The 57,671-nt window shown below is 43.7% G+C and carries 49 protein-coding genes (1 of these 49 cut by a window edge); 34 read left to right on the top strand and 15 right to left on the bottom strand.

Translation table 11 applies throughout. From position 1 onward, the window contains the following. On the top strand, nucleotides 1-99 hold the 3' portion of the coding sequence (locus NH399_RS09850) for a hypothetical protein (protein ID WP_253039702.1). Its footprint begins 477 nt before the window's first position; the window shows 99 of its 576 coding nt (coding positions 478-576); its start codon lies off the left edge, out of view; the stop codon is at nucleotides 97-99. 67 nt (nucleotides 100-166) lie between these two features. Beyond that, on the top strand, nucleotides 167-1,720 hold the full coding sequence (locus NH399_RS09845; RefSeq protein WP_253039700.1) for a polyamine aminopropyltransferase: 1,554 nt from the start codon (nucleotides 167-169) through the stop codon (nucleotides 1,718-1,720). Nucleotides 1,721-1,799: 79 nt separating this feature from the next. Here the strand turns inward: NH399_RS09845 and NH399_RS09840 are convergent, their stop codons facing one another. Further along, a complete protein-coding gene (locus tag NH399_RS09840; RefSeq protein ID WP_253039698.1) occupies nucleotides 1,800-2,498 on the bottom strand; it encodes a PEP-CTERM sorting domain-containing protein in 699 nt (232 codons plus the stop codon). Nucleotides 2,499-2,789: 291 nt separating this feature from the next. Between NH399_RS09840 and folA the strand changes: the two genes are divergently transcribed. From folA to NH399_RS09825, 3 genes are all read left to right on the top strand, one after another. After that, a complete protein-coding gene (gene folA, locus NH399_RS09835) occupies nucleotides 2,790-3,290 on the top strand; it encodes a type 3 dihydrofolate reductase (protein WP_253039696.1) in 501 nt (166 codons plus the stop codon). A 31-nt stretch (nucleotides 3,291-3,321) separates the two neighbouring features. Next, on the top strand, nucleotides 3,322-3,594 hold the full coding sequence (locus NH399_RS09830; protein ID WP_253039694.1) for a hypothetical protein: 273 nt from the start codon (nucleotides 3,322-3,324) through the stop codon (nucleotides 3,592-3,594). An 88-nt stretch (nucleotides 3,595-3,682) separates the two neighbouring features. Then, on the top strand, nucleotides 3,683-4,477 hold the full coding sequence (locus NH399_RS09825) for an MBL fold metallo-hydrolase (protein WP_253039692.1): 795 nt from the start codon (nucleotides 3,683-3,685) through the stop codon (nucleotides 4,475-4,477). Nucleotides 4,478-4,497: 20 nt separating this feature from the next. On the opposite strand, the gene NH399_RS09820 is transcribed toward NH399_RS09825, so the two are convergent. Both NH399_RS09820 and NH399_RS09815 read right to left on the bottom strand, forming a co-directional pair. Further along, on the bottom strand, nucleotides 4,498-5,052 hold the full coding sequence (locus tag NH399_RS09820) for a peptidylprolyl isomerase (protein WP_253039682.1): 555 nt from the start codon (nucleotides 5,050-5,052) through the stop codon (nucleotides 4,498-4,500). Nucleotides 5,053-5,165: 113 nt separating this feature from the next. Then, nucleotides 5,166-5,927 carry an SDR family oxidoreductase gene (locus NH399_RS09815; RefSeq protein ID WP_253039680.1) on the bottom strand — a complete coding sequence of 254 codons (762 nt, stop codon included), beginning with the start codon at nucleotides 5,925-5,927 and terminating at the stop codon, nucleotides 5,166-5,168. Between the two features lie 315 nt (nucleotides 5,928-6,242). Here NH399_RS09815 and apaG point away from each other — a divergent pair, with 315 nt between their 5' ends. From apaG to NH399_RS09790, 5 genes are all read left to right on the top strand, one after another. Beyond that, nucleotides 6,243-6,620 (top strand): Co2+/Mg2+ efflux protein ApaG, encoded by a 378-nt coding sequence (gene apaG, locus NH399_RS09810; protein WP_253039678.1) that lies wholly within the window; start codon nucleotides 6,243-6,245, stop codon nucleotides 6,618-6,620. A 13-nt stretch (nucleotides 6,621-6,633) separates the two neighbouring features. Then, the gene (locus tag NH399_RS09805; RefSeq protein ID WP_253039668.1) at nucleotides 6,634-7,440 is read left to right on the top strand and encodes a symmetrical bis(5'-nucleosyl)-tetraphosphatase; all 807 of its coding nucleotides are present in this window, start codon (nucleotides 6,634-6,636) and stop codon (nucleotides 7,438-7,440) included. A 629-nt stretch (nucleotides 7,441-8,069) separates the two neighbouring features. Beyond that, entirely contained in the window at nucleotides 8,070-8,807 is a 738-nt protein-coding gene (locus NH399_RS09800) for a response regulator transcription factor (protein ID WP_253039667.1), read from the top strand. Nucleotides 8,808-8,874: 67 nt separating this feature from the next. Continuing rightward, nucleotides 8,875-10,185: a sensor histidine kinase KdpD gene (locus NH399_RS09795; RefSeq protein WP_253039665.1), complete on the top strand. Its 1,311-nt coding sequence runs from the start codon at nucleotides 8,875-8,877 to the stop codon at nucleotides 10,183-10,185. Between the two features lie 330 nt (nucleotides 10,186-10,515). After that, nucleotides 10,516-13,653: an EAL domain-containing protein gene (locus tag NH399_RS09790; RefSeq protein WP_253039654.1), complete on the top strand. Its 3,138-nt coding sequence runs from the start codon at nucleotides 10,516-10,518 to the stop codon at nucleotides 13,651-13,653. A gap of 51 nt (nucleotides 13,654-13,704) precedes the next feature. On the opposite strand, the gene rph is transcribed toward NH399_RS09790, so the two are convergent. Beyond that, on the bottom strand, nucleotides 13,705-14,424 hold the full coding sequence (gene rph / locus NH399_RS09785) for a ribonuclease PH (protein WP_253039643.1): 720 nt from the start codon (nucleotides 14,422-14,424) through the stop codon (nucleotides 13,705-13,707). Nucleotides 14,425-14,669: 245 nt separating this feature from the next. Between rph and NH399_RS09780 the strand changes: the two genes are divergently transcribed. Continuing rightward, a complete protein-coding gene (locus NH399_RS09780) occupies nucleotides 14,670-15,536 on the top strand; it encodes a YicC/YloC family endoribonuclease (protein WP_253039634.1) in 867 nt (288 codons plus the stop codon). 97 nt (nucleotides 15,537-15,633) lie between these two features. Here the strand turns inward: NH399_RS09780 and NH399_RS09775 are convergent, their stop codons facing one another. The 4 genes from NH399_RS09775 to NH399_RS09760 form a co-directional block, all read right to left on the bottom strand. After that, nucleotides 15,634-16,995: an amidohydrolase family protein gene (locus tag NH399_RS09775; RefSeq protein ID WP_253039631.1), complete on the bottom strand. Its 1,362-nt coding sequence runs from the start codon at nucleotides 16,993-16,995 to the stop codon at nucleotides 15,634-15,636. A 99-nt stretch (nucleotides 16,996-17,094) separates the two neighbouring features. Continuing rightward, complete coding sequence (locus NH399_RS09770; protein WP_253039621.1) at nucleotides 17,095-18,108, bottom strand: AraC family transcriptional regulator; 1,014 nt, start codon at nucleotides 18,106-18,108, stop codon at nucleotides 17,095-17,097. 73 nt (nucleotides 18,109-18,181) lie between these two features. Beyond that, nucleotides 18,182-19,138 carry a hypothetical protein gene (locus NH399_RS09765; protein ID WP_253039619.1) on the bottom strand — a complete coding sequence of 319 codons (957 nt, stop codon included), beginning with the start codon at nucleotides 19,136-19,138 and terminating at the stop codon, nucleotides 18,182-18,184. Nucleotides 19,139-19,150: 12 nt separating this feature from the next. Next, the gene (locus NH399_RS09760) at nucleotides 19,151-20,110 is read right to left on the bottom strand and encodes a GlxA family transcriptional regulator (protein ID WP_253039617.1); all 960 of its coding nucleotides are present in this window, start codon (nucleotides 20,108-20,110) and stop codon (nucleotides 19,151-19,153) included. Between the two features lie 297 nt (nucleotides 20,111-20,407). On the opposite strand from NH399_RS09760, the gene NH399_RS09755 reads away from it, so the two are divergent. Together NH399_RS09755 and NH399_RS09750 are read left to right on the top strand one after the other, a co-directional pair. After that, a complete protein-coding gene (locus NH399_RS09755; protein ID WP_253039607.1) occupies nucleotides 20,408-24,103 on the top strand; it encodes a DUF4157 domain-containing protein in 3,696 nt (1,231 codons plus the stop codon). Nucleotides 24,104-24,131: 28 nt separating this feature from the next. Then, a complete protein-coding gene (locus tag NH399_RS09750) occupies nucleotides 24,132-24,626 on the top strand; it encodes a YbjN domain-containing protein (RefSeq protein ID WP_253039605.1) in 495 nt (164 codons plus the stop codon). Nucleotides 24,627-24,644: 18 nt separating this feature from the next. Here the strand turns inward: NH399_RS09750 and NH399_RS09745 are convergent, their stop codons facing one another. The 4 genes from NH399_RS09745 to NH399_RS09730 all read right to left on the bottom strand — a co-directional run bounded on the left by NH399_RS09745 (nucleotide 24,645) and on the right by NH399_RS09730 (nucleotide 30,729). Then, nucleotides 24,645-25,556, bottom strand: coding sequence for a helix-turn-helix domain-containing protein (locus NH399_RS09745; protein ID WP_253039603.1), 912 nt, complete (start codon nucleotides 25,554-25,556; stop codon nucleotides 24,645-24,647). Between the two features lie 61 nt (nucleotides 25,557-25,617). After that, nucleotides 25,618-28,707 (bottom strand): efflux RND transporter permease subunit, encoded by a 3,090-nt coding sequence (locus NH399_RS09740; RefSeq protein WP_253039601.1) that lies wholly within the window; start codon nucleotides 28,705-28,707, stop codon nucleotides 25,618-25,620. Next, entirely contained in the window at nucleotides 28,704-29,852 is a 1,149-nt protein-coding gene (locus tag NH399_RS09735) for an efflux RND transporter periplasmic adaptor subunit (protein ID WP_253039582.1), read from the bottom strand. The genes NH399_RS09740 and NH399_RS09735 overlap by 4 nt, the downstream gene beginning before the upstream one ends. Then, on the bottom strand, nucleotides 29,839-30,729 hold the full coding sequence (locus NH399_RS09730; RefSeq protein ID WP_253039580.1) for an ABC transporter six-transmembrane domain-containing protein: 891 nt from the start codon (nucleotides 30,727-30,729) through the stop codon (nucleotides 29,839-29,841). Before NH399_RS09730 ends, NH399_RS09735 begins: the two co-directional genes overlap by 14 nt. A gap of 367 nt (nucleotides 30,730-31,096) precedes the next feature. On the opposite strand from NH399_RS09730, the gene gmk reads away from it, so the two are divergent. From gmk to NH399_RS09695, 7 genes are all read left to right on the top strand, one after another. After that, nucleotides 31,097-31,714 carry a guanylate kinase gene (gmk, locus tag NH399_RS09725; protein WP_253039578.1) on the top strand — a complete coding sequence of 206 codons (618 nt, stop codon included), beginning with the start codon at nucleotides 31,097-31,099 and terminating at the stop codon, nucleotides 31,712-31,714. Between the two features lie 137 nt (nucleotides 31,715-31,851). Next, nucleotides 31,852-32,082 (top strand): DNA-directed RNA polymerase subunit omega, encoded by a 231-nt coding sequence (gene rpoZ, locus NH399_RS09720; protein WP_371876069.1) that lies wholly within the window; start codon nucleotides 31,852-31,854, stop codon nucleotides 32,080-32,082. Nucleotides 32,083-32,304: 222 nt separating this feature from the next. Further along, entirely contained in the window at nucleotides 32,305-34,407 is a 2,103-nt protein-coding gene (gene spoT / locus NH399_RS09715) for a bifunctional GTP diphosphokinase/guanosine-3',5'-bis pyrophosphate 3'-pyrophosphohydrolase (protein WP_253039576.1), read from the top strand. 25 nt (nucleotides 34,408-34,432) lie between these two features. Further along, entirely contained in the window at nucleotides 34,433-34,816 is a 384-nt protein-coding gene (locus NH399_RS09710; protein WP_253039574.1) for a RidA family protein, read from the top strand. Between the two features lie 104 nt (nucleotides 34,817-34,920). Then, the gene (gene trmH / locus NH399_RS09705; protein WP_253039572.1) at nucleotides 34,921-35,610 is read left to right on the top strand and encodes a tRNA (guanosine(18)-2'-O)-methyltransferase TrmH; all 690 of its coding nucleotides are present in this window, start codon (nucleotides 34,921-34,923) and stop codon (nucleotides 35,608-35,610) included. Between the two features lie 171 nt (nucleotides 35,611-35,781). Beyond that, the gene (locus NH399_RS25920; RefSeq protein WP_253039570.1) at nucleotides 35,782-37,005 is read left to right on the top strand and encodes a DUF418 domain-containing protein; all 1,224 of its coding nucleotides are present in this window, start codon (nucleotides 35,782-35,784) and stop codon (nucleotides 37,003-37,005) included. A gap of 3 nt (nucleotides 37,006-37,008) precedes the next feature. Next, the gene (locus tag NH399_RS09695; RefSeq protein ID WP_253039568.1) at nucleotides 37,009-37,872 is read left to right on the top strand and encodes a methyltransferase domain-containing protein; all 864 of its coding nucleotides are present in this window, start codon (nucleotides 37,009-37,011) and stop codon (nucleotides 37,870-37,872) included. A 7-nt stretch (nucleotides 37,873-37,879) separates the two neighbouring features. Here NH399_RS09695 and NH399_RS09690 read toward each other — a convergent pair whose 3' ends face one another. Continuing rightward, a complete protein-coding gene (locus NH399_RS09690) occupies nucleotides 37,880-38,560 on the bottom strand; it encodes a DUF4328 domain-containing protein (RefSeq protein WP_253039566.1) in 681 nt (226 codons plus the stop codon). Between the two features lie 205 nt (nucleotides 38,561-38,765). Here NH399_RS09690 and NH399_RS09685 point away from each other — a divergent pair, with 205 nt between their 5' ends. Next, a complete protein-coding gene (locus NH399_RS09685) occupies nucleotides 38,766-40,628 on the top strand; it encodes a serine hydrolase (RefSeq protein WP_253039564.1) in 1,863 nt (620 codons plus the stop codon). 1 nt (nucleotide 40,629) lies between these two features. Further along, nucleotides 40,630-41,322: a pseudouridine synthase gene (locus NH399_RS09680; RefSeq protein WP_253039562.1), complete on the top strand. Its 693-nt coding sequence runs from the start codon at nucleotides 40,630-40,632 to the stop codon at nucleotides 41,320-41,322. Between the two features lie 26 nt (nucleotides 41,323-41,348). Here the strand turns inward: NH399_RS09680 and asnC are convergent, their stop codons facing one another. Then, the gene (gene asnC / locus NH399_RS09675; RefSeq protein WP_253039551.1) at nucleotides 41,349-41,807 is read right to left on the bottom strand and encodes a transcriptional regulator AsnC; all 459 of its coding nucleotides are present in this window, start codon (nucleotides 41,805-41,807) and stop codon (nucleotides 41,349-41,351) included. A 161-nt stretch (nucleotides 41,808-41,968) separates the two neighbouring features. Between asnC and asnB the strand changes: the two genes are divergently transcribed. The 11 genes from asnB (at nucleotide 41,969) to NH399_RS09615 (ending at nucleotide 55,441) form a co-directional block, all read left to right on the top strand. After that, nucleotides 41,969-43,633 (top strand): asparagine synthase B, encoded by a 1,665-nt coding sequence (gene asnB / locus NH399_RS09670; protein WP_253039549.1) that lies wholly within the window; start codon nucleotides 41,969-41,971, stop codon nucleotides 43,631-43,633. 166 nt (nucleotides 43,634-43,799) lie between these two features. Continuing rightward, complete coding sequence (locus NH399_RS09665; RefSeq protein WP_253039547.1) at nucleotides 43,800-44,186, top strand: hypothetical protein; 387 nt, start codon at nucleotides 43,800-43,802, stop codon at nucleotides 44,184-44,186. An 84-nt stretch (nucleotides 44,187-44,270) separates the two neighbouring features. Next, nucleotides 44,271-44,771: a hypothetical protein gene (locus NH399_RS09660; protein ID WP_253039545.1), complete on the top strand. Its 501-nt coding sequence runs from the start codon at nucleotides 44,271-44,273 to the stop codon at nucleotides 44,769-44,771. A gap of 3 nt (nucleotides 44,772-44,774) precedes the next feature. After that, a complete protein-coding gene (locus NH399_RS09655) occupies nucleotides 44,775-45,575 on the top strand; it encodes a hypothetical protein (RefSeq protein WP_253039543.1) in 801 nt (266 codons plus the stop codon). Then, nucleotides 45,547-46,647 (top strand): DUF3080 family protein, encoded by a 1,101-nt coding sequence (locus NH399_RS09650; protein WP_253039541.1) that lies wholly within the window; start codon nucleotides 45,547-45,549, stop codon nucleotides 46,645-46,647. The genes NH399_RS09655 and NH399_RS09650 overlap by 29 nt, the downstream gene beginning before the upstream one ends. Before the next feature lie 304 nt (nucleotides 46,648-46,951). After that, nucleotides 46,952-48,517 carry an aspartate aminotransferase family protein gene (locus tag NH399_RS09645; protein WP_253039539.1) on the top strand — a complete coding sequence of 522 codons (1,566 nt, stop codon included), beginning with the start codon at nucleotides 46,952-46,954 and terminating at the stop codon, nucleotides 48,515-48,517. Between the two features lie 26 nt (nucleotides 48,518-48,543). After that, nucleotides 48,544-49,863 (top strand): lysine N(6)-hydroxylase/L-ornithine N(5)-oxygenase family protein, encoded by a 1,320-nt coding sequence (locus NH399_RS09640; RefSeq protein WP_253039537.1) that lies wholly within the window; start codon nucleotides 48,544-48,546, stop codon nucleotides 49,861-49,863. Then, a complete protein-coding gene (locus NH399_RS09635; RefSeq protein ID WP_253039535.1) occupies nucleotides 49,860-51,062 on the top strand; it encodes an MFS transporter in 1,203 nt (400 codons plus the stop codon). The genes NH399_RS09640 and NH399_RS09635 overlap by 4 nt, the downstream gene beginning before the upstream one ends. Before the next feature lie 31 nt (nucleotides 51,063-51,093). Beyond that, nucleotides 51,094-53,562: a GNAT family N-acetyltransferase gene (locus tag NH399_RS09625; protein ID WP_305885092.1), complete on the top strand. Its 2,469-nt coding sequence runs from the start codon at nucleotides 51,094-51,096 to the stop codon at nucleotides 53,560-53,562. 16 nt (nucleotides 53,563-53,578) lie between these two features. Further along, entirely contained in the window at nucleotides 53,579-54,301 is a 723-nt protein-coding gene (locus NH399_RS09620; protein WP_253039533.1) for a siderophore ferric iron reductase, read from the top strand. 24 nt (nucleotides 54,302-54,325) lie between these two features. Continuing rightward, nucleotides 54,326-55,441 (top strand): heparan-alpha-glucosaminide N-acetyltransferase domain-containing protein, encoded by a 1,116-nt coding sequence (locus tag NH399_RS09615; protein ID WP_253039531.1) that lies wholly within the window; start codon nucleotides 54,326-54,328, stop codon nucleotides 55,439-55,441. A 54-nt stretch (nucleotides 55,442-55,495) separates the two neighbouring features. Here NH399_RS09615 and NH399_RS25915 read toward each other — a convergent pair whose 3' ends face one another. After that, nucleotides 55,496-56,515, bottom strand: coding sequence for a helix-turn-helix domain-containing protein (locus NH399_RS25915; RefSeq protein WP_253039529.1), 1,020 nt, complete (start codon nucleotides 56,513-56,515; stop codon nucleotides 55,496-55,498). Nucleotides 56,516-56,704: 189 nt separating this feature from the next. Between NH399_RS25915 and NH399_RS09605 the strand changes: the two genes are divergently transcribed. Further along, on the top strand, nucleotides 56,705-57,532 hold the full coding sequence (locus tag NH399_RS09605; protein WP_253039527.1) for a hypothetical protein: 828 nt from the start codon (nucleotides 56,705-56,707) through the stop codon (nucleotides 57,530-57,532). The last annotated feature ends 139 nt before the right edge of the window (nucleotides 57,533-57,671 follow it).

The following is a 57,671-nucleotide window of genomic DNA, read 5'->3' as shown; positions in this document are numbered from 1 at the left end:
AATCCTAAATCTTTGAGCTCGCGTCAAGCAACTTCACGCTCGGCTTATCAAAGTGCTCGCTCTCGTTCTGGCTCTGGTAGCCACTCTTCAGGAAAGTAATTTTCTATTTTTTATCCCTTCTCTGTTCTAGAGAAGGGAACTGTTCTTTCTAATCAGGTACTTTTTCATGCAACAGGAAAATGTGCGCACTGAGTCTGATTATTCTCATTTAAATGATAATCAGAGTGCGGTTCTTCTTATATCTATTCTAATTGTCGCCCTGTGCGGTATTGCTTACGAGCTTATTATTGGAACGGTTTCTAGTTATTTGCTTGGTAACAGTGTTTATCAGTTTTCGTTAACCATTGGCTTTTTTATGTTTGCCATGGGGGTGGGTTCCTATTTATCCAAATTGTTAGGCGATCAGTTGATCCAGAACTTTATTAAAGTTGAGGTGGCGATTGCTTTGGTCGGTGGTATCTGCAGTATTTTGTTATTTATGGCCTTTCCACTTGCACGAGTGCTTTACGAAACGGTCATGTACAGTCTTATTCTTATTATTGGTGCTTTGGTGGGAATGGAAATTCCAATTTTAACCACCATTTTATCGCAGCGTTCGAGCACCAGAGATTCCATAGCAAATGTGTTATCACTGGATTATATTGGCGCGCTTATTGGTTCTGTTGCCTTTCCTCTAATTTTGTTGCCACAGCTTGGATTGGTGACTTCATCTTTTGCTATCGGCATTATTAATATGCTGACGGCTTTGGTGAGTGTTTATGTTTTTAAAGACTATCTTAAATCGCCCAGATTAATGAAAGCGATTTGTTGGTCTGCTCTGATCGTGCTTATCGTTTTTGTGGTGATGGGAGCCAAGATAACCAGCTATGCCGAAAAGCATCTGTATTTTGATCAAGTTATTTACGATAAACAGACAGCCTACCAACGTATCGTTATGACTCGCTCTAATGTGAACCGTGAGCAACGTCTTTATATTGATGGACATATTCAGTTTTCGTCACGAGATGAGTATCGCTATCATGAGTCACTAGTTCACCCATTAATGAGCTTACCGGGTAACCGTAGCAAGGTCTTAGTTTTGGGCGGTGGTGACGGATTGGCCGCACGAGAGTTATTGAAGTATGACGATATTGAGCTTATTCATCTGGTTGATATTGATCCAGAAATGACTCGTGTAGCTAACGAGCTAGCAGTGCTTGCTCAAATGAATGGGGAAAGTTTAAAGAGCGAAAAAGTAACGGTGTTTAATGAAGATGCTTTTACTTTTATTAATCAGCCTGGCGTTGCTTATGATCGTGTGATTATAGATATGCCAGATCCGCACAATGAAGCGCTGAATAAGCTCTATTCAAAAGAATTTTACACTATGATTAAGCGACGGATGGATGACAAAGGATATGTAGTGTCACAAAGCTCTTCGCCTTTTTTTACACGTAATACTTTCTGGTGTATTGAAGAAACATTGGATTTTGTATTTGATGATACATTGAGTTATCACGCATCCATTCCATCGTTTGGCGTTTGGGGATTTAATCTGGCAAGTATGAACGGCATAATACCTGATGATTTTTCTTTTGAGGTGGCGACACGATATTTGGATGACTCGACCATGCAAGCGGCGATGGTTTTTGGTAAAGATGTAGCAGAAGTGGCTTCACCCGTTAATACTATTATGGAGCCTAAGCTCTATCAGCTGTATGTCGATGAAGTGCAAAAGTAATGCATATAAAACAAGTGCTATATTGATAGATAATAAAAAAGGGCCTTAAAGGCCCTTTTTTAATGCATTGAATAATGACTTAGCGACGACGACGAAGCATCAAAGGTAAGCCTAATGCAAATAACAAGATGCTAGCAGGTGTTGGTACAGGCGTTGTTGTACGATCTTTTGTGTCGTACCAGCCCTGACCCGCGAAGCTGTAGCTTGTTAGCTGGTTATTGCTGTCATAGTTAAATACTGAACCACGAGAAGGGTGGAACCAAACACCAATGTTTTCAGCAAATGAAATACCGTCCCAATCAGGATCTTTGTTGTAGTCGTTGATATCTGCAACGTCTAAAGTGAAAGAGAAAGTACGGCTAGTACCAGAGTCAGACACAGAAATGAATCCCGCGCTGGTTGAATCAATAAAGCCTGCTGAGTCGTAGCAAGAGTTGTTACCGTTAACACCGTTGTAAGTGTTGATAGTAAGAATACCAGTGTTTAAATCACCACACATGATGGCATACTCGCCACCTTGGCTTTTAGGATTTGGACCATCACTAATCACTAACCAGAAACCATCAGTAAACTGACCGTTAGTCTGAGTCAGAGTTGAGCTCCAGTGGAAAAGGCTGTTATCAGCGTCATAGTTGGTGTAGATGTTAGTAATATCGCCACCATTAGCACTGCCAGGTGGGTTATCAATATTATATTCATAAACTGGTGTTGCCATTGCAACGGCTGAGAAACCGATAGCTGCAAATGCAACTGCAGATTTGAATAACGACTTTATCATGGTGAACTGCTCCCTTAAATCACATTTTTAATGTTTCTATGAGATGATTAGGCAAGTATGGTGCCAAGAGGCGTAGGTGTATGAAATTAAAGGATATAAAAAGCCCTATTGTTATTCCGTGTAAAATATACTGACGTTTTCTCTTCCTTTGAGGGCCTCATTTTTTAGCTTTTGATTTGTCAGCCTTTTCTATTCTTTATTAAGCAGTGGTATTAGTTTTGCCGCATCCTGTCCCTTCGCTGTTATAATCTCAGTCTCAATAATAAGTAATAACCGACGATATTGAAGAGCATGACTTCTAAAAAACCCATTATCTCTCTGATTGCAGCTATGGCCAAAGGACGTGTGATTGGCCTTAATAATCAGATGCCCTGGCATTTGCCTGCCGATTTGAAGCACTTTAAAGAAACCACCATGAATAAGCCCATCGTCATGGGGCGTAAAACCTTTGATTCCATTGGTAAACCTTTGCCTGGCCGTCGCAATATCATCATTACGCGTAATACCAGTTATTCCGCGCCAGGGATCGAAACCGTGGGTAGCCTTGAAGAGGCTATTGAGCTGTTAAAGGAATCCGAAGAGATCATCATTGGCGGTGGTGGGAATATCTACCAGCAAACTTTAGAGCAAGCTGATCGACTTTATCTTACTTTTATCGACTTAGAGACTGAAGGAGACGCTTTCTTCCCTGAGTTTGAGCATTTGAATTTGCGCGAAACTGCGCGAGTTAGCCGCGCGGCGGATGAAAAAAATCCTCATGCCTGTCAGTTTGTGAACTATGACATTGTGTAGCAGGTTGAACAATTGTGGCTTAGCAGTGGTCTTGGTAGGGTTGCTCGTTGGGTGCGAGCAACAACCCGATCCTGTTGAGCTATACAAAGAGGCCTACAAGCAGGGGCTGGCTAATGCTTGTCGTCAACATGGAGTGTGTTTATCGGATGTAGAAAAAGCCTTCGATCAGTGCATTGACGAGATGGCAGTAAAGGACATGTTGGCCAGTTCGACAGAAGAAGAAAAAACACACAAAAACACCTTAATTGCACAGCAAACATCCGAGTGCATCAAGAACTTTTCTGACAAACAACAGAATAACTGAGATTTTCTAAATTCCTTTGATCTAGCTCAATTCCATCGATGGCGAATTCCAACATTGTTCGGGTTTTTCGACATGAGGAATCATATCCATGCAGTCAAAAGCCATTTCACTTTATGATGATGGAGAGCACCGTTGCCTGATGTTTACTGATTTGGTGAAAGGTGATGGTATTCAATCAAATCAGTTTCTTATTTTAAGCCGCAAGCAGTCAGCTATCATCGATCCCGGTGGGGACTTAACCTTTGCAGCATTAAGTATCGAGATCGAAAAACATGTTCCTGTTGCTAACCTCGACTACATTTTTGCTTCTCATCAAGATCCAGACATTATTTCGGCCATGGGAAAGTGGATGATGAAAACTCGAGCCAAGGTCGTTTGCTCTCGACTTTGGGCAAGATTTTTACCGCATCTTATCCCTGAATATTTACGCTTACAGCTCGAAATGGACAGCGAAAGCCGAATGATGCCCTTACCTGATGAAGGTCGTGTTATTCATTTGCAGGCATCTGATATTGCCGTACTGCCTGCGCATTTCTTGCACTCCGTTGGGAACTTTCAATTTTATGATACCAAGAGTGGGATACTGTTCTCTGGTGACATGGGAGCGTCTATGACCGAAGAGGTTGGTGCTCCTGTACGAAATTTTGAGCAGCATATTCCATTAATGGAAGGTTTTCATCGCCGCTATATGACGGGCAATCGAGCCTGTCGCCTTTGGGCGGGTATGGTGAGAAAACTTAAGCCGAAAAAAATTGTTCCACAACATGGGAGTCATTTTGAAGGTGAGAATATTGAGAAGTTTTTAACCTGGATAGAACACTTAGAATGTGGGTTGGATCTGCTAACAGAGCAGAGCTATCGAGTCCCTGATGGACTTCGATAACTCTAAATGTCTGGCACAAATTAGTGGCAGCTACCGTGAGTGTGAGGATGTCCGTGTTCTAACTCATCAGGTAGTGCAGGGCGAATTTCAGTGACGGTTACTTCTACGGTAACTGTCTGGCCTGCCAGCGGATGGTTTGCATCAATAGTGACGTAATCGTCTTTAATTTCAATCACTTTAACACCTATGGGTTCGCCAGTATCTGTGGTTGCCTCAAGACGCATGCCGACTTCAAGATTTTTAATTCCATCGAGCATTTCTTTGGGAACCTGATTAATACGCTCTTGCTCGTAGTCACCGTAAGCCTGCTCAGGCTGTAATTTCACGATTACCTGATCGCCTGCTTCTTTGCCATCCAGTTCTGGCTCTAAACCTGGAATAATGCCACCAAAACCATGCAGATAAACCCAGGGCTCGCTATTTTCGGACGATTCCCAAACTTTACCTTGTTCGTCTTTTAAGCAGTATTCGATGGTGACAACTAAGCCTTTCTCTATTTTCATCAGAGGATTAACAACCTTTATTGGAGGCGCTGGATAATCACGGTTGAGGAGCGGATCCTGGTAATTATCCATAGCATGATTCAGCAATACCTTATTATAAGGGATCTTAGAGCTAAGGTAACGCGCTTTGAAAAGCATGTTACCCAGACCTTGGAGCAAACCTGGATAGGGTAATGCTTCGTGTATTAGCTAGACTCTTTAGAAACACTCAGTGCTGACCAGGTTTGGCAGGTTGGCATGACTTCGATATTGTTAATATTGACATGCTCTGGCTGTTCACTCGCCCAGGTCACACAGCGAGCAATATCGTCAGCAATCAGTGGTAATGTATTCTTGTAAACGTTTTGAGCTGCATCGATATCGCCGTGAAAGCGCACCACAGAAAACTCTGTTTCGGCGAGCCCTGGTTCAATATTGGTGACGCGAATGTGCTTGCCTGCCAGATCAGCCCGAAGGTTGCGAGAGAACTGGGCAACGAAAGCTTTGGTTGCGCCGTAGGCATTGCCTCCAGGATAAGCGTAGCTGCCCGCAATAGAGCCAATATTTATAATATGTCCTCGATCGCGTTCTACCATGCCTGGAAGCACAGCTCGAGTCATATAAGCCAGCCCTTTATTGTTGGTATCAATCATGTCATCCCAGTCATCCAGCGAAGCGTTGTGGGCGGCATCTAATCCCAGTGCTAATCCTGCATTATTTACCAGAACATCGATGGCTTGCCATTCTTCTGGAAGGTTGGCAATGGCCGCTGCGACCTCGTCTCTTTTTCTAACATCGAGAGTGAGTGTATGCACTTCGGTATGTTCTGATAGCTTTTGCTGTAGTTCATCCAGACGGTGCTGGCGTCGTGCACTTAGGATCACGCGCGCACCGAGTGCGGCAAAATGAATAGCACAAGCTTCGCCAAATCCAGAACTTGCTCCAGTAATTAAAACTGTTTTACTCATAAAACCTCTTTTAAAAAAATGTTAGTATTGTCGAAATCGATTTATTGTCAGGATATTCGATCCAATTTGTGTGAATTGCAAACATATTTGTTAAAACTGTAGGTTTTAATGAAAGAGTGGCTGGTTGCTACTCAAAAAAAACTTTTCACAGACAATAAATACAACGTAAATGACATTATTCTACCCTTGAGGTTGTGCTCTGGTTATATGAGCCACTTTTTAGCTGACTCAAGGGGATAATTTAGAATAAGGCAACACCTATAAAGTGCTTACCCCGAAGCATGTGGCATTTTTTCTGCGAATACTGGAGATACTATGCAGAGTGAACCTGGTTTTGAGATAACGGTTAACAGTCAATATCTTGAAGAGCAATCAAAGCCTGAAAGTGAGCAATATGTGTTTGCTTATACGATCGAAATAAAAAATAACAGTGCTCATGGAGCGCAGCTCTTGCGTCGCCACTGGCTGATTACGGATGCTGATGGCAAGACGCAAGAAGTTAACGGCGACGGTGTCGTTGGTGAGCAGCCTTATATTGAGGCGGGCCAGAGTTATCAATATACCAGTGGTGCCATGATTAATACGCCATTGGGTACCATGGAAGGTCACTACGAAATGGAAGGGGATGGTGGCCAGGCTTTCTTGGCACCTATTCCTGTATTTAGTTTAACCAAACCAGGCATTCTACACTAAGGCAGGGATCACTTTGGCCACCTATGTTGTCGGCGATATTCAAGGGTGTTTTAGTTCATTATTGAAGTTGCTCTCCGCTGTGAATTTCTGTTGGGGAAAAGATACTCTATGGGTGTGCGGTGATCTGGTTAACAGAGGGCCTGATTCGCTTAATACGGTACGTTACCTTTATGAACATCGAGCGAATGTTCAAATCGTATTAGGAAACCACGACCTACATTTGTTGGCGGTGGCAGAGGGCTCTCAATCTATCAAACGAAAGGATAATTTTGAGCAACTACTGTTGCCAGAGAATCAGGACCTGATTCAATGGTTGCAACATCAGCCACTGGCCTATTATGACGCGCAATATAAAACTCTGATGGTTCATGCTGGGGTTCCTGTGCACTGGAGTCTAAAAAAGCTGTTAAGTTGTGCTCAAGAAGTCGAAACAGTGCTGCAAAATAAAACTCAACGTCGGCGCTTTTTTGATGCAATGTATGGTAATACGCCAGATCTCTGGAAACCATCACTTAAGGGAGTTGAACGGCTACGTTATATTACTAACGCCTTAACTCGCATGCGTTTCTGTTATGGTGATGGACGTCTGGATATGGACTGGAAATCACCTGTCGGCTTACAGCCGAGTTGGCTCAAGCCCTGGTTTGAGCTCCCATTAAATCTAGCTAAAGATATTCAAATTGTTTTTGGGCATTGGGCTGCACTCGAAGGTAAGCTTGCCAATCGCCGTTTTCAGGCGTTGGATACTGGTTGCGTATGGGGCGGGTCATTAACCGCTCTGTGTCTGGATACGGGTGTAAGAACCAGCGTTTCTCCCTAACTCACTCGTTCATCATATCTTCTTTTCTAACATCTTAAAAAATCTCACTAAATCGCTTTGTGGCGACAAAATCTGTCGCTCAATATCTTATTATTAATCTTGTTCGCAGAGATGAGGTCTTAAAAGAAAATGCCCTGGATTTAGGCATTTAGACAGCGTCTTTGTTGGCCGCTTAATGGAGAAAAGACTCATCATGGAATGAGTGCAGGATGAACATGCCCAAGGATAGGAAACAAGCATTGATGCTGGGGTTCGCTAAGGAAGGAAAGCGTTTGCAAAGGAGTGAAGTGGCTTAGGAGTAGGAGCTCAAACTATGGAAGGCCTTATGGATATTGATGAGATAAGGAGTAGTAGACACAAAGGAGTGGTCGAAAAATGGGATGGGTAGTGATAGCCAGGGGATGGCAGGTAGAGTTATTTTGTAATGAGATTTTCGTTGTTCAAGGATGAGAAATAGCCATAGGGAGTGGCTGGTTTGAATAAGCAGGCTAGCAGCTGCTGTTACAAAAGGCTACACAACCTTAACGTAATTTCTATGGAGACTCTTTCATTTGTAGTCATAATAAAGCCATACTGTTGTGAAATGACACGGTATTTTGTCAATCACTATGAATATTTAGAAGGGCTACATGGATAACGGAAAAGAAAACCTCGATGAAGTAACGGCTTCCCAGTCGATCTTGTTAGTAGAGGATGATGTTAAATTGGCGCGCTTAGTCACAGAGTTTCTTACCATCAATGGGTTCTCAGTGAAGCATATTGATAATGGCCAGGCAGCAATAGACGAAATATTGTCAAATCCTCCTAAGCTGATCGTGCTAGATATTATGCTTCCCGGTGTTGATGGACTAACGGTGTGTCGTACCGTGCGCGAGCAGTATACTGGTCCCATTCTTATGCTGACAGCTCTTAATGATGATATCGACGAGGTTGCTGGCCTCGAAACGGGTGCCGATGGCTATCTTGGTAAACCCATTAAACCTAGAGTCTTGCTGGCTCATATAAGAGCTTTGCTGCGACGTCAGGATCTCCTCGAAACAGAGAAGGGGATTGAGGGCGCTGAGCACCTGATACAAGCGGGCCCCATCATGATCAATGCGGCAAAACGAGAAGTGTGCGTCAACGACCAGCATGTTGAGCTTACTGCTGCAGAATTTAACTTGCTGTGGTTACTGGCCGAACATAAAGGCGCTATTGTGCCGCGAGAAGAGTTGCACCAGAAGATTTTTCGATTGGAATATGATGGACTGGATCGCAACATTGATATTCGAATCTCCAGGTTGCGCAAAAAGCTGGGAGATGATCCTCGCTCTCCTTCGTGGATCAAGACCATTCGTGGGCAAGGATATCTATTGATTAATGAATAAATTCAGGTAGATGTCTTATATTTTAAGTCGCTGATTATGTAATAAAAAAATTATTTTGGAATGCACTATGCGGGCTTTTTTCGTTCAACTATTTTTGACCATTACGCTGTCTAATTACATCCTGTTGTATGTCTACGATAACTATTACATCCCTCATCTGGGTGAGTCGCATTTTAATTCTGTCGTTGAGCGACTCAGTCAGCTGTCGGATGACATTCAATCGAAAGTAAACAAGCTGGATGTGGTCGAAGAAGAGCATCTCAATCAATGGAGCCAAGAAGTTGATTTGCCCATTCACTGGCAAGCTCTCGACGAGCCTGGAATTAACTCGGCTGTTGTTGGAGAGCTGATGGTTGTTAACGGCACCATTGACTACAACGCTGAATATGGTCCTACCGCATATATTAAAGTCACCGACAAAAAAGCCATTGCCATAGGGCCTATTCAAGATATGTTTGAAATATCGACCACAGAGCAGCCCGAGTACATCGGCTTGTTTTTGCTGGTTAATTCAGCGATTTTTGTACTGTTTTATCTATTTTTCAGTAAGAAAGCAGCGCTATTAGAACGCGCTGCAGATGAAATTCTACAGGGCGGCAGAGTGTCGGAGTTTGAGTTGGCGACGGCTACCGAGTTACGTGGAGTTGGCAAACGGATTGGACAATTTGGTAGCTACATCAGAGAGTTGGAGTATCAAAATCAGCAAATCATCGAGGAGCAAAGAGACTTGATGCATGCTGTTGCTCATGAACTGCGCAGTCCTATCGCTCGCTTTAGTTTCGCACTTGAGCTGTTGAGCAGTGATTTGTCTGATAAAAGTCAAAAACTGCTGACCGAACTCCATGAATCCATTGATGAACTGGAAGAGCTAATAAGAGAAATTCTCAATTACTCACGACTGACTAATGGTAAAGTCGAACTGCACTACGAAAAGTTGGATATCGTTAAACTCATACAGCCGCTACTTGAGCGCATGCGTTCACTCTATCCTGGCACTCAATTTAAGCTGGATTGTTCGCAGTCTCGCACCGATATGGAAGCCGATGAGCGCTTACTCAGCAGGGCTGCTATTAATGTGATCCGAAACGCGGCCCGATTTGCTAAAAGTACCGTAGTGGTAACGGTGACGGATAACAAAAATGATCTGGTGATCACTATTGATGATGATGGAATGGGCATTCCACCAGGCAAGCGTGAGCGCATTTTTGAGGCATTTACGCGATTGGACCCAAGTCGTTCGAGAGACTCCGGTGGTGTGGGACTTGGGCTTGCGATAGTAAAGCGTATTATCGATAAGCATCAGGGACGTATTCGTTGTGCCGAAAGCCCAGACGGTGGTGCGCGCTTCGAGCTTTTTCTTCCTTATAACAAGCCTTAGAGTTGATACTGATAACTATTAACGCCTGAGAACTTAAAAAATACTTATAAGAGATTGTCATATTTGAAAAAGCCTAACTCGTTAACTATCTTAACATTAGGTTTGATGGGCTTTTAGTGTGTTTAATACTTGTCGAACAACATTAACCTCTCTGATAGACCAAGCCATTGATTGTTATTGTTTTTTATCCTTAGATTATGCTGAGGGGCCATTGCCTTAGGTGTGCAAGGTGGCAAACAGATCATTGAGAACTGGTAATACTATGTCTATCTAGAGTTCAAAGGTTAGCTTGAGTTGACCACCCATCTAAAGTAATTCAGGAGTTGGGCTTTGACAGCCGAAAATGCCGATGTGAATGATTCGTCCGTTCGTTGGTATAACAGTATCCAGTTTCATTTTATTTCCAGTTTTGGAATGGTTCTTTTGTTGGCAGCCATTGCAGCGTTTATTGTGGTTCAGTTTATTGCGCGCAATGTGTTGGTAGAAAAAAATAAGGAACTTATTCAAGAGACAGGTGCGTACATTGTCGCCGGAATTGAGCGAGAGGTGACTGTGGCACACACATTAGCCAGGGCTTTGGCTAATTTGGGTGAAATATTGCCAAAGGACGAAGATACCTATCATAAAGTCGTCCCCCACATTATGGATATGTATGGCAAAGAGGCTTTTATTGCAGGTGGCGGGATTTGGCCTGAGCCGGGTGTTTTTACTCCTGGAGTAGCGAGACGAAGTTTTTTTTGGGGACGAGAGCCCGATGGCAGCTTAAAGTTTTTTGACGATTATAATCATATCGAAGGCAACGGTTATCACAACGAAGAGTGGTACGTCCCTGGTCTTTATAATGAAGAAGGAAAGTGTTATTGGTCCAAGTCTTATATGGACCCTTATTCTTTTGAGCCCATGGTAACTTGCACGGTGACCATGTTTGAGCAAAAGGAAGTGGTGGGAACGGCAACGGTCGATATCCGTTTAAGTGGGCTTCGAGGAGCGCTGGCAGCATCGATGAAGCCTATTGGAGGATATGCTTTTGCATTGGATCGCAATAATCGCTTTTTGTCTTTTCCTCAGCCCGATAAAGTCAAGAACTCATCCATTCAAGCCGATGGCAGTACATCCGAAGAATTTATTACCATCGCTGAGTTAGCTCGTACCCATCCTTCATTTTCCCCTTATGTAGACATCCTGAATCGAATGAATCAAGACATTATTGATATGTCTGCAAAGGCTGGCAATAACGACCGCCAATTGGCAAAACTTATTGCTGATGGCAGTTATCAAATCAGTGAAGATGAATCTCTTTTGTTAGCTGCGGTGTTAAGGGATCCTATGCCCATTGATTCGGTGAGCAATAACATTTCATCGTTTGCTATCGAAAATGATCCTTTGCTCAAAGAGCCTGTTGTAGTTTCGATATTTCTTATGCCCAAAACCTATTGGAAAATAGCGGTTGTTGTGCCAGAGCGAAATGTGATTGAAAGTGCAAAAGAAGTGTCTCAAAACGTATTAGCCATTTTTATCGTTATTTTGTTAGTAGCTATTAGTGTTGGTTTTTTATTATTGAGAAATAATTTGATCAAGCCTCTTGACCAGTTGGTTTATCAGTTGAAGCATAGCGACGATGAATTTTCATTGTTAACTCCAGGACGAAATGTTAATGATGAGTTTGCTTTATTAACCTCTGGCTTTAACTTAAGGACCGTCAAGTTACAAAAAAGCCATAAAGAACTGGAAAAAGAAATCAATGAGCACCACTTGGCTCAGGTGGCTTTGCAGTCTTCAGAGCAACGTTATCGTTCCGTTATTCGAACGGCTCCGGATGCCATCATCACCGTCGATTGCAATGGAAGCATCGTAGACTTTAATCCTGCGACGATTAATCTTTTTCAATACGAACGTGACGAGTTAAAAGCGATGGGATTGTTGGATTTGTTTTCTTCTTACGGCTCGGGCAATGATTACCAAAAAATAGAGCGATACCTGTCGGGCAAAGATTCCATGTTAGCGGAACAGGTTTTAGCATTAAATGCTCAACGAAAAGACAATAGCAGTTTTCCTATTGAATTCTCTATAGCTTCCTGGCGTGCCGAGAATGAACAACAATTTACCTGTTTTGTTCGTGATGTCACTTTGCGCAAAGAAGCTGAGCGGCGATTGCGTTATATGGCTTTGCATGACGCCTTGACTGGGTTGCCTAATCGCACACTGTTTAAAGATCGTCTGCAACAAGCGATGGCTTATACGCAAAATGCTCGTGGTCAACTCGCCTTAATGTTTATCGATTTAGATAATTTCAAGTTTATTAACGATTCACTGGGGCATGAAGTCGGCGATAAGTTGCTTATTCGGGTGGCTGATCGTGTGTCTCGGCTGACAGGTAATCTTGATGTTATTGCTCGGCTCGGTGGCGATGAATTTGCTTTTATTCAGGTTGGTTTTGACTCGTTGGATGCTGTTATTGCCTTAGCGCGCCAAATCGTAGAAAGTTTGAGACAACCGTTTCATGTTGATAAGCATGATTTACAAGTGGGTGCCAGCATTGGTATTACCATCTTTCCTGATGACGGTGATGTTAAAGAAGTGTTATTACGCAATGCCGATATGGCCATGTATCAGGCGAAAGCAGAAGGGCGTAACACTTGGTGCTTCTTTGCTAAAGAAATGAATAACGACTTGCAACGACGTAATCAAACCTTGGCGGATCTTACTGACGCTATGGAGAAAGAAAGCTTTGACGTCGTTCTTCAACCCATTGTTGATATACAAAGTGGTGAGCTGATTGCGGCTGAAGCTCTGTTACGTTGGTTCCATTCTGAGCGGGGGATGATTTCTCCTGATGAATTTATTCCCGTTGCTGAACAAAGTGGGCTAATTTTCGATATTGGTAAAATTGTTATTCGTAAGGCGTGCCAACATGTTCACACTTTAAAGCAGGTTGGATGTGAGGATATTCGCATTGCTATCAACTTTTCCCCCATTCAATTTAGGCATGAAAAGCTTGTTGAATCGACCCTCGAAATTATTGAGGAGTTTGGCTTGTCGCCTACCAACTTCGAATGTGAGATCACCGAAACTGCCGTGATGGATGATGTATCGCAAGCGATTAAAACCATGCATGAATTGCACTCAGCCGGGTTTAAATTATCCATTGATGATTTTGGAACGGGCTACTCTTCACTAAGCTATCTAAAGCGCTTCCCGATTGATAAGGTCAAAATTGATCGCAGCTTTGTGTCGGATATCGATACGGATTCTGATAGCGCATCTATCGCTCGAGCGGTGGTTAATCTAGGACATTCTCTGGGACTGGTTGTACTTGCAGAAGGTGTTGAAACAGAAAGACAAAGAAGTATTCTGATTGGAGAAGGTTGCGATTTAGCACAAGGATATTTAATTGGTAAGCCAATGAAGATTGATGACTTTGTCAGTTGGAACTCTGATTACAGTGTCTCTATTGCTAATGCGAAGTAATCGTTAGTAAATACAATGCTCCTCTTTGATTAGAAGAGCATTGTGTTGCCATTAAGGCTGATCAAGTGCCTTTTTTTGTTCGTCAATAAGCTCTCTAATACCAGAGCGTGCTAACGCAAGCATGGCATCAAACTCTTCGCCAGAAAAAGGTTCGCCCTCAGCCGTGCCTTGTACTTCGATAAAGCCACCAGCGTCTGTCATAATCACGTTCATGTCGGTTTCGGCACTAGAGTCTTCGGCATAGTCTAAGTCTAATACCGGCTCACCGTTATAAACACCTACAGAGACTGCAGCGATCATGTGTTTCAATGGATTCACTTTGAGCTGACCTTTTTTGCGTAGGTGGTTTATCGCATCAACCACAGCAACACAGGCACCAGTAATCGACGCACAACGAGTGCCGCCATCCGCTTGTAATACATCGCAATCGATATGGATGGTGTGCTCGCCGAGCATATTCAGATCAACAGCCGCGCGTAAAGAGCGGCCAATTAATCGCTGAATTTCCTGAGTGCGGCCACTTTGTTTTCCGCGCGCGGCTTCGCGGTCGCTGCGCGTATGAGTCGCACGAGGCAGCATGCCGTATTCTGCGGTTAGCCAGCCTTGGTCTTTGCCTTTCAAAAAACGAGGAACGCCTTCGACCACCGAGGCGTTACATAATACTCGGGTTTCTCCCATTTCAACCAATACTGAGCCTTCTGCATGTTTCGTAAAGTGACGAGTGAAGCTAACGGGACGCAGCTGGTTGGGGGTTCTTCCGCTGGGGCGCATGAAATTCTCCTGAGAACGGTAGTTATCTGGCACACATTATAGTGGAATGCCGAACAAGGTTATAGAGGCAGACACGGTTTCTATAGAGCATGATGGGATATTGATAAGACATTATGAGATATCTAAAGTGGTCAACATTCCATGCCAAGTACTCAGGTATGTTGGTTAAGTGACTGGGAAGCGGGAACGATTGCCGCTACAATGGGTCTCTAATCAATATTTGCTGCTAAAGAAACGATAATTCTATGATTCGAAGTATGACCGCCTTTGCACGCCAGTCGTTAAAATCTGACTGGGGTAATGCCCATTGGGAAATCCGCTCAGTAAACCAGCGCTTTCTCGAAACTAATTTCCGTTTGCCTGAGGCTTTTCGCAGTATGGAATTCGCTCTGCGTGATAAGCTGCGCAAGCGATTGCAGCGTGGCAAGTTAGACTGTTCGTTACGTATTGAGTACAGCCCAACCCAATCAGAGACAATGAGCGTTAATGAAGTCATGGCCAAGCAGCTGTTTTCTGCTCATCAGCAGCTCCAGACCCTTGGTGGTGTCACTCAAGAGCTGTCTATCACTGATTTAATGCGTTGGCCAGGTTTGCTTCAGACTACCGAGCTGGATACCAAAGAAATGGAGTCACAACTGCTCAAAGCGTTTGATGAAGCCATCTCTAGCCTGATTGATATGCGCGGAAGAGAAGGCGAGAGTCTGGTCGAGATTATCAATGAACGCCTGGTGGGTATTTCTCAGCAAGTCGAAATTGTGACTGGCATGATGCCCGAAATCTTGCAGTGGCAGCGTGAACGCATCAGCACTCGTTTTGAAGATGCTAAGGTCGAGTTAGATCCAGAACGACTCGAGCAAGAAATGGTCATGATTGCTCAGAAAGTCGACGTTCAAGAAGAACTGGATCGTCTTAATACTCATGTAGAAGAAGTTGGACGTCTGGTCAAAGAAGGCGGAACCATTGGTCGTCGCTTGGACTTCTTGATGCAAGAGTTGAATCGTGAGGCGAATACTCTTGGCTCTAAATCTATTAGCAAACAGACCACCGCCGCGTCGGTAGAGATCAAAGTATTGATCGAACAGATGCGTGAGCAGATCCAGAATATTGAGTGATGGGTAGTTTGTCATAGGTAACAAAAGGAGTCGCCATGTTTAGCGGCTCCGATCCTTGCTTTCAATATCGCCAATGAGCGACTTTTCATTTTCCGCTTTATAATCCATCAAATAAAGTATGTAACTCTTCCCAAAGGCTTCTCGACTCAATGGCTTTATCACGCATAATATTGAGTGCTTGCCTCGAGTGCCAATAGCCATTTTTTACTACCGCTTCAGGCTCTTTTAATACAGATAGGTTGTTAATGGGGTTGGAGGAAGAATAAATGAAGTCTGCATTATATTGAGGCGATACTTTGCCTATCTTCTTGTCCAGTTTTAGTGCTTTTGCTGCATTGATGGTCGCTGCTGCTAAAACATCAAAGGTACTGAGCCCAGCTTTTTGAAATAAACGCATCTCGTTGTGTAGCGCCAAGCCATGAGGCGAAAGCAAAACCCCCGAATCAGAACCTATCAGTAAAGGAACCTCTGCATCATGCAGAGCCTTAGTAATCACAAGCAAGAAGTTTAAGGTTTTTTGATTGTGGGCAGCCATATTATCGGATGCGGTAAGCCAACGTTTAAGCTGATTGTTCGAGGTCTCGAGCGCTATGATGTCGGATGTATATTCAGAAGATGTTTTTGCCAGATATTTTTCTTTCTCCTGACTTAGCTTTGTCAGTTGATAAAAAATATTCAGCGTTGGTGTCACAGGAACACCTGTCGCTTTAAGCTCTGGAATGACTTTTTGTAACCTTTTGAGATCAAAGTTGTAATTCAGAGGTCCTTGATAAATATCTTCTACATGTTCAAAAGACTGAAGACTGGATAGTTGAGAGAAAGGCATGTCGCCTGAGCCGTGAGGACCATGCTTGGCTACGGGTATACCGACCTTCCGGCTTTCCTTTATCAGGGCTGACAGAGCTGCTTTATTTAGATTTCCGTAAGCCTTAATGAGATCGTAGCCTTTGGATTGGTATTGTCTGACGGCATCGCGAGCCTCTTCGGCAGTATGCACGGTATGGTGCAGATAAGCTTTGTCAAAACCAGAGATAATCGGGCTGCTCACTGTTGAGCTACTGCCAATCAAGGAACCTGACTCAACTTGATGTCGCCATGCCAGATGAGAGGGAAGACCATTCATAATTCTGACATGAGTCACTCCGTGATTCAGTGCTAATGTATAGGCCGCTTTTTCGTACATGTGTACATGCATATCAATCAGGCCTGGTGTGATATAGCCGTTCTTCCCTTCAATGATGGGTAAGTCAGTAAGGTTGATAGGAGAACCGCTATCAAGGATATTATCTATTTTTCCATTCTTAACAATGAGTGTTCTTGATGGGTGGATCTTATGGTTTTCAACATCGACTACATTAACGTTGTTTAAGATAAAACTGTTGTCGTTTTGTTGATGTTTCAATTGGCTGGCATGACTGGTGATGGCAAAAGCCATCAAAAGCGTTATCAATAATCGCATAGTTAACTCCATGAATCAGTGTTCAAAAAAGTTAACGAAAAAACGCTTTATCGTCGTCCAGGATCATGTAGTTGGAAGTCTACAATCTTGATTTTACGCCTATTTCTGCGATTTGTACTCTGTCGGTGTCACACCAAGGCTTTGTTTGAATACTTTGTTAAAAGAGGCTTTAGAGCTAAACCCTGCTTCTGTATAGACATCAGTAAGCGGTTGCTCTGGGGATCTTTTTAGTAGATCACAGACAAAGTCGATTCTATATTGATTGATGTACTGATTGAAGGATTGTTGGGTGACTAGATTGATAGCGCGTGAGATGTCTCGGGTTTGCAGACCTGTCAGTTCACTGAGTTCGCTAAGTGTAAGGCGAGGTCGGCAATACCATTTGTTCGTAGTTATTAAGTGATCAAGTTCTGTGAAAAGAGATTGGTAGTTATCGGTGGTTGGTTGATTGGGGGCTGCTGCATCCTGAGTCGATTGTTTAGGTTCAGGCAGTTTTCCTAGAGCTATTAACTTAGTAATTATCAACATTGCAGCAACAAGCCAAATGATATTATTGATGCCCTGACCCAGAATATTTAGCTCATAGGGTAGCAGTGGCTGGAGATTAAGGCGCAAAAGATCTAAAAGATTAAATACCGCCGTTACAGCAATGGTCCACATCAACCAGTTTAATGAGTACTCATCCGAATCAGAGCGTTCTTCGTCCAATGAGCGCTTATATCTAACTAGTAGTGATACCGTTAGAAATGCATAAATCAGTCGCCATACTGTGCCCAGGGCAATCACAACATGAGGGTAAGATGTGATGAGTAGCATTGGAAGCACTGGAGCTAAGTGAAGCCATTGTTTCGAATCAAGCTTTTTCTCGACGATAAATAGCGTGGCAAGAAAAAATGCCGGTCCAAACAACATAATAAAAACTGGACTGATTAAATACAGATCACGGGTTATTCCTGATTCTTCAAGAATATTAATGCCAGCAGCCGCCGCCGTTACTGCCAGGAGCAGAGCGACTCCCCTAAACTCTAGAGTTCGCCAAAGCAGTAAAGCGCCTAATATTCCGACTGTAATAGTGCCTGCTTGAATCAGGTTAACAAAGTTCAATGTAACCATTGAATCGACTTTTCATTCCATAAACAAATCTCTGATACAGCAAGTTTACATGGGATGAGCCTTAACGCAAAAATTAAAGTCGGTCGGTTTCACTCCCATACAAATAGTTAGCCGCTGCTGCACTCATTTTTCGATAGTCATGTCCAACGTTGGGCACTATATGAATTTTCCATTGATGCTTAAGAGACTTCTTTTGCGCTAATTGTTTCGCTTTCTTAAAGAAGTGTTTTCCTCGAGCCAGTCGATGAGTGCCTTGTTGATCGAGCATTACATTATGTACCAGGTGGCCTCGAGTTTCGTTTGCGTTGTCTTTTTCACCTAAAAACAAGATCAGTTTTTGTTTGAGTATTAAGGGTAAGTCGGACTCAGACAAAGGGGCGTTTTTTAATCCATAAGGAAAAGCCTGAGAGAAATTCGCTGTGGTATACCAGCCAGAATTAGAGGCCAAAATTCGATGCGCTTTATTGTTGGGATGAAACAGTGCCATTCTATGTAAAATTTGCCCGCCTGCAGAGTGACCAAACATGTCGTAGTGGGTAGCAGATAAGGAGACTTTCTGTTTTACCTGATGAAAGATGGCATCAAAGTCTTGGTAGAGCCAGCTGACGGCTTGGTTGACCAGCTTAAAATGAGAGATTGCCATTTTCTTTCGATCGATAGTGACATCGGTGATCATTCCCGCCAGGTTGTAGCTCCAGAACCGAGGGAAGTCTTGCTCTGAATAGTGTGGCGAGAGTACTAGTAAGTTGTAACGCTCTGATGCCTCTATCCAGGCATCGCGATAACTCCATGCATTGCGGCCTGCGCCTGGGATCACCATAATAACTCTGCTGTCGGCGTTAAAGTTATTAGGTCGATAATAATGAATCGGAATAACTTTTTGGTCACCAGCATTTGAGCGAATGTAATTAAACGTACCTGAGCCAGATTGTAGATAACCTTTAGATTGTGGATTCGGTGTTTCTGCCCAAGCAAAACAGAAAGCGAATGTCAGGCTTACCAGTATCCAGTTATTAAATGTTCGAGTCATTGAGCTTTCCTGTTAGGCAAATCGTTTTTGATAACTTTGTGGAGCAATGCCATATTTGCGTTTAAATCCGCGTCGAAAACTGGCGGCGGATGCATACCCTACTTCTTTGGCGATGACATCAATATTATGTTGGCTGTAACTTAACAACACTTTGGATTGTTCTAATTTAAGGTGCTCAATATAAGCTGCGGTGCCCATAAAATAGTGTTGCTGGATCAGTCGGTTTAAATGTCGTTCGCTCAGGTGAACGGCTTCGGCCAGTTCAGTGACCGTTATAGGGTTATGGATGTTGGCATTTATCCAGTCGTTAGCGCGTTTAAGATGAGAGTTATTGGCCGACTGTAATTGCAGTGGCTGCGAAAACTGTGATTGATAACCTGAACGTTTAAGGTAGGTGACCAGATATTTCGCAACGTGAGCTGCTACATCAACGCCATGATCTTCTTCGATGACATGCAATGCCAGATCAATACCGCTGAGAATACCCGCTGCCGAATAAAAGTTTTCCTGTTTGATAAACAGGCGCTCGTGGTTCACTTTGAGCAGAGGATAGTTTTGCTGTAGCTGTTCGGCAAAAGCCCAGTGGGTAACCACTTCTTTATGGTGCAGGTAAGAGTGATGAGCAAGCAAAAAAATACCGGTGCAGACTGAGAGCACGCGACCACACTGATTTATGTGATGGTTTAACCACTCCTGGATAGGAGCGGCTATTTCTTTGATTCTGCTGCCTTCGCCACCTGGGATGACCAAGGTGTCAAAGCTTTCAGCCTCTGCTAACAGAGCGTCCGCTGAGATAGTGACGTAAGACTCTGTTTTAAAGCGAGAGCTCTCTGCGATGACGCTGGTGTGATAGTGATCGTATTGCAGTATTTCATTGGCAATATGGAAGCATTCCAAAGGACCTGCAAAATCCAGTAGCTGCACTTTGTCAAAACCTATAAAAGCGATGGTATGAGGTGTCGGAGTCGACATGAATCACTCACCGTAAGATGAACCATGGCTTTACTATAGCGGTAATTAATAATGTCTTAAATGACATCTTTCGTACAGAATCGGACATTTTGCAGAAACCTAAGTACCGACTGCGCTGCTGATAAAATAGGCTTTGAGATGTTTCCTTCGATCTGACTGAAAGTTCTGGTTGTTTATTAGACAAAATTACGTGTCGAAGCAATAATGAAAACATCTCTGACGTATGTTCATTTAGAGAGGGAGTACTCCAACGCAAAACAAGATGTGTGTTAAAACAGACCTGTGAGGGATCCTATTGTGAAGGAAGGACAACGTTCAGTCGATGATAAAAAGCGTTTTTCTAGTCTGGTTTCAGATTCTAGAAGTTCCGACGCGGCGATACAATTGTCCAGTCGCCGGACTGATCTTCACAAACATGAACAACTGTTAAATAACAGCAATAACAGTCCTCGAAATCAACATCTTACCCAACTCCAGAACGCCGCCAACAATAGTGGACGGACGCCACCTATTCAAAGAGCCGCACAACCATCCAGTTCACCCAAATGGGCATCCGCTTTTAGTACCAGTGGCTCATCATTGCCTTATCAGCGGGAACTATCTCAGAGCTTCGGTCAGGACCTGTCTGGTGTTCGTGCTCATTTGGGGCAAAGTAGTGCGCTGAGCAATGTGAGTGCCAGTGGAGCGGCGATGGATAAAGACGTGGCTTTTGCCAGCTCAACACCATCAAAAGGCTTGGTCGCTCATGAGGTGGCTCATGTTATTCAACAGCAACGTTCCGGATCTGCGTCTCGGATGGAAAGTGAGCTGGATGCGCAGCGGGCTGCGGCAGGTGCTGAAATAGGTTTGAAGAGTCCGGTGATGACGAGTGCAAAGCCGTCGCTGCAACTCAACTACGCGACTTTATCGGCGACAGGCAAAGAAAATATTGATGTCCGTGCTCAACAAAAATACGCCGAAAAAGCTGAGGAGTTTGAATATAAACTAGGAATTCGATTATCGACCAATGCACAGGCTATTAACATTACTGATGCTTTTTTGTTACGGGTAAAAAATATTGTTGATGCGTGGGCGGCCCACACTGGAAAAGCGGTACAAACCGTCTATGGGCAATCGTTTAAGTTTGTTACAGGAGATAAATATTACGGCGCATTCAAAATGACCGGGCAAAATGTTCAGCGAGTATTTGATAGTCTCACTCCCATGAATCCTAACCAGCCTATGCGCACCAAGCTAAAAGTTATTTATAACGCCGTTCGAAATAACAATCTGGCAAAATGGCTCAAAGTGGCTTCAGATGATTTGTTGGATCAAGAACGTCACGCAGCTGAACAAGCTGCTGGCATGATGTCAGCCCGTCGACCGCAGTCAACGTTCCGTTCAGATGATGCTGTTAGGGGAGCGAATGGCGTCATTGATTTATCAACGGCTCAATACGAAAGAGTGACACCTGGATTTGGTCAAGACTCAGGACTAAATGCAGTCTTATTGGCAAATGCCGGACTGAGAGCTCGCGTAGAGCAGGCATCTGCGCGAGAAAAAATTGGTGTTCGTACCGGACCTCCAACAGCACCAGTTATTCCAAGCCATATTGGAGCGCCAGATATGTTCAGCGCGATAGCGCGAGGTGCGCCTAATGAGTCCGCCCAAATTGACGAAGCCAATAAAGACAGACAATACAATGTGAATGCTGGCGCTAATTTATCGGATCAAACGACGCTAAGTTATGATGATATTAATGATCTGACAGATCAGGAAAAAGAGCTTTTATACGAAAGAGCAGGGGTTGGCGCGAATACCTGGTATCAATCTATGTTTGGTCCTTCACGATTTGATCGCTTGAAAACGGCAACTGGTGATCATGTGCAGTGGGAGCAAGGACGCGAAGCCATTTCGGTAATGATCAATAGTCGTGTTGATAAGCAAGCTCAAGCGATTGGCGCGCGTTTGGAGGCTGGTGTATCGGGTTCGACTGCAATGATGATGGCAGGAGCCAAAAATGTTGGTCTAGGAGCTCCGGGTGATTTAAGACGATTGCGTTTGGCAATGTTAGGCTGGATGTTACCGAATCATGATCACAGCTTCTTCGAAATCATGAAAGCGGCAGAGACACAAGGTGTTCCTTTTGCACAAAACCCGATGCAAAAGGGAGCGCAATATGAAGACAACCAAAACTATGCGCCCTTGTTAGCGAATACCTTTCAAAATGTATTGCCAGACAATCAGTTCCCTGCTTACTTTTTATCGAACGCTTACAAAAATACCTTATCTGGTAATTTAGCGCCTGGTGATGTTGAGCCTGCTGACTTTAATGTTGCTACCATGAAAGCCAGTTTAATTGGTTGGGGGTTTGATGCAACGGTTATTAATGGTTTAGCGAGTCGCTCAGTCATAGACCTGGATCGTTTAAATCATGTTGTTGCCAACACCACTTATAAAGACGAAGCTGCCGCAGCGATGGTTTCAGCTGATGCAGCAGCTAAAGCCAGAGCGGCTAATAAAGTTCAACACATGCATGTGCGCGACTCAGTCCCTTATCGCAATCTTGCCGAACATCACCCTGCTCATGTCGAGCGATGGTATGGAGTGTTATTAAACCATCATAATGTAGCGCTTAATTCTGGGCAGCAACTTCTGGTTGCGGCTACGGATGCCAACTTGGGTGGGGTAACCGATGATTTAGCGACAAGAACGACAGGACTGGAAGAAAATACCGGAGCCAATATTGATGGCATTCCTGCCGACTTACTGGTTGGATTAAATCAAAATGTCATTGATGATTTAGTGGTGGTTCGAGGTATCGTAGAAGCCATGGCTCTAACCAATAATGTCTCTCTTCATGTCGCTCCTAATAAAGCGATTTATGAGCCATTGTTTACAACTAATGTGTGGGAGCGGCTCACGCAAAACTTACCACATTTTAAAGCCTGGTTGATGATGGCGAGATTGATGCGTCGCTATCACGGTGATTTCTTTTATCGCTCTGTCTTCTCCGAAAATCTAGAAAACGCCCAATCTGCACAAGCCTTACAGGCTGGCGTTCCGCGTAAAGTCGTCAGAGGATTAAGACCTGTCGACCGGCAATATATCGTGCAGTTAGCTAACGATATTCACACTATTGCTGGTCAGCCACCAGCAGGTCATTTAGCAGCGTTAAATGCATTAGGAACGACAGCTCCACTCTCGACTTTAAAAGCTTATATTGATACTTACATTGGCGCAAATATGTTTGATGTTACAGTGTCTTCTATTGCAGCAAGAGAAAACATTGACTTATCAACCGATGCAGTACGAACCGTACACGCTAAGCTGGGGGCTTCTTTGAGTCCAGATCTTGATATTAACTCTCCTGGAGCTGTTGATCCGCAGTTTACTGGTAGTGAAGTAAATGAATCTAGAATCTGGTATGGACTTAATCGTTTATTTGATTGGTTTGGTGGTGCTGGGTTAGGAGCTCTTACAGCCGAAGAAAAAGCTGCCATCTTTGTTTATACAGGACCTGCAGGCGAGGGTTCATGGCAGAATTTCTTACACAGTGCAGATGTTTCGAATACTGTTATGCCTGATGGACGTACAGCACGAGCAGCATTGATAGAAGAAGTACCAAAAATCCAAACGGCCATTTCGGGGTTACGTAAACTTCCGCCTTATGCTGGAACTGTGTATAACGCACAGTTTCAAGGCCCATTAAATGTGCCTGTATTGATGCAAACCTATCAGGTAGGATCGCTGCATTCAAAAGATAACTTCTTTAGTACCTCTCGCAACAATACAAACACATTCTTTATTGACCCCAGTTATCGAGTGGGTTGGATTGTTAATAAAATTAAGACCGGCGTTGATATCAGAATATTGTCTCGATATTACCCTGAAGACGAAGTGTTATTCCCACCGGGCGCATCGTTTGTAGTAACCAAAGTAGAAGACAGAACGAACTCTGTTACTCATCCCGGAGGTCATGGTAAAGTCTGGGTGTGGCTTGATGAAATATAATAAACTTTTTTTTATAAGGTGATGCAGCATGTACTCAAACCCTCCAGCGTATCCGCACCATGTTGCTGTCCGTAATTTTTTGGCATCACATGGAATTACTTACAAAGAAGAAGAGGGCAGCCCTTCTTCTTTTCACTTTGAAGTGCCAGCAGAGCATGGTGTTCTATCGGTAGGTATTAGAACCATTCCAGAAGCGGGAGAAGTGATTATGTATTCTGGTTTGCCTATTCAACTAGAAAAACATCAGTTAGTGGATGCGCGTGAAGCCATGTCATGGGTCAATACCGGGCTTAGACGCTCCTGTTTTGAACTGGATCAGGATCGCGGTCATCTCTTATGTCGGACAACACTATGGACAGGAGATAAAGCGCCCGAGCCAGAAGCAATGCAAGAGTTAATTCGCTGTAATTTGGATGTTGCCAATCATTATCTGCCAGCTTTTACTAACAGCTTAAATGATGCATCTGATATTCGAGATACCGTTGTCCAGATTCAATACAAGGCAGGATTGCACTTATCGTAGATAACGCTGGAGGAAAACTTACTGTTCATCTTGATCAATAATTGGAATTTGAAAAGAAAAGGTCATTCCACCATTGGGAGACTCATCCAGATCTCGAATAATTTCTACAAACAATCCTGATTCATCGAGCTTCAGCTTTTTTTTCTCTGCCTGAATAAACAGGCTTTCACAAGCCGCGTAATAAGCGACGTCAGAAAACAAATACACCTCGCTGCAAAGATAGTATCCTTCCGCAATAACGACATCGTATTCTTTCGGGTCGCACTGCCAATCGCCGACAAAGGTTTCCATTTCTTGCCAGGATTTTGTTAACTCTTTAATCGGAGTGGCGTTCATAAAGCGTGTGGCTTTACTGCCAAAATGTTCTATTACCCAGTCCAGATTACTCTCAGCTTCGAGCAATATTTTCATGCCTCTTTGCGGATACCACACCAGCTCCGTTGGCATTTTATCGGCGAGAGTATTTTCTAAATTGAACTCTGCGTCTGGATGAGCGACTTTCTCCAGCAATAGTGATGTTTCTTCTGCAGTACCCTCTTGGCCCAAGATGCGAATGGCTTTTGCTGTCATGCCTAATTCTCTTTTTAGTGCTTTACCTAATGCTTGGGAGGAAGAAAAGCCACATCGGTGAGCAATGTCAGTAATGCTGTAGGAATATTCATGAAGCAGATAGTGCAAGGCGTTTTGTAGGCGCATGCGACTATGATATTGTCCTGGCGTTTCATTAAACAATTGACAAAACTGACGATGGAAGTGATAGGGAGAGATGGCGCTTTTGTTAGCAATTTGCTCCCAGGATAAGCCGTCTTCAAGGTGATAATGCATTAACTCCAGAGCATCGGCAAAGCGTTTTTGCAGATGCTCTGGCAAAGAATCCAGCAACGCGATTTCTGGCACCAATGCATAGGGCGGTTGGTTTTTTTCGGTCATGAAGGTACTTCGGCAACGGACGATACCCTAACTATCGCCTGCTACCGAAGTAAATTCAATCCTATGCGGGTTCTGCTACCAGTTGTGGGCGCGGCTCTATGGTTTGTTTTCGGTGTGATAATCCAAGCAGCACAGGAATTAAAATCAAGGTCACTGCTGTAGCAAAAAGCTCTCCAAACACCAGCGATACCGCTGCTGGTTTAAGGTATTGTGCCTGCTCGGCGGTTTCTGACAACAACGGAAGCAAACCGCAAACCGTTGTTATCGTGGTCAGAAATATTGCACGCATGCGTTGAGTTCCTGCGATGATCAAGGCTTGTTTCACTGGCACTCCCTGTCGGTAGTTGTGATTAAAGCGAGTGATCAAAACCAATGAGTCATTAATCACAATACCCGTCATCGCCATCATTCCGAACATGGATAATAAACTGATAGGCAGATCCATCAGGTAGTGACCAAAAATAGCACCGGCAAAACCAAAAGGGATCACCGACATAATAATCAGTGGCTGCCAATAGGATTTGAGTGGCAGTGCCAGCAGCACATAGATGAGTAATACCGTCAGGATCATCGCACTGCGAAAACCTTCGGAGACTTCATCTATTTCTTCAAACTCTCCGGCTGATTTGATAATGACGCCTGGATATTGACGGTGTAACTCTGTAATCACTGGCAACAGTTGTGTCATGGTTTGTTCGGGTGCTTGAATGGTACGGTTCTGCTTCCAGTAGAGATTAATCACTTGATCACGGTTGTGACGATACAGCACCTGTGGTTCCTGTTCGTAGCGAAGTTCGGCTACATCGCCCAATAAAACACTCTGACCACTGCCAAGCACGATGGGGCTTTGCTCAAGCTGTTTTAAAGTTTTTCGGGTTTCTCGAGGGTACTGAAGTAAAACTTTGGTTTCTTGCCCCTGCTCCAATAGACGATGAATTTCTCGTTCACCAAAGGCTTCGCCTGCCAGGCTGGCTAAGGTGTCTTGAGTCAAACCGAGTTGGCGACCATATTCATTAAGCTTAAGACGCACCTGAGGCAATCCGCTTTTGCCATCGTCATAGACATCGGTTACTCCTGGTAAGCGACTGAGCTCTTCGGCGAGTGTGTTGCTTACCCGTTTTGCCAGAGCCCGATCAGACGAAGCAATGGTGATATAGGTTCCTCCAGCAGGCGCATCGGCAGCGCTAAAAGAAATGGAATAAGCGCCTTCTATACGACCTGTTTGCTCACGCCATTGATCGGTGAGCAGATGGCTGGGTAGCTGACTGAGTGCCTCGCTGGTTAGCTCTGCTGTTACTTCGATATCGCCACTGCCATCAGACCAGGCCAGCAAATTAACCAGCATCGGTTTATCCAGCAGATACTGCTGTTGCAAGGAGTTGCTGATGTGGCCTATCGAACTTTCTAACTGAGCTAACGCTTTGGTTTGCAAAGGCAATGGAGCGCCATCTTCTAGCGACACTTTAGCGGTAATGTAACGGCCAGGAATTTCAGGAAAAATAGAACTACGAATGGTACCTGTTGACCACATGCCATAAGCCAACAGGATGGCGGCCACAAAGCCAAGCAAAGAGGCCGCTTTATTATCCAGAGCTCGTTCTAATATCGGCTGATAAATTCGTTGGTTAAAAAAGTCCAGCCCACTTTGTGCTGTGGATTGTATCTTGCTAAAAAGCCCGGTTGTTTTCTTTTTATTGGATAACTGAGCTAGATGAGATGGCAAGATGAATTTACTTTCAATCAACGAGAATATCAAAGCGAAAATAACAACGGCAGAAAATCCTGCAAGTATCTTGGCCAGTTCATTGTTAATCCATAACATAGGAGAAAACGCAGCAATGGTGGTCAGTACACCAAAGACCGTTGCAACCGAAACAGAATGGACACCCTTCCAGGCGGCTTCCAGATTATTAGAGTTCTGACTTCGCTGTTCATGAATAGCTTCACCAACGACTACAGCATCATCCACAAGAATACCGAGTACCAGTATGAATCCGAACAGAGTGATGTCATTGATGCTGTAATCGACAATTTGCATGGCGGCCAAAGTGCCACTCAATGCAACCGGAATGCCTACGGCTACCCAGAATGCCAGCCTAAGCTCCAAAAAAATGCCTAAGATAATTAACACGATCAGCAGACCTTGCCAGGCATTGTTTCCTAATCGTGTTAGTTGCTCGTCGATGTAGGGAGCCATATCGGCCATCGTGCTTAGCTCAACATTTTCTGGAAGCTGTGTCTTAAGCTTGGCTAATGTTTCATTGATGGCTTCGCTAACGTGAAGCAAGTTATCGGTTTGGCTGGTACTGATTAACAAAGCGATGGCATTGTCGCCATTGTTTCTAACCACCGATCCACTGTGTTGGTATCCTCGTTTCAAACGTGCGATATCGGTTAAATAAATGGTTCCTTCTGATTGAGCAACAATTGGCAGTTGTTTGAGTTTTTGCAGCGTGTCGGCATAACCATCGCCTCGAATAACCATGCGTCCTTTATCGCTCAGCAGCTCACCTGTTCGGGTTTCGAGGGAACTTTGCAAAATGATTTGTGCCAGCCTTTCCAGGGTTAAGCCCAGTCTTTCTAATTCATCCGGGTTGGGTTCGATGATTAACTGAGGGGCGCGGCTGCCCCAGTTGGAGACTTTTGAAATCTTGGGGTGTTTTTTCAGTGCTTCCTCAACTTTGCGGGCAAAAGGTTGCAACTGTTCGTCGGTGAGGGGAGCCGAAATAACAACAAAGGATGCCAGATTGGTAAATTCTTCGCGCACAATTTGCGGCTTTTCTGCCTGCACCGGAAAGTTACTGATGGCGTTAACGCGATTGCGGATATCTTCGAGCAATCGATCAAGATCAGTATCTGGTGTTTTGCGTACCGTGACCGTAGATAGCCCCGCTTCTGATTGACTGGTTACCTGCTTGATGCCTGCTATCCCGCTGATGGCTTCTTCGACACGTTGAGTCACACTCTGGTCGATTTGCTGGGCAGTCCCGCCAGGATAGGTGACGTAAATACCCAGGCTTGAAGGCGCAATTTGTGGAAAAGACTCAACCCTGAGCTGACCTAATGCCAACACTCCGCTGACAAGTATGGCCAGCATGAGTAAGTTGGCACCTACGGGGTTATTGATAAACCATCGGGTAAGCCAGCTCATCGTGTCACCGCCTGATTAGATGCTGTCTGAGTATCGAGCTGTGCATCAACTTCTTTGCCTACTAACATGGAGCTCAAGGGATACAGGATTACCTTACGAGTTTGCTCTGGTTGTTGGCGAAAACGAACGTAGGCGATGTTTCCTTGTTGTTCTATTGGCTCAATCCATTCTTTTTGAAGCTGAGCTTGAGCGTTAACCGTCCACACATAACCGTCACGAGTAATCGAACTTAAGGGCAACTGGACGATATTGGATTGTTGTCCAAGTTGAAGGTGGACTTTAACCTGCTGATTGGGCAGCAATGTTCTTGCTCTTGTGTAAGGTTGAGCGACCGTTAACACAACTTGCCGCTGGCGTGTGACGGAATGGATTTCTGGTGCAACATAACGCACGGTGGCAGGCCATTGGTGACCTTGTCGATCAATGATCTTGATTGTCGGTACTGCCACCGTCAGCGACTGACTTACAAGAGGCCAGTGAGCTTCTGATACGGGCAGCTGGATATCAAGATGGCTACTACTCGCCAGCAAAAACAGATTTTGCCCAGTACTGATCCATTCACCAGGGCTCACTTCGCGACGCAAAATAACGGCATCAAAGGGAGCGATGATTTGCGCTTCTTCAAGGAGTTTTTGCGCGTTCTTAACATGGATTTGGGCGCGTGCGAGTTCTGCCTTTGCTGCAGCGACCTGAGGCTCTTTGCGAGCAAAAGGCGCGGCTTTTTTTGCAGAAAGCATAGTGAGAGCAACCGATTGCTCATGTAGCTGTTGTTTTAAGTTCAACTCGGCCTGCATGACTTCACTTTCGGCTTGCGCCAGTTGCAGCTCAAGAGCACTGGTTTCTAACTTGGCCAGTAGAGTCCCCTTTGTGACTTGTTGCCCAGGTTCCATCGCGGTGTTCAGCCAGGCCAGCTGAGCACTGCTGGAAGCTTTTAACTGTATAGGCCAGCGGGCACGGCTAGTTGCCAAAAGAGTTAAATTTGGAGAGTGGTTTTGTGGGGGCGCGGTAACAACCGAGACAATAGGCTTGATGACGACCGCTTCCTTTGGGACTTCTGCGGCAGGAGCAAGTTCATCGACGATCACCAGTGCTATCAATATAGCTATCACTCCAGCGCTGATCCCTCCAATTTTATTGAGCCTCATTCAGTTCCTCCTTTAAGGTAGAGATGGATGATGTTTGATTCAGCCGTGAACTGATTTCTTCTAATCGTGATAAGGTTTGTAAGGCGACGGGCAACATCACGGCTGATTCAACGAATTCCAGAGAATAAGAAAAAATAGAAAATACCTGCCCGGTGGTCGGCGAGTTTAATAGCGAAATCATCATTAAGTTGCCCAGCAAAGCGGCAAACAGCAGGGTGAAGATCAGCCCGTACACCAGAGCTTCAGTATCAGACAGTTTGATTTCGCAGCGTTTAAGCTGGACAAAATGGTTTCTGATGGCGCTAAGAGACAGGCTGCCCAAAATGCTAACCTGCTGTTCTAATTGATCGTTGAGTTCGCCATTCAGAGTCGTGAATGTTTGATGGAACAGGCTATAGAGCAATAGCATTAAGATGCCTGCACTTAATACCGATAGCGCAAAATAAAGATGGAAGGTGGCGAGAATAAGAACGGTGGCAACCAGTTGAACCAGAGCCGTCATTAATGTCGGTAAGTCTTCTTCGAGAAAGTCGACCAGCTCGCGCGACATGGTCAATCGGGCATTTTTGGTCGATATGGGCGCAGAGCGTAGGTTTTGTTCTACTTTATGCGCTAACCGCACTCGGATGTCACCATAAGCTCGAGTGTCATAAAAACGCCTTAATACACCCACGACTACCAGACCCAGTAATAAAGCAGCAAAACTGACAACCCGCTCAGTAGACTGGTTTAAAACGTCATCGATGGCATAGCCCAGAAACAGAGGCAGCAGCATCAGCATGATGTTTTCTATAATGACCATCAGCCAGGTCATACTGACTTTGACTGGGGCAAGGGAGATGACGGCGCTGAGGTTGATTGGCTGGTTTGGTGACATAAACGACTCCGCATGAGTTAACGGGAGCAGTATTGCGGATCGTCGGATAAAATAAGTGTCTCAGATTGCTGTTTTTCTTGGTTGGAGCTCACTACAGAAGCAAAGACATAAAGTGGAGCAGCTGGTAAGCAGGCCATGAAAGCTGATTATGACAGCTATCGAGGATGAATTTTAACTTCTTACCTGATGGGTGACATTTTCAAGGAGAAAGTCGTGAAGTCTCGCTCTGATCTGTTACCATTAAACCAAGATGAGCGAGCGAGTGGTATTGATAACCTTATCATCGTGCTATTCCAAGCCATTTACCCAGATAAGAGATTAAAAAATATACGATCTAAGTCGTAGACAAGAAGGTTAGAACATCGTTATGACTGAAAAGGGTACGCTGTATATTGTTTCTGCGCCGTCAGGAGCAGGAAAGACAAGTCTATTAAAAGTATTACTGAAAGATCTTCAAGGGGTTCGCATTTCTGTTTCTAACACCACCCGCGATCAGCGCGAAGGTGAGGTGGATGGAGTGGATTATCATTTCACTGAGGTTGAGACCTTCAAGCAAATGATTTCTGAAGGGGCTTTTTTGGAGTATGCAGAGGTGTTTGGCAACTATTACGGCACTTCACAACAATGGGTAAATGAGCAGCTCGAAGCAGGCACCGATATTATACTCGAGATCGATTGGCAGGGAGCACGGCAGATCCGTGAGCTGATGCCAGAGTGTCGTACTATTTTTATACTACCGCCTTCAAAAGAAGCATTAGAACAACGGTTGCATGGCCGAGGTCAGGATGATTCTGAGGTGATTGAGCGTCGTATGTCGGCGGCTCGCGAAGAAATTTCGCATTATAATGAGTACGATTACATCGTCATTAATGACGATTTTGATGTCGCTCTGGGCGAATTAAGAGCGATTTTAATCGCCGAACGCCAGCGTGGTAGCTATCAGCGTCAAAAGCATGCCCAATTATTAAACAAGCTTTTGGCCTAAGAGAAGTTTTAGGGTATGATATGCGGCCTTTTTGGCTCGGCAAGAGCGAAAAAGCTGGTATATTGTAAGACTCTGCCGCTTTGAGTGGTGAGAGACTGAAAAGAATATGAACAGATTTTGATGAGTGGAGATACTTAATGGCCCGTGTTACCGTTCAAGACGCCGTAGATAAAACTGGCAACCGTTTCGATTTAATTATGTTGGCTGCCAAGCGTGCACGCCAGATCGCGACAGGTGGTCAAGATCCTATGGTTGAGTGGGATAATGACAAGCCAACCGTTGTTGCTTTACGCGAAATCGAAAAAGGTCTGGTTAGTCGCGACAATGTTGATAAGCTGGCTCAAGACCCTGAAGAAATGGCTGAGTAATCAACCTCATTAGCCCAAAATAGGCTATTTTGCTCACAGACTAGGGGTGCACGCCTTAATCTATTGAATAGTGAGCACTGTGCTTTTATCTTAAGAAGAAGCCTCCGCGTTGTCGGTGTGCTTCTTTTGTGGTCTTATGAGAACACAAAAGTTGTTGTGTTCTCATAAGATTGAGCCGTATTTGGTTTTTCTACAAGACGCCAGCGATTTCGGAGGATTACTTTGTATCTGTTTGCCGGCTTAAAGGAACAATTGGGTACTTACCTCGATAACGAGCAGGTAAAGCAAGTTGAACAGGCCTATGTTATGGCGCGCGACGCCCATCATGGACAGCTACGTTCTTCTGGTGACCCCTACATAACCCACCCTGTGGCAGTCGCACGTATTCTGGCTGAATATCACCTTGATCCACAAAGCATTATGGCAGCACTGCTGCATGATGTGATCGAGGATTGTGATGTATCAAAAGAAGAAATCGCCGAACCTTTTGGCGAGCAGGTTGCTGAGCTGGTTGAAGGCGTCAGCAAGCTGACCCAAATCAAATTTCAAACCCGCGCCGAGGCTCAGGCAGAGAACTTCCGCAAAATGATGATGGCCATGGTGCAGGATATCCGTGTCATTCTCATTAAACTGGCTGATCGCCTACATAATATGCGCACTCTGGGCTCACTTAAGCCAGAGAAACGCCGCCGCATTGCTAACGAAACTCTCGAGATTTATGCACCCATCGCGCTGCGTCTGGGTATGTATGGTATTCGCAGCGAACTGGAAGATTTAGGCTTTTCGGCACTCTACCCCATGCGTTACCGAGTGTTGAAAGAGTCGGTCAAAAAAGCCCGCGGTAATCGCAAAGAGATTGTGAACACCATCATTGGCTCGATCCAGGAACGAATGGATGCCGAAGCCATCGATGCTCGTGTGGTTGGGCGCGAAAAAGATCTGTTTGGTATCTTCCGCAAAATGCGCGAGAAAAAAGCATCGCTCGCAGAAGTGATGGATGTATATGGCTTTCGAGTGATTGCTGATACCGAAGACACTTGTTACCGCATTTTGGGCATTTTGCATAATCTTTATGTGCCTGTTCCTGGGCGCTTCAAAGATTACATTGCTATCCCCAAAGCGAATGGCTACCAATCTTTGCATACCACGCTTAAAGGCCCTCATGGGTTGCACGTTGAATGTCAGATCCGTACTGAGTCTATGGAGCAGATGGCAGAAAATGGTGTGGCAGCACACTGGCTTTACAAGAGTGGCAAAGAATCCAATCCGGCCGAAGTTCGTGCTCGCGACTGGATGCGTAATTTGATGGAACTGCAAAGTCGCACGGGCGACTCTATCGAATTCATTGAGAGTGTGAAGGTCGATCTCTTCCCGAACGAAGTCTTTGTCTTTACACCGAACGGCTCAATTATTGAGTTGCCACTTGGTGCCAGTGCTGTCGATTTTGCTTACGCCATTCATACCGATGTGGGCAATAGCTGTATTGCTTGTAAGATCGATCGTCAGTTACAGCCTTTGAATACTCCCTTACACAATGGTCAGACTGTAGAGATTATTACCGCTCCGGGAGCACGACCAAATCCTTCCTGGTTAAGCTTTGTGATAACTGGTAAAGCGCGAGCTAATATTCGCCATTACCTGAAAAATCTGCGTCGTGATGAGGCGGTTAATCTGGGTAAACGGTTGCTGGAAAAAACCTTGGATACTACAACCTTGGATGACTATTCCGATGAGTTGAAAGAAGACATTGCCAAGCAAACCAAGCATAAAACCTTTGAAGACGTGTTAGCTGATATCGGCCTGGGTCAGATGGCCAGTATTTTGGTGGCGCACCGTCTTGAGCCTGAAGAAGAAGAAGCCAAAAAAGAAGAGTCCGCTGAGCAGCGTCCTCTGGCGATTCGTGGAACCGAAGGCTTGCTGGTGAGCTATGCCAAGTGTTGTCATCCTATTCCTGATGATCCTATTGTGGCTTTTGTCAGTGCGGGTCGAGGCATTATTATTCATCGAGTCGAATGTAATAATGTGTCTGATCTACACAAAAGCCCTGATAAATTTATGCCAGTACAATGGGAAGCGGATATTTCGGGTGAGTTTTCTGTTGAGCTTCGTGTGGATGTGTTCAATGAACGTGGCGTACTGGCGAAGGTTACCAGTGTTATTGCCGATGCTGAAGCCAATATCATTAACATCGATATTGATCATCAGGACGGAACAACCAACGCATTGAACTTTTTGATGACTGTACGCAATCGATTGCATTTAGCGAACATTATTCGAAAAGTTCGCAAGTATTCGTTTGTTAACAAGATTCAACGCAGCAAATAATTGTTATCCCAATGAGGAAATAATCATGACAAAAAAAATAATCGCAACGGATAAAGCTCCTGCTGCTATCGGGACTTACTCTCAAGCTGTTAAAGCTGGCAATACTGTTTATCTGTCGGGTCAGATCCCACTAATTCCAGAAACAATGGAATTAGTAACAGAGAGTATTGAAGCTCAAATTCATCAAGTATTTAAGAATCTATCGGCAGTTGCCGAAGCGGCAGGCGGTAGTTTGCAGGACGTTGTTAAACTGAATATCTTCCTGACGGATTTAAGCTGCTTTGCCACTGTTAACGATATTATGGCGCAGTATTTTGCCGAGCCTTATCCTGCTCGAGCAGCCATTGGAGTTAAAGAGTTACCCAAGGGCTCAGAAGTAGAAATGGATGCCGTTCTATATATTGAATAATTAATGATGAGGGCAGCTACCAAGCTGTCCTCAGTGTTATCTGCTCCTGCTGGATTGAGTCGTTTGTTACCCCCCTTATATTTATCTAATTTCGAGTATCACTTATGAAAGAAAATCGCATTCAACGCATTAACGAGTTGCTGGATAACCGTCAAACCGATCTAACGGTATTGATGGATCAGGTGCACAAGTCTCATAATTTGGCGGCTATTGTGCGCACGGGAGATGCGATTGGAGTAGGGGAGATTCACGCGGTTCAGGCATCCGGTAATGTACGCCAATGTGGCGGCACTGCCATGGGAAGTAACCGTTGGGTGACCACTCATGTACACAAAACATTAGACGAAGGGATCACGACTGTTAAGTCTCAAGGTATGCAGGTTTTAGCGGCGCATTTTTCTGATCGTGCTAAAGACTTTCGGGATATCGATTACACCAAACCTACGTGTATTTTAGTTGGTGCCGAAAAATATGGTGTCAGTGATGAAGCCGCTGACGCTGCCGATCATCATATTTTGATCCCCATGGTAGGCATGGTGCAATCGCTTAATGTTTCTGTCGCCGCCGCTCTGGTGTTGTATGAAGCACAGCGTCAGCGTAAAGATGCGGGAATGTATGGTAAGCGCACCATCGCTGATGATGTGGCTGAGCGTTTAACTTTTGAATGGTTACACGACGATATTAAAGAGTTTTGTTTACGTCATGATATCCGTTATCCGCGTATTAATGAGGCCGGTGATATTGACGACGAAGAATGGCAAGCCATGAGAAAGGCGATCTCCGGCTTAAAATAAATATTTATCAATGTAATAAGAAAGCGAATCAAGGGACTGAACGAAGTAATGAGAACATCGGGAGCTGGACTCCTGATGTCTATATCTATCATTAAAACTGTCATTAAAAAGTACTGAAATCCTGCCACGTGAAGGCGTAGGGTTTTCGGTTATCAAAGGAAGTTCATTCTAGTGGATATCAATACGACAAGTGCTGTCAGTCAACGTATTAAAGTTCTGGATTTAATCCGTGGTATTGCCGTGTTAGGCATTCTCGTCATGAATATACAGTCCTTTACCATGCCAATATCTGCCTATTCTAACCCAACCTCCTTTGGTGATTTATCCGGGGCAAATTATGGTATCTGGTTAGGTTCTCATTTGTTGTTTGATATGAAGTTTATGACGTTATTTTCTGTTCTCTTTGGTGTCGGTATCGCCATATTTTCTGAGCGAGTCACTCAGAAAGAAGGATACAGTGGTAAACGTCATTATGTACGTATGTTTTGGCTGCTGATCATTGGCTTGTTGCATGCCTATCTAATTTGGTGGGGTGATATCTTAACGCTTTATGCGGTATCGGGTTGCATTGCCTATCTATTTTTGCAGTCACCTGCTCGAACCCTGTTAATAACTGGCCTAGGTCTTGTTAGCTGTATGTTCGTTATCATGATGGGCACCGGAGCGATATTGCCTCACTTACCCGAAGAAGATGTGATCAAAGACATTATGCCGTTGTGGCAGCCTGGTGCTGAAGCAATCAAAGCTGAGATTGCAGCCTTAAATGGGAGTTGGTCTGAACTTCATGCTCAACGTATAGAGCATGCTTTAGTATTGCAATCGAATCTGGTTTTGTACGGATTTCGTATTGTTGGTTTAATGCTCATTGGAATGGCTTTATATAAAAGCGGTTTTATCAAGCAAGTATATTCAACAAGAACGTATTTGTTGGTCGCGATGGTGAGTTTGGCATTGGGTTACTGGCTAACATGGGAAGGTGTATTATTTAATGAGCACCACGAGTTTTCCTGGAAGTACTCTCTGGCGTGGGGAACGCAGTTTAATTACTGGGGAAGCCTTTTCGTCGCTCTAGGTTATCTAAGTCTTATCTTAGTTTGGGGCAAGAATATTGATGCTAGCCTGATAAAACGTTCGTTAAGCAGTGTTGGTAAAATGGCATTCACTAATTACTTAATGCAATCGATTATTTGTGCTTCTTTGTTATGGGGAACAGGCTTTGCGTTGTTTGGCCAACTTGATCGGTTCGAGCAGCTACTTTGGGTGTTGGGGATCTGGGTGGTCTGCATAGGCTTTTCTGTTGCCTGGCTTAAGCGCTTTGAATACGGGCCTGCTGAGTGGGTATGGCGTTGCCTGACTTATGGTAAGTTGTTTCCTCTGATTCGACAGGATAAATGACAGATGGCTATCAATATTGAATTTTTACAAAGCTGGTTGCAGCAACAGCGCCCTGTTGTTGATTGTCGATTAAGTAGTGAGTTTGATAATGAGCACTTGCAAGACAGTGCTAATCTGCCTTTGGATTCTTTGTATGCTCGGATGCATGAGTTGCCCAAAAAGTCGATTGCTTTAGTGGTTATTTATGAGCAAGAACAAGAGCAGGAAACGCGAGCTTTTTTTGACGAGCGGCAGTTTCAAATTGAGGCTTATGTATCATGGCAGGCGGTAAAGGCTGCGAATTTAAATGCTAAGTATTTTTCTCGAGGAGCCAGTCAAACCACATTATGGCAACCCGCTCCTTTTGTGAAACACATTGCTGATGAGTTTTTAGCAGATGTTGATGTGTCTCAGTGGCAAGCGTTGGATCTTGCCTGTGGTTCTGGAAGAGATGCCATTTATCTTGCACAAAGGGGACTGAAAGTTTATGGCGTCGATTATTCTGCGACTGCTATCGAACGGTGCCGGATTACCGCAGAACACCTTAAGGTCACCGTTCATACTCTACAGGCTGATCTCGAAAAAAACTTTGTTGCGAGTCAGTTAGCATTGCCATCAACTTTTCAGCTCGTGGTGGTTTGTCGTTATTTACATCGCCCTTTATTTGAGCAATTGAAACAATGGGTTGCACCGGGGGGAATGATTGCCTATCAAACTTTTATGCAGGGAGCGGAAAAAATAGGTTCTCCGCGTAATCCTGCGTTTTTGTTACAACCTGGTGAATTAGCGCAGGAGTTTGCTGATTTTGACATACTGTGTGATGAGGTTGAGTATTTGGAAGATGGCCGCCCGGTGAGTAATTTTGTTGCCCGACAGCCAGTAGAGTGATTGTTTTCTACGCCATAAACGATTGAAAGTCGTTATTCTTCATTTGTTGACGTTGGACCTGATTGCGGTTGATTTGCTGAACCATACGCATTGCAAAGTAGGCACTCAGAATAGTGAGTGGTGCAGCAATATATTGTTGTTCTAACACTCCGATTAAAAACTCGTGAGTCATGGTGCCGCTGTAACCTATCATAGGACGTACCGATACCAATATGGCACCAACAAAACTTGCCCACCAGATAAGTACCAGTCTGTCGACTGGCAGTGACTTCCATGCCTTGCCATCTTGATCGATACTTTCGGGGCGACTGGCTTTATCGATTTCTATGGCGATTAATAACGGAATAACCAGATTGGCCAGAGGAATAAACCAGCATAAGATGGCCATTAAGGGAGACCAGCCTAACCCTTCAACACCCCATGCTTTCAGGTTTTGATAGCTGCGCTTGAACCAGATAATAAAACAAATATTGAGCGAAATACCCACGGCACTGCTGGTAGCTTTCAAAAAGGCTTCAAGGCCTTCTGGTTGAGGTATTTGATCGGGAGGAAGCGTGGTATTACGTAAAACCTCAATATTGCCGCCAACAAATAGAAGTTCCACTAACGTTAAAACAATGGATGCCAAAAATAACAGAGTTAGCATATTCGTTAAGTGGGTATTGTTGACAAAAGCTGTCTTTGTCACGGGATTATTTCCAAAAAATAAACTTACCTGCAAGGATATCAGTTTCGACTGTGTGAGTTAAGCGTGACAGCCTATCTATGCTATATTGGCTGTCGTTAATATCAGTATTAAAGGATTCCCGCTGTCAGCGATGATTGTTTAATCAAGATCACTGCTGCCACGTCTGGGGGGATCTTGCACAACGTCAGGGTTGGAGAAAGAGGTTATGTTGCGAGCACTTGCGATTGTTTTGTTGGGATGTCTGTTAATAAGTCCGGTGGCCGCTGAGCCAGCATCAACACAGATAACCAATCTGCCTCAGTTGCAGGATAAAATTGGTGAGATACTGGAGTTCCATCGCACTCCTGGTGCTGCAATTGCTATTGTTGATCGGCAACGGGATATCTGGGTGGCAGGAAAAGGCCATGCAGATATTGAGAAAACTCGTTCTGCATCCGCGGAAACTTTGTTCCGTATTGGCTCCGTATCAAAAATGATGGTGTCTCTGGCGGCGTTAAAGTTACAAGAAGAGGGACGTCTGGATTTAAATGCCACTCTTAAAGAACTGGCGCCAGAAGTTGAGTTTAGTAATCCTTGGGAAGATACTCATCCAGTACGAATGGTGCATTTGTTAGAACATACAACGGGCTGGGACGATATGCACCTTGTGGAGTATGCTCATAACGATCCTAAACCTATCGCCTTATTGGATGGACTGAAGTATCACCCGCATTCTCGTGAGTCTCGTTGGCGTCCAGGTGAGCGAATGTCTTATTCCAATAGTGGACCAGCGGTTGCTGCTTATGTCATAGAAAAGATTGCTGGCGTTCCATTTGAAACCTACGTAGAGCAAACTTTTTTCCAACCTTTAGAGATGTTCTCGGCGACTTTTTTTGAGCCAGAAAATAAACAGCTGATGGCATCTCTTTATCTACAGGCGCGTGCCCAACCTTACTGGCACATTTTGTTGCGACCATCGGGTTCTATTAATGCCTCGGCCCGTGACATGGCTCAGTTGCTGCGCTTTTTTCTGACCCGTGGCAAAGCCAATGGCGAAGCCTTGTTAAGTGTCGCCTCTTTGCGTCGTATGGAACAACCTCAATCAACTTTGGCAGCACAGGCAGGTCTGAAAAATGGCTATGGTTTAGGGAACTATTCTTCGACTCATAAGTTGTTTGTGTATCAAGGACACAATGGTGGAGTGAATGGTGGTTTGTCGGAGTTAGCTTATTTGCCAAACCATGGCGTCGGTTATGTTGTAATGATTAATTCGGGCGATGGTGCAGCCTTAAGTAAAATCTCTAAGGCGATTAAGAGCTTTTTAACTTATCGTTTAAAAGTGCCTAAGCAAGCGCAAGAACAGTCTTTTGACATAGTAGATGCCAGGTCTTTCGCGGGCTACTATTTACCAGTGAATCCTCGTCAGGAAATATCTCGAGTTGCAGAACAAACCTTTGGTGCAATGCGCTTGCAGGTAACTACCAAAGGCCTTGAGTTTGGCCAGTTAATCAAAGGTGAGCTAACGCCTTTTATCGCCGTTGGTAAGCGTCTATTTCGTACTGAGAAAGGTGCGCAAGCATCGATGGTGTTGTTGGAAGATCAAGAGGGTTTCGCTATTCAATATGGTAATCGTTATTACCAGAAGGTCGGTGCTTTTGCAGTGTATGGCCGATTGATCATGAGCGGTTTATTCTTTCTGATAGTTCTGACACACCTTCTTTGGTTTTGGGTCTGGTTGATTCGATGGCTTAACAAAAACATTGAGTCGGGCGCCGCCATTCAAATTCGTTTGTGGCCTTTTTTATCCTGTGCTGCATTTATCGCGATGTACGTATTCAATGTGGCGGGTCTGCTCAATGATCCTTTTGCTGCCTTGGGCAGTCCCACGATTTATTCCATTGGATTATTTGTTTGCAGCATTTTATTTGCTGTCTTCGCTGTGTTTGGATGTATACAAAGTTTGCGCTTCTGGAAGCAGGACTTGAATAGTGTTGCCCGTTATTTTTGTTTGTTTTCTAGTGTGCTGTTATTAACCGTTAGCATCTATCTGGCGAGTTATGGCGGTATTGGCTTAATGACCTGGGCGTAATATGCAGCAGCCAGTGTCAATTATTCAACAAACAGAAGATTGGGTCGCTATTAACAAACCCGCGGGTACATCGATTCATTCGGAACAGAATGAAGGACTTGTGGCGCAATTAAAACAAGATTGGAGTTGTGAATTTTTAGCGCCCGTACATAGACTTGATAAGGTAACCAGCGGATGTTTGTTGTTAGCAAAACATTCTCAGGCCGCTTCTCGTTTATCTCAGTGCTTTCAACAACGGACAGTAGAAAAATATTATCTGGCACTGACCCGTGGCAAGCCGAGTAAGAAACAGGGCACTATTCGTGGTGACATGATCGCCGCACGTCGAGGCAGTTGGCGGCTCACGCAACAGCAATCTGATCCTGCCATTACTCAGTTTTTCAGTTATGGTTTTGAACAGGGATTGCGGCTTGCTGTTCTAAAGTTGATTACTGGTAAAACGCATCAAATCCGCGTGGCGATGAAAAGTTTGGGAGCGCCAATTTGGGGAGATATGCGTTATGGTCAGAACGAGCTTAATCAGTCTGCCGATCGTTGTTACCTGCACTGTTGGCAAATGCGTTTTATGGACGGAGACGAAGAGGTGCTATTAGAGTGCTTGCCAGAGAGTGGCGAGCATTTTCTTGCTGACTCTTTTATTCACCATGAGCAAATTATCGCTGGGCCTACGGAGTTAAGTTGGCCTCGCATCTAGTCATACGCGAGATGCTGATAAAAGAGTTAAAGCTGAATGCCCCGCTTAATAGGATTTTGCAAGGATATTAAGGTTTCCGTTGCCTGAACTTTATCAATGGATTGTATTTTATCAATGAGTAACCATTGCAGCTCTTCAATGGAATGAGTCATGATTTTGATAAATACACTGTATTTTCCTGTGGTGTAATAAGCTTCTACTACTTCATCAATTTGTTGAAGCTGGCGCAAAACATCAGGGTAATCACCCGCATTAACCAGATTGATCCCAATAAAGCAGCACACATCGTAGCCCAGCGCTTTTAGGTCGACTTCCAGTCGTGTGCCATGGATGAGCTTGGCGTTTTTCATTTTCTCTATGCGCACATGGATGGTGGCTGGGCTGACATTAAATTGTTTGGCCAACTCAGAGTAGGGAGTGCGGGCATTGTCTACCAGAGCATTAAGGATCTTTTTATCCAAACTGTCGATTTGATAATTTTCCATCAGTTTTGCCCTCAGATATTAAACGATATTCAGAATATAAGGCTTATATTAAATAAAATCTTTTGAAATGGCTATTTGTTTTGAGTTCTATTTACAATAGTGCTCGATTTGTTATCTTTTTTTTAACGAAGAGGTTGTTTTATTAAAAAGGTTGTAAAGATATGTGCTCAATTTTAGGAATTCTTGATATCAAATCCGATGGCACCGGACTGCGTAAACAGGCGATCCAGATGTCGAAAAAACAGCGCCATCGTGGTCCTGACTGGTCGGGAGTTTACGAAAGTTCGCAAGCCATTCTGGTTCACGAAAGGTTGGCGATTGTCGATGTAACCAACGGAGCACAACCGCTTTATAGTGCTGATAAAAGCACGGTTTTGGCGGTAAACGGAGAGATCTACAACCATCGTGAGCTGCGTGAGCAATTGGCTCATGATTATGATTTCCAGACGCAGTCTGATTGCGAAGTCATCTTGGCTTTGTATCAAGAAAAGGGATTAGAGCTACTACAGCACCTTAATGGTATGTTTGCTTTCATTCTTTATGATGAGCGCAAAGAATCTTACCTTATCGCCCGTGATCCTATCGGGATCATTCCTTTGTACACCGGTTATGATCAACATGGTAACTTTTTTGTGTCATCGGAAATGAAAGCAGTTTCGGAAGTCTGTGAAACGGTTCAGACCTTTCCTCCTGGTCATTATCTTAGTAGTGAGACTGGTGAGATCACACCTTACTATCAACCTGCCTGGCAGGACTATCAACAGGTTTCGCACATGAGTGCGCGGGCACAGGACGTGCGCGAGTCGTTAACGGCGTCAGTAAAGCGACACTTGATGACGGACGTACCTTACGGTGTCTTGCTGTCAGGTGGCTTAGACTCTTCTATTGTCGCAGCGGTTGCCAAACAGTTTGTTGAGCGCCGTATCGAAGACGATGAAGCGTCACAAGCTTGGTGGCCTGCGTTGCACACCTTTGCCGTAGGGCTTGAAGGTTCGCCGGATTTAGCGGCTGCGCAAAAGGTGGCCGATCATATTGGCTCGGTACACCACAGTTTTACTTACACCATTCAAGACGGTATCGATGCGCTTCAGGATGTGATTTACCATCTGGAAACTTATGATGTCACCACCATTCGTGCTTCAACGCCTATGTATCTTATGGCGCGACAGATCCGCGCTATGGGCATCAAGATGGTGCTCTCTGGCGAAGGCGCTGATGAGATTTTCGGCGGTTATCTGTATTTTCATAAAGCACCAGACGCTCAGGCATTTCATGAAGAGACGGTACGTAAACTCGATAAACTGCATTGGTACGACTGCTTAAGAGCTAATAAATCTATGTCTGCCTGGGGGGTTGAAGCCCGTGTTCCTTTTTTGGATCGAGAGTTCATTGATGTGGCGATGAACCTGAATCCAGAAGCCAAAATGATTACCGAAGGTAAGATGGAAAAGCATATTTTGCGTGAAGCTTTCGTAGACCTATTGCCGGAAGAAATTTTATGGCGCCAGAAGGAGCAGTTCTCTGATGGGGTTGGGTATAGCTGGATTGATACGCTAAAAGCCTATGCAGAAGAGCAGGTGAGTGATGAGCAACTTAAGAATGCTCAGTATCGTTTTCCCCTCAACACACCAGAGACTAAAGAAGCGTATTTTTATCGCGAAATTTTTCATCATCACTTTCCCTCACAGTCAGCCGCGGCAACAGTGCCAGGAGGTAAGTCGGTCGCTTGCAGTACTCCAGAAGCCTTGGCCTGGGATCAGTCACTGAATCAATGCATCGACCCGTCAGGGCGTGCAGTGGCCAGTGTTCATGAAGACAGTTATTAATTGCAAAAAGGAGTGCTTATCAGTCTGCTCTGGCATTGGTGGGCCCGCCGTATCGGCCCACATTTTTTTCTCAATTAGAGAACAGAAGAGCAACTTGTCATACAAAGTATAAATCATAAGATAAAGTGAACGACATCATCTTACATTGTCTTATGGAGACATCGTTATGTTCCCTTGGTTATGGATTTGGATGCCCCGCTTTGAACTGCCTCTGAGTGGTGATGTGGCACAAAAGATTTCGCCCGATTGGTTTTTTAATGGAATACAACCTGTTGCAGGTGACGGAGAGATAGAACAAAAAGCGTTTAATATTGCCTCTTATGGCAGGCAACTTGGTTTGCTCACGGAAGTATTATTACATCTGGCAAAATCCGATAAAGTGGATGAAAAGCAATTTAAGTCGGCGCTGGAGCAACTCAATCATATTTATGAACAGATCGAAGAGGCAAAGCAGTCTTCTAACAGCGCAGAGAGCTTGCTCCCTAAACTGGAGCGGATGCGTCAACAAGAACCCGAAGAGTTTAAGCGCCTGCTAGCGCACTTCGCTCATTAACCACTTCCTGCCGTTGTTCAACTAGTGGCTTGCAGCCAAAAGGTGGTATATTGCCGCTAGTTATTGAGTTTTGGGGTTAAGCTTTTGAAGTACTCTAAGTTTGAGTGGGCCTGTATAGGCTTCTGTCTGTTATATATTGTTATCATGCTACCCAGCGCCATGAGCGGCGAAGCTGGCTGGTCCAGTATTGGCTTTTTTGTTTTATGTGCTGTGATTATTGGGCTATCGCCAAAGTTTAATCATTGGTTTGATGCTGGCAAAAGGCAATGGGTTGAGTTTGATGAAGACGAAATTCGACGTTTTCGTGGCGATAGTCTGGTCGAGTCCATTCAGTGGAATAATATTGCAGAAATCTCGGTGTCTATCGAAAGCCATAGCGAAAAAGATTTGGTGAACTGGATTTTTATTACGCCAGATAACTCAAAAGGATGTGTGGTCCCAAATGATGTAGAAGGATTCACTGAGCTTCTATTGCAAGTCGAAAAGCTTCCTCGTTTCGATAAACAAAAAGTCATTGACGATATTAACTCGAGAGGGGATGAGTCCTGGTTTAATGTCTGGCAACGAGATGAAAAAGGAAAATAATAAATGAAGAAGTTGCTGTCCTTAGTAAGTGTGTTATTTATCTTTTTGTTAAGTGCTTGTGATCAAAGTGCATTGATTAATAAAATTGTGAGTGAGCAAGAACAAATTTATGCAAAAAATATCATCACTCAACTTAAGGCCGAAAACGTCGATTTTGTGTATGAGCAGCTTTCTCCCGAGTATCAAAAGACCGTTTCAAAGCAACAATTACTGCAACTGGTATTGATGTTTCCTACAGAGCAGGAAAAAAGTGTCGAGCTGATAGGTGCAAGCAGCAATACCGTTAATGGTGTTTGGACTGCAACACTAAACTTTGAACATCTGTATGGGGCAGAGTGGCTGATTTCTCAGGTGGTTATCAGCAAAAAAGACCAAGGTTATCAATTACTGGGTGTTCATATTGCCCCCCAAAGTGAATCATTGAAAGTTAAGAATCAGTTTTCTTTGTCAGAAAAATCTATGCTTCATTACTTCTTTTTTGGCGCGATGATTTTTAATCTTATTTTTGTTGTTGTCACCTTTTTAGTCTGCATTAAAACACCAATACCTGAGCGTAAGTTTTGGTGGTTTGTCTTTATCTTGTGTGGATTTTTTACCGCATCTCTAAACTGGACCTCAGGCGCTGTTGATATTCAATGGTTATCTTTCCAGCTGTTTGCCGCTGGTTTGATCAAAGTTGGAGACTATGCGCCAACGATTATTCGCATATCTTTACCTATCGGTGCCGTTTGGTTCTGGTGGAAGCGTTATAACTGGCTCGCAGCGCAAAAGAAAGATGAGCAAGATAACCAGCTCGACGCTTAAATGGCTATTGCTTTCGGGCTTATTGGTTATCGCCATAAGCCTGATTCTATTTTTACAATCCACTAATCCTTACATCGATAGATTGTCGGATTATCAGCAGCGTATTGCTCGAGTCCTTGAAGCGGAAGTTGAATCCGTCTCGCCATCGATTGTCCCTTATCCTGAGAGACGTGACTTAGTTATTTCATTGCCATCTATCTCTATGGACTGGAGTGATTTCTTCCGTATTAGCCAATGTGATTTACAACAATGGGTCGCTCATCGAAACTCGCAGTTAGGAAAAGTCATGGAGCCTGCCACTCAGCTGGCTTATGAAATTCAACTTATGGAGCAGATAGCCCGATGCTTAAATCATGCCGAAGCCCCAGTAGGTGGTGAGTGGAAAACTTTGTTCGAAAAGAAACAGCAACAATGGCCTTTTGTGAAATGGAATCTCACTTGGGCTGATGAATACTGGCAAAAATTGTTTTCAACGTCGGGTTATCAACAATCTTTTGAAACCGACGAGATACTTCACTTACTTCAGGCTCTACGCAGCATTCGACTACAAATTGAGCAAGCTAATGCGTTTCACTTGGCAAGCTCCCTTGCAGCTTCGTCCAGTTTTCAAAATGACCTTTGGTATCAAGCATTCCAAGATCTGGAGTCTCATCAAGGTGTTTTGATGAGGTTAGTTTATGAGCTGCTAGTAATGGAAGGAGTATTAAATCAATCAACGGAGCTGTTACAACAGCATCTTGATTCTGGTGATCTATGCCCAAAGCCAGGAAAAAACAGAAAGTTAGAAATTCTGAGCAATGTCTTAAACAAAAAATACCTCCAAAGGATTCAACCCCGCCAGGCAAAAATGACTGAGCTGATGAGGCAATTAGAAGTCGAGCTTGCTGCCTGGCTACCTGATCAAAAGCACTGGGGAGATACACGCCTCAATGATGAATTTCTACAATGGTATGCCCTATATTGGAAGACTCATGAGCAAAATGGATTACGAGAAAGAGTAGTCGAGAGTATTCGCCAGCATGTCACTGTTTGGACGAAGATCGCGTCACAATGTGAGTTTCGTATGATTTAGGTGTTGAATAAACCATCTAGCCCTCTCTTCTTTGAATCACCAAAAGTCTTATCTAACTGGCAAATTTGAAATCTCTTAGTGATATTTAATGTCTTTATTTAGCTGAGCTCTTAGATCTTATTCTCATAAAGTAAAATTTATTGAGAATAATAGTTGTAATGAGAATCATTATCATTATAATCTCGCCCCATTCCTAATCCGACATTTAACTGGATATCTCAATCTGAAGCATTTTAGCTGTTTTGGGCACTGTTCGAGGCTCTTTTGCATCACATTTGAGATCTACCTATAGGTGGAAACTATTATGGGTAACGCTGAATTTCTTTCTTCTACCAACCAACTGGAATCTTTGGAAGGTCGTTCTGTTTTAACATCCGAAAATTATTTATTCAATCAAGATAATGCTGATAACTATCAACACAATCTTGAGTTGGGTGTTGAGCTTATATCGACTCAACTAAAAAACATCCAACAACCCTTCACCGGAATTTTGCCTCATGAACTCGCTCCCAAGTTTGAGAGTGTGGATTTGGAGCAGCCTCTCTCTTCGGTTGAAGAAGTGCTTAAAGAAGTGAAGTCTTTGTATTTGGACGATGCGATCTATTTTCACCATCCTAAATATGTGGCTCACTTAAATTGTCCTGTGGTGTTGCCCGCTGTGTTGGGAGAAATGATTTTATCTTCGGTCAATTCATCAATGGACACCTGGGATCAAAGTGCCGGTGGAACTTTAATCGAGCAGTCATTGCTTGACTGGACATGCCAGCGCATTGGTTATGATCAGCAAGGTGATGGCATTTTTACCAGTGGTGGTACTCAGTCAAACTTGATGGCTCTGTTGTTGGCCCGTGATCACTTCTGCACTAAACGTGGTCACTCCATTAAAGAAAAAGGTTTACCTCCTTACGCGCATAAGTTGCGTATTTTTACCTCAGAAATCAGTCACTTTAGTGTGCAGAAATCTGCCGCGCTATTAGGTCTGGGCTATGACTCAGTGATCTCGGTACCTGTTGATGAACACTTTAGAATGGATGCGGTGGCATTAGAGGATCTGATTCGAGACTGCTTGAAAAATGATGAGATCCCGATGGCCGTTGTGGCGACTACAGGGACTACTGATTTTGGCAGTATTGATCCTATCCATGCCATTGCTGAACTTTGTAAAACCTACCAAATGTGGATGCATGCAGATGCTGCTTACGGTTGTGGATTGCTGGTATCCAATAAGCATCGTCACTTATTAGACGGTATAGAAAAAGCAGACTCTGTGACCGTCGATTATCACAAGTCTTATTTTCAGCCAGTCAGCTGCGGTGCTTTTTACACTAAGGATAAGAATAATTTATCGTTTGTGACTCACCATGCTGAATACCTGAATCCGCTCAGTCAGTCGCAAGAAGGTACTCCTAATCTTGTTAACAAGAGTATCCAAACAACGCGTCGATTTGACTCGCTTAAGCTGTGGTTGACGTTGCGTATGATGGGCCCTGCGAAAGTTGGACAAATGTTTGATGATGTCATGGCATTAGCACAAAGTGCTTATGAACTTTATCGCTCGGACAACAACATCAATATCTTACATAAGCCTCAAATTAGTACGCTGGTTTTTCGCTATGTGCCCTCAGAGCCTTGTGATCCAGAAGTCATAGATAAAGCCAATGAGTTTATTCGCAAAGCTATCTTCCGTAGTGGCGAGGCGGTGATCGCGAGCACCAAAGTGAATGACCGTCGTTATCTGAAGTTTACTTTGTTGAATCCTTCGACTTCGATGGAGCACTTAGGTGAAATTCTTCAGTTAATCAAGCAGTACGGTGAGCAGAGCATTCAAGAACAGCTAGCATCACCGTCTATTACTCAGATAGCCAGTTAATTATTTTATATAAGTAGAGAAGTACCATGAGTCAGCCCGTGTATGATTTTGTAGCGATTGGAGTCGGCCCGTTCAATCTTGGATTAGCCTGTTTAACATCAACTATTGATGGATTAAAGGGTGTCTTTTTAGACAAGCGAGAAGGCTTCGATTGGCATCCTGGTATGATGCTTGAAAGCGCTACCTTGCAAACGCCTTTCTTGTCGGATCTGGTTACCTTAGCCGATCCTACGCATCCGCTTAGCTTCTTGAGCTACATTAAACAGCAGGGGCGTATTTATTCTTTTTATATTCGAGAAGACTTTTTCTTGATGCGTAAAGAGTACAACCAATACTGCCAATGGGCTTGTGAACAGCTTGATAATCTTCGATTTAATACTCAGGTGAATAGCATCTCTTATGATGAAGACTCTGCACTCTATCGGGTCGAAGCTAACTCAACACTTGATGGTGAAGAGCAAGTCTACTTTGCTAAAAAGTTGGTGTTGGGCACAGGGACCGCACCATTTGTTCCTGAGTGTTGTGAAGATGTAAAAGAAGATGTAATTCACTCTTCTCGTTATCTGTACAACAAAGAAGCCTTGCAGAAAAAGTCATCCATCACTGTTGTTGGCAGTGGCCAGAGTGCGGCAGAAATCTATCATGATTTGCTTCAAGAAATTGATGTCCATGGTTACGAGTTAAACTGGATTACTCGTTCGCCTCGATACTTCCCATTGGAGTACAGCAAGCTTACTCTGGAAATGACATCACCGGAATATGTTGATTACTTTCATGATATGTCATCAGCAAAGCGCGATGAGCTTATTCGTAAGCAGAAGCATTTATACAAGGGTATCAACAGCAGCTTGATCAATGAGATTTATGACTTGTTGTACGTTAAGCGCTTGTCTGGAGCATTTAAAAGTCACTTGCTTACCAACTCTGAGTTAACTCGAGTCGAAAAGAATGATGAGCAGCTTACTCTGACTCTACATCAAACAGAGCAAGGTAAAGACTATCAATTACCGACAGAGGCATTGGTTCTATCGACTGGATACTCTTATCAACTGCCTGACTTCTTATCTGGTATTGCTCAACGTATTCAATGGGATGACCATGGGCGTTTTGATGTTAATCGTAACTACAGTATCGATAAGCAAGGTCAAGATATCTTTGTTCAAAATGCTGAGTTGCATACACATGGGTTTGTAACGCCGGATCTGGGAATGGCTTGCTATCGTAATTCCTATATTATTCGAGAGCTAACGGGTGTTGAGCATTACCCTATCGAAAAGCAAATTGCTTTCCAGGAGTTTGCTGCTCTTGAAAGTCATGATAGCTTGAAAGAGATTGTTAGCGCATGAACCTCAAGCAATCTTTGATCCTGCTTACCATCGTGTCGGTAATATGCGACACGATGCTTTTGCCTTTTTATCCGCACTTTTTTAGTCAGGCTTTTGGCATCGATTCACCTCAGCATGTTGGCTACTACATCGCAGCTTGTTGCTTTACGGTTATGGTCGCCTTTCCGCTGTGGGCAAAAGTCGCCAAAAAAATTCAAGAGTTGCATTTATGGGTCTATACCCAAATCATTGCCGGTTGTTTAGGTGTTGCCTGCTATTACTCAACATCCATCGTAGAGTTCTGGATACTATCTCAGCTGATGCTGGTATTTAAAGCGAGCTACTTGCTGATCTATCCTTTCGTAATGCGGCTCGAAGAAAAAGATAAACATCTGGGCATGGTTGGACTTTTCTCTGTGTTGATGCATTTTGGTGGAATCGGTGGAGCGCTTGTGGGTGGTCTTACACTGCAAATATTTGAGCCAAGGGATATCTACTTGATCATGGCATCTGGTGACGGATTGCAGGTGCTGGTTTGTCTGTACTTAATCAACAGAGAGAAAGTTCCTTTTAAACCTGAAGCAGAGCCAAGTTTAGAAGTAGAGGAAGCCAGTGATACCGATAATAAGGTAGAGTCGAAGCCGCGCAATATTTTATTTGTTTACAAGCTGGGTGCAGTGTCATTGATGTTGTACTTTAGTGCCTTTTTGATTCGCCCATTCTTTGCTCGATACTGGGAGAGTATTTCTGCCTGGAATAGTGAGGTGTTCACGGGGTTTGTTTATTCGATTCCTGGCTGGGTCGCCTTGTTGGCTTTATGGATTAACCATCGTTCTCAGTCAAAAAATAATAATCATGAGCAAATTATTTTGGCATTCTTTGTCGGGATGCTTGGTTTGTTCCTGCAAGGCTCACAACAAGATTTGGTCGTGTTTGCTGGTCGCTGCATTTTTGGCTGGGCAATGTTCCAGGCAACGGTCAGATTAGAAGTCCTTCTGTTTGAGCTTAGCTCTCCCGAATCCTATGGCAGTGACTTTTCCAAGATTCACTTTTTCCAGAATTTTGGCGTGATATTGTCTTCATTTGCCATTGGCTGGTTAGTTGATGTTTACAGTTATCAAATGTCTTTTGTTGTCGCTTTCTTTGGTTTTGTATTAACAGCAGTCGTTTTTTACTGGTTATTCCGACAACAAATGGTAGTGAAGTCTGCTTCTACTTAGAGCGCAACCCTAATTAACGAGAGTCGTAAAAATGAATCTAGAAAATATACCATTTTATAAAAAAGTAGATGACGTCGGTGAGTTTTTCTTACGGCCTCTAAATCTTTCTGGTGATATTGATATTGTTCATCAATGGGTGACTCAGAACTACGCCAAATATTGGGGAATGCTGGATAACAGTGTTGATGACGTCAGAAAGTTTTATCGCGAGCTGAAAGAAAGCAATAGGACTCAAAGCTATATTGGCTTTCATAATGGTAATCCTGTGTTTTTAATGGAGTGTTATCAGCCAGCTCATGATGGTGTTGGGAAGTGCTATGACGTCCTTAAAGGTGATTTGGGCATGCATATTCTTGTTGCACCAGCTACCAAAAAAATACCTGATTTCACCTTTGCAGTATTCCAGGCGATTATGGACTTTATGTTCAGCCACGAAGAAGTTCATCGTATCGTTGTTGAGCCCGATCATCGTAATGGGAAAGTTCACAAGTTAAATAAACGCGTTGGGTTTTTCCATCAAAGACAAATTCAGATTGAAGAAAAAACAGCTTATCTGGCTTTCTGTACAAGAGAACAGTACAGCAATGCCATGAAGCGCCATAAGGTTAAACAGTCAATGAAATCCGTTATTACTCCTCAACAAATTCAACAAGATCCTACGCTTGCTACTCACGCTATTCAGGCTGATGTTTGGGCAGCGGTCAATCGTCAGCATATTAAAAAGTGTATATCTGAGCTTGCTCATGAAAGAGTGATCAAGCCTGAGCTTTCATCTGTAGCGGCGGAATTGCCTTGGAAGCAATATCGCCTGGCATCGGATATTGAAGGTATAGAGTATGTATTTAATGCACAGTTAATGAGTCTGGAGCATTGGTATATCGATGAAGCTTCCATTGAAAAAAGAGTCAATGGTGAAGTGGTCAATCTGGATTCGGTCCAGTTTATCATTGAATTCAGTAAGAGCCTGAATGTTGACCCCGATAAGCTGCCAACCTATATGGAAGAGATTACCAGTACTTTGTGTGGCAGCGCTTATAAGATGACGAAAGACTGGCTGAGTGCAGAAGAGCTAACGCAGGCAGACTTTCAACAAGTTGAAGCGGCGATGTCTGAGGGGCATCCTTCCTTTATCGCTAATAATGGTCGCATTGGATTTGATTGTCTTGATTATCGTCATTATGCTCCCGAAACGGGTGCTGCAGTTTCATTAATATGGATCGCTGCACACAAAAACAGAGCGGAGTTTTCGTCTTCATTCGATATGGATTATGAAACTTTATTTAACTCCGAGTTGGATGTCACAACTCGAGACACATTTGATAAAGTTTTAACGGACAAAGGTTTAAATCCTTCTGATTATCTGCTGATGCCTGTTCATCCATGGCAATGGTTTAACAAGCTGTCTCATGTTTTCGCGCCTGATATCGCAGCTCAAGACATTGTCTGTTTAGGGTATGGTGATGATGAGTATCAGGCTCAGCAATCGATTCGTACTTTCTTTAACCTGAGCAATCCAGGTAAGCACTATGTTAAGACCGCATTATCTGTCCTGAATATGGGCTTTATGCGTGGACTTTCTTCTTACTATATGCGCACTACTCCTGCCATAAATGATTGGTTGTTGAAACTGGTTGAAAGTGACGAGTATTTACAGAACAAGAATTTCTGCATACTGAGAGAGATTGCAGCGGTTGGCTATCGTAATCCCTATTATGAAAATGAAGCCATTGTTGATAGTCCTTATAAAAAAATGCTGGCAGCACTTTGGAGAGAAAGTCCGGTTAGCATGGTTCAGCCTGGTCAGCGCTTAATGACAATGGCTTCTTTGTTACATATTGACCCAGAAGGTGGTGCTGTATTGCCTGCGATGATCAAATCTTCTGGATTGTCGATTGAAGAGTGGATGACTCATTACTTCGATGTCTATCTTTCTCCGCTATTGCATTGTTATTTCGAGCATGATCTGGTGTATATGCCTCATGGTGAAAACTTGATCTTATTGTTCGAAAACAATATCCCAGTACGTGCCATCATGAAAGACATCGGCGAAGAAATTTGTTTACTAAATTCAGACAAAGAGCTTCCTGAAGGCGTTGGGCGTATTAAAGCCAGTATGCCTGTAGATATCGCGATACTCTCCATTTTTACGGATATGTTTGATGGGTTTTTCCGGTATCTGTCTCAGATCTTGTATCAACACTGTGACTTTAGCGAAGTTGATTTCTGGAGGCTTGTGGCGGATAACATTAAGAACTATCAAAAACAGCACCCTCAATTTTCTGAGAAGTTCGAGCAGCATGACTTGTTTATGAAAGAATTTAAGCACTCTTGCTTAAATCGCTTACAGCTTGGTAATAATCAGCAAATGATTGATTTGTCGGACCCGGCGGCAAATCTAAAATTTGCAGGAACTTTATTAAACCCAATTGCTCAGTTTAGTAACGATTCCAAAGATACTGAGCAAGTTGTCGAAGCTCAGTTAGACGAAGCCTTGGTGTAAGCGGATGCCTCCTGCCATGATACATGCATCAAATGGGCGTTTTGAGTCATTTGTCGAAGCTGCGTCGCAAATGCACTCTGCATTGGTCTATGATGCTGATCATGCGCAGGAGCGTATTTTTTCTGATCGTGATAACTCTTCACAGTTACAACACTTATATAACACCTTGCAATCAGACTTTGCCCATGGTGGCAAAGCCTATTGGTCAATGCGCTGCTGGCAGTTGTTGTACTGGCAGCCTGTTTTTCTTTCCGTCGCATCGGTGCATTGCTGTCAAGGTGCTTTAAAGCTTGAATCTCTGGAGCAAAGAGTTATGAACAACTCTGTTTGGGGATACTCATTTGCACAGCCTGAAATTACTCCTCTGCCAGAAGAGCAATTAATTCATAAAGCCGGAGAACAATTAAGGGTTCTCTGTGAACATTTATTTGAGCAACTTAGTCAGATAACAAAGATCAAAAGGTTAACGGCTTTTCGACTGGTTGCCGATGGCGTTCTTAAAGCGCTTGTCCGATTCCACGCTATCTCCTCAAATTCATCACACGAAAACACGATGACGTTATCTCATCACTGGCTAAGTGCCATGGGGTTGGAAGATCAGAGCCAGTTGCTACTTCAAGAGTCATCAGGATTGGTTGTTCAACGGAAAGCCTGTTGTATGCACTATTTGATTGATGCGGATGATATCTGCGGCAATTGTCCCAAACATCGAACGACAAAAGTCTGTCGATCACATTAATAAAATTTTAAATGAGAAAAAATTATGAACGAGACTTCTAATCGACCTGAGCGTTTGCTCGTAATGGATTTGGGGCGAGGCTTTGCCGTTATATGCATGATATTGATCCATACTTTGTGGATGCATGCGGATGTCGCCACACAGACACAATCGACTTTAGGAACTGTTATCCATTTTATCGGAAAAGGCACTGCGGCATTTCTGATATTTATGGGCTTGTCATTTGTTATATCAAGAAATCAGACTTTTGCAGGAATTGTTAAACGAGGATTCATCATTTTAATGGCCGGTTACTTTATGAATTTCTTAAAGTTCATCGTACCTATTGCCATTTTTGGAACCATGCCAGAAGAGTTTATTGCGGCCTATGGTTGGAAGTCTCCGCTTACTAGTGCCCAGTATCTCTATCTACTAAAGACGGGAGATATATTGCAGATAGCCGGGATTGCTCTGATCATCATGGCGTTTATACGACATTTTGTTCAACAGAAGTGGCTTGTGCTAGGGCTCGCTTTGTCCATCGCATTTCTAAGTAGAGAGGTTAGTGGTTTACGTCCTGGTATTGAAGGGTTGGATTATATTTTCGATTTGTTCTTTAGTGACAAGTTTAATGTTTACTTCCCTGTATTTCCCTGGATGTCTTGCATTCTTATCGGTATGTTCTTTGGTATGTGGTACAAGGAAACTAACTACGATCAAGAATTATTAATTAAGCGTATGCTGATCGGTGGTCTGTTATTGGTTGGTACAGGCGGTGGTCTAATGATGTATAACTACGATTATCATTTTAATAACTTCTTCCATCTTGGACCCGGTGGTGCATTGTATCTCTCTGGTATTAATTTGGTTTTATATTTTTTGATCCATCATTCGGTCAAGTTTGTTAGGGCTGATAATGCTGTTTTCCGCTTCCTGACTTATTGCAGTAAGCGTGTTACTTCCATGTATGTGATTCAATGGACGCTGGTTTGCTGGGCTATGGGGTTTCTAGGATTTCAGGCTCATGGTACAGGAACTGTCATCTTGTTAATGCCTTGCTTTATTGTTGCGAGCCTAAGTGTTCAATGGTTACTGGATAAGCTGATTCAGACAATATGGCATAGAAAGGTGTCTGCCCCAGCAACAGAAGCTGCGGCTTAAAGTTTACACATATCCATCATACGTAAGGCAGGTAGCTAATAGTCGAGACCTGTCTTACTGTTCCATTCGATTTCTAAACTCCGAAGGTGTTACCCCTTCTTTTTCCTTAAATATTCGGTTAAAAGTTGCGCGTGATTTAAAGCCAGAGCCTTCACAAACGTCTTGAATAGCCAGCTCTTTATTTTCCAGCAATCGTTTGGCTTCGTTCAGGCGGAACTGATTCACCAGCTCGTTGAATGAGTCTCCAGTTTGTTGGTTGATGGCCAAAGACAGTTCTTGCTTAGATATCCCTAGTCGTTCACTCACGGTGGCCTGCCTGAGATCGGAGTCTAGATGCAGTTTTTCTTTATTAAACAGCTCTTTGATTACCTCAAGGATGTTATCTGCCAATTGATGATCCATGGTCGTTTTCTTTGTGTTCGCCGAGATAGCGAGGCGGTCGACAGAGTGTTTAAGAATAAAATAGATAACGGCTAATATTATCAGTGTGAGCATGACTACTCGAAAAGTCAGACTCAAAGTCAAGCCGTTCGATCGACTTTCGCTTAGATAAGGTAACTGGTTCATCAGCGGCAAACTGGCCATTAGCCCAACAAGTAGGATACGAGTCCAGAGCAGCCATGTTTCTCTGGTTCTTGTGTTAGCAGCCAGTTGCTTGTTGATGGCTATCAATGCCATTCCAAAATAGATAATTCTATGTGCATCTTCTTGTATTAATGCTGTTAGAAAGCTGGTTGCGTCAAATGAGATAGAGAGGCTACTTAATGAGTCGTAGTAGCTTTGCAACCTGTTGAATTTTTCTTGAGCGGTTTGCCAAAGAACGGGCACGCGAGTAATAAAATGAATCACAAAAGGAATAAAGTGCAAAACATCGGTTCGCTGCCAGGACGATTGAGGGCTCAAACGAAAACGAATGTATAGATAAACCAGAGGGCCAATTAAATAGAAATGCAAAGGCCCCAGTCCAAGAAAATGTGGCCACTGTAAAATCCACCCTGAATAGACCATCACATCATGTAGAAATATGATGCCTGTCAAAAACAGTACTGCGCCTAGTAGTCGAAACGCGGTCACTGATTTTCTTGTTGAGAGGTATATCGCTAGCAATAAACACTGAACACTGGTCGCAAAACCAAGCAGAGTGAGAATGTCTAGTAATGGGTAATCTAGGCTTGTCATTATGTATTATTTGATCGTATGAGACATAAAAATCAATAGCTTATGTTATATCACTGTTTGATTTAGCTAACGAGAGAAGTCTATATGCGAACAGTGATTTTGGTTATTTTTGTACTTTGTGGTTTTAATGTTTTAGCTCAGCCAATAGGAGAGTATAGCCCTGCCTGGTCTCCTGATGGAAAGATGATTGCCTATCATAAAAATGGCGAGGGTTATCAATGGGATTTGGTGATTCTAACTATTGAAAGCGGGGAAGTTAAGCGTCTTACTCAGAGCCCGGCTTATGATACTGATGTCAGTTGGTCTCCAGACAGTAAAGCTATAGTATTTCGCTCTGATCGAAATGGGGATAGCGAGCTTTATCTCTATGATCTGGAAACAGAGCAAAGTCGATTACTACTTTCTCATCCAGGTGTTGATATGCATCCCATCTGGTCTCCCAATGGTGAGCACATTGCTTTTCTTTCGAGGGCAGAAGGAGTGTCTCAGCTTTATCTACTTGAATTGAAGAGCAAGTCCGTTCAAAAGCTCACCACAATGAAGCAATCGGTTTTTCATCCTTCATGGTCTCCTGATGGTCTGTCGATTTACTTTGACAGTAAAGTAGGTCAGTTCGGGCAGATTTTTAATATCAGGTTAAAAGATAAACAAGTCACTCAAGTTACCAAGGGACAGTTTAATAAAATTGCAGCGAAGCCGACAAAGGATGGCAAAACGCTTTGGGTGACGGTGAATCGACAGGGCCAATGGGATATTGAAGCCTATTCTTTAGCCCAAAAAACATGGGTCGCTAAGTTTGCCTCTGACTACCATGAAATGAAGCTTTCTTTAAGTCCTGGCGAAACGAAAGGGGTATTTAGTCAGAGTAATGAGCGCGGGGAGTTCAACCTTGTGGTTAAAGCTGTTAAATAGAAAAACCTCCCTGTACAACAAAAGTATGGGTTGCTTCTGATTTAATTATGGATTGGTGATTAAAAACGAACAGCTTGAGCTAAGGAGCCTGGCTAGCTGTTCTCTCCTCTGTTATTACAAATACTGATAATAAGTTTGC

It is taken from the genome of Pleionea sp. CnH1-48, from assembly GCF_024124665.1.
GTDB lineage: Bacteria > Pseudomonadota > Gammaproteobacteria > Enterobacterales > Kangiellaceae > JAMXSB01.
The sequence above is the reverse complement of the archived record's forward strand: the minus strand, read 5'-3'. Positions and strand labels throughout refer to the sequence as shown.

Coding starts and splice junctions, on each gene's coding strand:
- NH399_RS09745 (WP_253039603.1), bottom strand. CDS start 25,556: ATGACCGAAAAAAACCAACCGCCCTATGCATTGGTGCCAGAAATCGCG.
- NH399_RS09645 (WP_253039539.1), top strand. CDS start 46,952: ATGGGTAACGCTGAATTTCTTTCTTCTACCAACCAACTGGAATCTTTG.
- NH399_RS09605 (WP_253039527.1), top strand. CDS start 56,705: ATGCGAACAGTGATTTTGGTTATTTTTGTACTTTGTGGTTTTAATGTT.
- NH399_RS09845 (WP_253039700.1), top strand. CDS start 167: ATGCAACAGGAAAATGTGCGCACTGAGTCTGATTATTCTCATTTAAAT.
- NH399_RS09760 (WP_253039617.1), bottom strand. CDS start 20,110: ATGTCGACTCCGACACCTCATACCATCGCTTTTATAGGTTTTGACAAA.
- NH399_RS09640 (WP_253039537.1), top strand. CDS start 48,544: ATGAGTCAGCCCGTGTATGATTTTGTAGCGATTGGAGTCGGCCCGTTC.
- folA (WP_253039696.1), top strand. CDS start 2,790: ATGACTTCTAAAAAACCCATTATCTCTCTGATTGCAGCTATGGCCAAA.
- NH399_RS09800 (WP_253039667.1), top strand. CDS start 8,070: ATGGATAACGGAAAAGAAAACCTCGATGAAGTAACGGCTTCCCAGTCG.
- NH399_RS09825 (WP_253039692.1), top strand. CDS start 3,683: ATGCAGTCAAAAGCCATTTCACTTTATGATGATGGAGAGCACCGTTGC.
- NH399_RS09650 (WP_253039541.1), top strand. CDS start 45,547: ATGAGCAAGATAACCAGCTCGACGCTTAAATGGCTATTGCTTTCGGGC.
- NH399_RS09620 (WP_253039533.1), top strand. CDS start 53,579: ATGATACATGCATCAAATGGGCGTTTTGAGTCATTTGTCGAAGCTGCG.
- NH399_RS09685 (WP_253039564.1), top strand. CDS start 38,766: ATGTTGCGAGCACTTGCGATTGTTTTGTTGGGATGTCTGTTAATAAGT.
- NH399_RS09765 (WP_253039619.1), bottom strand. CDS start 19,138: ATGACTCGAACATTTAATAACTGGATACTGGTAAGCCTGACATTCGCT.
- NH399_RS09815 (WP_253039680.1), bottom strand. CDS start 5,927: ATGAGTAAAACAGTTTTAATTACTGGAGCAAGTTCTGGATTTGGCGAA.
- NH399_RS09635 (WP_253039535.1), top strand. CDS start 49,860: ATGAACCTCAAGCAATCTTTGATCCTGCTTACCATCGTGTCGGTAATA.
- rpoZ (WP_371876069.1), top strand. CDS start 31,852: ATGGCCCGTGTTACCGTTCAAGACGCCGTAGATAAAACTGGCAACCGT.
- NH399_RS09710 (WP_253039574.1), top strand. CDS start 34,433: ATGACAAAAAAAATAATCGCAACGGATAAAGCTCCTGCTGCTATCGGG.
- NH399_RS09625 (WP_305885092.1), top strand. CDS start 51,094: ATGAATCTAGAAAATATACCATTTTATAAAAAAGTAGATGACGTCGGT.
- NH399_RS09740 (WP_253039601.1), bottom strand. CDS start 28,707: ATGAGCTGGCTTACCCGATGGTTTATCAATAACCCCGTAGGTGCCAAC.
- NH399_RS09795 (WP_253039665.1), top strand. CDS start 8,875: ATGCGGGCTTTTTTCGTTCAACTATTTTTGACCATTACGCTGTCTAAT.
- rph (WP_253039643.1), bottom strand. CDS start 14,424: ATGCGCCCCAGCGGAAGAACCCCCAACCAGCTGCGTCCCGTTAGCTTC.
- NH399_RS09780 (WP_253039634.1), top strand. CDS start 14,670: ATGATTCGAAGTATGACCGCCTTTGCACGCCAGTCGTTAAAATCTGAC.
- asnC (WP_253039551.1), bottom strand. CDS start 41,807: ATGGAAAATTATCAAATCGACAGTTTGGATAAAAAGATCCTTAATGCT.
- NH399_RS09655 (WP_253039543.1), top strand. CDS start 44,775: ATGAAGAAGTTGCTGTCCTTAGTAAGTGTGTTATTTATCTTTTTGTTA.
- NH399_RS09665 (WP_253039547.1), top strand. CDS start 43,800: ATGTTCCCTTGGTTATGGATTTGGATGCCCCGCTTTGAACTGCCTCTG.
- NH399_RS09770 (WP_253039621.1), bottom strand. CDS start 18,108: ATGGTTACATTGAACTTTGTTAACCTGATTCAAGCAGGCACTATTACA.
- NH399_RS09840 (WP_253039698.1), bottom strand. CDS start 2,498: ATGATAAAGTCGTTATTCAAATCTGCAGTTGCATTTGCAGCTATCGGT.
- NH399_RS09775 (WP_253039631.1), bottom strand. CDS start 16,995: ATGCGATTATTGATAACGCTTTTGATGGCTTTTGCCATCACCAGTCAT.
- NH399_RS09735 (WP_253039582.1), bottom strand. CDS start 29,852: ATGAGGCTCAATAAAATTGGAGGGATCAGCGCTGGAGTGATAGCTATA.
- NH399_RS09680 (WP_253039562.1), top strand. CDS start 40,630: ATGCAGCAGCCAGTGTCAATTATTCAACAAACAGAAGATTGGGTCGCT.
- NH399_RS09695 (WP_253039568.1), top strand. CDS start 37,009: ATGGCTATCAATATTGAATTTTTACAAAGCTGGTTGCAGCAACAGCGC.
- trmH (WP_253039572.1), top strand. CDS start 34,921: ATGAAAGAAAATCGCATTCAACGCATTAACGAGTTGCTGGATAACCGT.
- apaG (WP_253039678.1), top strand. CDS start 6,243: ATGCAGAGTGAACCTGGTTTTGAGATAACGGTTAACAGTCAATATCTT.
- gmk (WP_253039578.1), top strand. CDS start 31,097: ATGACTGAAAAGGGTACGCTGTATATTGTTTCTGCGCCGTCAGGAGCA.
- NH399_RS09615 (WP_253039531.1), top strand. CDS start 54,326: ATGAACGAGACTTCTAATCGACCTGAGCGTTTGCTCGTAATGGATTTG.
- NH399_RS09750 (WP_253039605.1), top strand. CDS start 24,132: ATGTACTCAAACCCTCCAGCGTATCCGCACCATGTTGCTGTCCGTAAT.
- NH399_RS09820 (WP_253039682.1), bottom strand. CDS start 5,052: ATGGATAATTACCAGGATCCGCTCCTCAACCGTGATTATCCAGCGCCT.
- asnB (WP_253039549.1), top strand. CDS start 41,969: ATGTGCTCAATTTTAGGAATTCTTGATATCAAATCCGATGGCACCGGA.
- NH399_RS09730 (WP_253039580.1), bottom strand. CDS start 30,729: ATGTCACCAAACCAGCCAATCAACCTCAGCGCCGTCATCTCCCTTGCC.